Origin of the sequence: Streptomyces cinnabarinus (assembly GCF_027270315.1) — a bacterium.
GTDB classification, from domain to species: Bacteria; Actinomycetota; Actinomycetes; order Streptomycetales; family Streptomycetaceae; genus Streptomyces; species Streptomyces cinnabarinus.
In genome coordinates this window covers 7,119,587-7,175,689 of record NZ_CP114413.1, presented here as the reverse complement: position 1 = coordinate 7,175,689, position 56,103 = coordinate 7,119,587, and the positions used below count along the sequence as shown (strand labels likewise).

The window sequence follows — 56,103 nt, the reverse complement described above, 5'->3', positions numbered from 1 at the left end:
CTGGGTGGTTTGGTACTGCCAAGGCGACCGAAGTCCAGGTAGAGGGCGCGGGCCCCCGGCCGCTCCTCCCAGACACGCATGGTGGACAGGAGGAACCAGGTGGTGCCCATCTTGTCGTCCGGCTCGCCGCCGGAGAGCACGATCAGTTGACTGACGTCGGCCCCCGACTCCATCTGTTCCAGCGCCGTCCTGCGCTGACCGACCCGGTCGGTGGCCCGCTCCAGGCTTCCGTACAGATCGGCCGGCGACGGCGGCGGGGGTGCGGAGGCCTTCGGCAACACCAGATCAGGTCGGCAGTTGACGGTCACGGCAGCGGATACCGACGAGTCGTCCTTCGTGGCGGACCGGACAGCCACATCGAGGCTCTCGCCGTCGATCAGCGCGCCGTACAGCCTGGTCAGTGACGCGCACAGATCGTGCTCGGGGTCCGACTCCGGTGCCGGTGTCAGCGATATCACGGCGGGTACAGGTGTCAGGGCATCTGCCCGCGCATAGGGCTCCAGCAGCCGGTGCGCCTCGTCACGAGCCTCGTCGTTGCTGGAGACCACCAGCCGGACGGGGGAGAGATTGAGCCCGCCGAGTTCGTGCGCCCCTTCTTTGAAGAGTGTTCGCGCGGCGCTGCCGGCCAGGTGGAGCACTTGGGGTTTGCTGGCCTTCACGGTCTCGGCAAGCACGCTGTGGCTCACTGGCCCTGGGAGCACGTCGACCTCCCACCGTTCGGCGTGCGCGTGAACCGCGTCATGCACAGCGACGTCCTCGTGCCACGGAGGATCGTCCGCCGCCCCCCGTTCCACGTGGGAATCCACCCCCACTACGAGTACCCGCACCGGGAGATCACCGAACGACAACGGCCCACCCGATTGAAAACTGCCAGGGCCGGCAGTGGTGCGCAGCACCCTGGGCACGGCCCGATCCTCCGCGAGCGCCGTCTCCCGCGCCAGAGCCTCCCAGTCCACCGCGCGCAGCTCCGGCTCATGCAGACGCAGCATCAACGAGCCGGGATCCTCCCCCTCGCCCAGGTCCTCCGCCACCAGCTCCCGCACCGACTCCCACAGGGCCTGAGGCCCGCCAGGATCCGTCAGGGCCAGTGGCATGTCGATATCCTTCGGCTCTTTGTGTTCAACACCGCTCTCCCGGACAAACGACCTCTCGACGGAATAGGCCACCGAAGCGGTCTCTCCGGCAGCTTTGATCCTCAGGTGGACGACGTGCGTCATTCACCCACCCCCCACAATCCGCGCACTTTATCGGTGGAACCTACGACTCCGCTGAAAGACCCCTGAACGCCCGCTCCACCTGACCGTCGTCGGCGAGTTTGCGCAGCACTCCTTCCGGATCCAACGCGCCGGGCACCGACTCTTTCCCTTTTGCGAAAAGGACTTCACGAACGCGCCCGCACAGCTCCTCCACGGTGGCCGGGAGCACCCCACGCTCCGAGCGGTCGCGCCGCCACCGCGCACTGTCCGAGTCCCGCTGCCTCAGGACGTGTGCTCCGGTGAGCCGGCCCAGCAGGGCCGCGTACATGTGATGCGCGGGCGTGCTGCGCTTCAAGCTCTCGTGTTCGCAGGCAAGTTGGTCGTCGCCTATACGTCGATGGCAGGCGCCTATGTCCATGGGCGTGCCCTGGGCGTAGAGCAGTCTGAGCGCCTTCAGTTCGTAGTCCCTGGCCGCCTGCATGGCGGAGTGCCCCGCCCGTTCTCCGTTCAGCTCGATCGCCCGGGCGGCCTGCTCCCGCTTGATCCGGGCGCGGGCCGCGTCCGTCATGGCCTGGACGATGACGTCCCCGGAATGTTCGACCACCCGCAGACAGCTGACCAGTTCGTCGTCGTACTTCTCCAACTCGTCCCGGTCTCCGCTCAGTCGGACATCCAAAGCCAGCAAGCACCCCTCCACGGTGTGCAGATGCTCCTCGATGGTGTCGGGGCCCTCCAGGACCAGGTACTGGCCGAGTCGTTCATGGTCGGCACGGGCCAGCCGGAGATGGCGCGTGTACGCAGTCCCGTCCGCCGCGGCCTCGGCCAGCTGTATGTGGGTGTCGCGACGTATGGTGAACAGCTTCTTGCGCAGGATCTCTCCGTCGGCCCAGCGGCTGTGAACCGCGTCGCGGAAACGGACGTCGGCCAGCGACTCGAAGGCGAGCGGGATGCGGTTCAGCGCGTCGGACAGTTTTCCCTCGTCGACCATCACCCGCAGCAACTCGACCTCGACCGCGTCGGCCACGAGGCTGGCTCTGGTGCCCGAGTCGCAGAATTTGAGGTAGTCGAGGGCGACTTCCCGGGCCAAGCTCAGCCTGCCGGTGTCCCTGAGTCCGCTGAGGATCCCGACACTCATGGCCATGGCCAGGGGTGAGTCGTCCACGACGGGGTCACCGGGCCCCTTCCCAAGGAGCACGGACAGACCGGGACGCTCGCCCTCGTCGATGGCCTTGAACACACTGCCCAGGCGGTGGGCCATCTTGAACTGGTCCGAACCCTTGTCTCTTATATCGGCGGTGACTCGCTCCAGTTTGCGCACCGTGTCGTCCAGGCCGCGGGGGCCTCTGCGCGGCCGGGTCATACGGACCGCGACGAAGTGCAGCCATGTCTCCCAGTCGCTTGCGCGCTCCAGGTAAGGCATCGCCTCGGGTATGAGCCGCTGCACGTCGGCCGTTCTGCCGTGGGTCCGGTGCCTGAGAGCCACCTTCACCCGGCCGGCGGTGTGCCGGATGGCGATGCGGTCCACCTCGGCCCGCAGCGAGCCGTCCGTGTCGAGCCAGGTCTCGTGGTGACGCCGTACCGCCGTGGCGACTGCGGGTTGCATCCGTACCTTCACGTGCATCCCGTCCGTCGGCAGCAGACAGTCGACCAGGCAGTCATCGGCCAAGGACTCCAGCAGGCGGCGGAGTTCGTCCTTCTCCTCGCTCGCCGAAGACACTTCACCCTCGGTGCCCTCCGGATCCGGGACCTGGCCGACGAGGCGCTGCCGATGGCCGCGCAGCCCCGCCCACACCTCGGCGAGCAGGCCCGGCGCGCAGTCGTCGTCCGGATGCAGCACCCGGTGCCGGGAGCTGAGCCAGGACAGGGCGAGGAGCAACAGATGGCGTGGATCACGGCGCGGGATGCACCGCAGCGCGCCTACCGCCCACTCCTCGATCAGCCGCCAGTCGTCGGGAATCGGCTCGGCGGTGTCCTGCCCCAACGCATCGCCGTCCACGGTCGCCAGGCGTTGCAGCCGTTCCGTGCCGTCGGGCTCCGACGCCACTTTGTCGGCGAAGCGCAGCAGACCGGGATGTCCCTCGGCGCGCGCGAGCACGATGTGCACGAGCTTGCGCTGGTCCTCGCCGGCCACGTCCCGGGAGGCCGCGCTGATGATGCCGCCGAGGTCAGGGAGGCTCTGGGCGTACAGGAACGCCTCGGCCGGGGACAGGAGGGGGACGGGAACATCGGGCATCCGGCGCTGGTCGAGGTGGAGCGGTAGCGGGCTGGTGATCAACAGCCGGGTTCCGGGCGCCCGGTGAGCGGTCATCGCGTTGATCAACCGCTGCCAGTGCGGGTCGAGCCAGGGGCCGACCGCGGCGGGGTCGTGGCCGTTGGCGGAGGGCGTCCCCAGCTCCCGGGGCGTTTGCGCGATCAGGTTTCCCACGTCGCGCAGGAAGAACAGGAAGTACTCGGTGTTGTTGTTCGTCAGGCGTTCGTCGATGTCGTTGCACAACCGCTCGAAGGCAGTGTCGTCGGCGAGGAAGTCCCCCAGCTGCTTCTGCGTGGGCACGCGCTCCTCGCGGATCTCGAACGCCTGGCGTAAAGCGGACTGCTCCAGCAAGACGCCGACGAACCCACACAGAGCTTCCCAGGGCTCGGCCTCCATCTGTCTTCCCTCGGGCGGGTACTCCACGACGTGCCGGTAGCGGTGGACGTACTGGCCGATCAGCTCGCGAGCACAGGCCTCCTTGCCGACACCGGTCATACCGTGCAGGACGGCGCCGTTGGCCTCGCTGCCGCCTATCCGGGCGAAGATCTCGCTGGCCTTCCACATCGGGTCGTGATGGCCGATGAGGCTGCACGCGGGGTGCTTGAGCGTCGGCGGATCGGGGCTGCGGAGCGGCGGAGGCTCCACGACCAGCCCGCAGGCGTCGGCGCCGTAGATCACGGGTGCGGCGAGGTCGAGCGTCTTCAGCGTCCGGCACTCGGCCAGCGCCGCGCCCACCGCACGGGGCAGGGTCAAGCCCTGCGTGAGCAGATAGTCGTACACCTTGGTGATGAAGGCGACCGCGGCCTGGTCGCCGATCCGGTGCCGGAAGGCCAGTACGGCGCAGCCGAGGCTCCGGGCCAGCTCCACGGCCAGACCGTCGCCGTCCGGCCCGGGGCTCACCGACGTCCGGGGTTCCAGCGCGAGGTGCGAGGGTACGCGGAACATCTCCAACTGGTCCGCGATCGAGGGACTGCTGGCCGGCCTCGTGGTGATCACGGCGAGCCGCAGACGCTGGTCGTTGCCCCCGGTCGCCAGCATTTTGACCAGCTCTCGGGCGCTCAAGGGTGACTTCGTGCCGGCCGCACCGGTGCGGGAGACCGCCGACCAACTGCCGGCAACTCCGCGATCGGCCAGGTGAAGGATCATCTGCCAGCGACCCGAGTCCCGCCGGCTGTCGGAGCGCTTGGCGCTCTGCACCTGATCCTTGAGCTGATCGTGTGTCACATGGTACGAGAGCGTTCGCGTCGTGATGTCCAGGCCGCTGCCGTCGGCGGCGATGTCCCGCACCTTGGCGAACACCTGTGACTGCTCGGCATGCAGGTCCAACGGCTCACCGGCCATGGTGCGGTTGAAGACCCCCACGAGATGCAGCGGGGCGTCGGCCTCCGCCCGGCGGGCCGGTTCGACCCTGGACGAGCCCTTCGCCGCCACGTCGTGGACGAAGGTGAGTCCGCGGTCCACGAGGGAGCCGTGGGCGTCCGCTGCGAGGAGGAGCGGGTAGCCGAGCACCTCCCGTTCCGGGCCGTCCGGATCCAGCCGGATCAGTACCGTCGAGGGCCGCCCCAGCGGCAGCCTGTCCCAGATCTCCTGGGTGAGCACCGAGGTGCGCAGCCAATGGCCCAGTCGTCGCAGTGTGTTGGCCTCCCCGGCCTCGTCGAGCCGCCTGTGCCACATGAACTTGTGCAGGTCGGTGAGGAAGTCGTAGTTCTCGAGGTGACTCTCCGCACTCGCTTTCAGATCGACTTGGGACTCATGCCGTTCCCCCGACCCGCCCCCACCGCTGATCCGCCACCGCCATCGCGGTCCGTTTTCGTCCTTGCTGAAGTTCAGGACTTCAAGCAAGACGTCGTAATCCCCCGACACGTTCTCAGCCCCCTAAGAACCCCGCGCATATGCCAGTGCAGAGCAGAGTAGACCCATGGGGGCCTCGTACGCCCCGCACCGGCGGAGAATTACTCTCGCTCTTGACGACGGGTTCTTCGGGCTCGATCTCGCGACACAATAGATCGAATATAAATGCGAATTCGATCTCAGTGCTCGCGAATCCACCTTTTCAACTCCTCCACCGTCCCGGCATGGCCCTCCGCGTCCATCAACCGACCGGGGCTGCCGAAGGTCCGGCGCAGGACCTTGCTCGCCAGCGCCGACGTGCGCGGGTCCCGTGCCAGCGGCCCGAGTCGGGGAAGAGCGCGCAGGATCTCCACCATCTCCCCGCACGTCAGCGGAGGCAGCGCCGTGCGAGGCAGCACCGGAGTGAGGTCGGGCAAATCGGACCGGGAAGTCAACAAAATTCTGCCGGGACCGTCCGCCGTGGTGAATTGTTCGACCAGGGCGCCAAAACGAGGATCCTGAGCAATCGCCCGGTCGACGGCGTCGAGCACGAGGAGAAGCCGGAGAGTGGTCGATTTGTCGATCAATTTCTCCCATTGCGACGCACGGCAGAGCCCGCCGAGCCCAGGCGCATGAATGATCAGATTCCGCAGGAGTTCGCGGAACGGGTCCTCCGAGGACGGGGAGATCACCTCCTTCCAGGCCGGTCTCGGATGCCAGAGGATCACGTCGAAGGACTCGCGGTGATCGTGCGCCAGCAGCGACGCGCACGTCGTCGCACCCATGCCTTCCTCGCCGTGAATCACGGCACCTCGCGCTCCGCTGCCCACCGCGAGCGCGCCGCTCACCCCGGTCATCTCCCGCAGACGTCCGACAAAGGAGCGCGGCCGGTCCGGAAGCGCGCCGACGCCGGGTCTCGGGAGACCGCGCACGGGTCCCCGCGTCATGGGGCGATCGGGCAGCCGCAGGGACCGGGCGGCGCCGCCGAAGAGCACGGGCGTCGCCGCGGCGAACAACGGGGTGCGGTGTTCGGTGAGTTCCGCGTCCTCCACGCAGTCGACGAGCGCGTTGTGCATGGCCTGGGGAAGCGTGTGGTCGTGGCGCAGAAGGTGGGTGTAGAGGCGTACGGCGAAGGCGCGGGCGAAGTGATTGGTGACGGGGAAGCGCATGGCGACGACGGCGCAGCCGAGGCGCTCGGCGACGGAGGCGGCCAAGGAAGTGAGGGCGGACGCCGGGGCCGGCCGGGCATCGCCCTCCTCGTCCGAGGTCTGGCCGCCCGACCAGCAGGCGGAGAGGAGCACCAGCCGGGTGCGGCCGCACGCCGGGTCCAGAATGCGGACGAGGTCGGGCGTGCCGACCTCGTCCGCCGTGCCGTCGGTGCACTCCAGATACAGGCGGCCGGGGCGCCCGTGGGCCACGACATGAAGGACATCCCAGCCGGCGGGTTCACGCAGCATGCCGCGCAGGGTTCGGCGGCTCACGCCGAACTGCCTCGTCCGCAGCTCCACAGGGACGGTGTCGCCGCGTCCGCCTGCCGCCAGATCGAGCAACTCGGCACGCAGGAAGGCCCGGTGCGCTCCCAGGTCCACGGGAGCGGTCGTCTGCGGCAGGCTGAACAGGGCGAGCATACGCAGGTGCGATGGCAGGGTCGGGGACGACTCCACGGCCGCCCGGGACTCGGGCCGTACCCCGCGCACGAAGACCACGCCGTGCAATGACAACGGGACGTCGTCGACGAGCGCCAGCTCCCACGGAAGCATCTCGAAGTCACGCAACTCCGCAGGCAGTCGGCACTCCACCACAACCGGTCCCAGCGCCTTGAGACGGCCCGCCATGTCACCCAGTCCGGTCCGGCTGATCGACTCGGCGCAGGCCCGCACCGCCTCCTCCAGGGCCCCGGTGCCCACCCTCTCCCTGCGCAGCTCGTCGATCCGTCCCGGCAGCGCGTACAGCACGTCCAGTTCTTCCGGTGCGTCGAGTCGCACCTCGGTGAACTCGGTACCCGCGCCGCCCGGCCGCTTCAGCGACCAGATCCACCAGTCCGGCCGACCGCTCGCAGGATCCAGGTGGAATTGACGGATCCCGAGCACCGCGGATCGCTCCATGCCGAAGCGCGTTCCCTTCTGCACGCCTGATACCGATTTCAACTCGCTTTTTTTCAAGGGTTATTGATGCACCATCAAACGCCCTACGCTACGTCATCCACGACTCGGGCTGTCGACACCACAGCGGGGGGACCGCGATGCCCAACGGCCGTTACAGGAAGTACATCGAGCATGTCCGCGCCGATCTCGCCATGGAGCCGTCCTGGCCGCCGTCCGCCGACCGGCGACTCGGTGATGTGGGTGTGTTCCGGCAGGGACACTTCGAGCGCAAGGGCACACTGGAGACATTGTTCGGCCTGGCAGTCAAGCCCCGACCCGTCAAGAACAGGACCACGGTCTATCACGGTGATTCCAAGGGCACGGTGCGAGTCCACCACAATTCGGCCATCGGAGCCGGAGCTGCGCTCGTCACCGCCGACAGCTCACTCGTCCTGGAGTTCGACAAGGCGGACTCGGTTCTCTTCCACGCTACGGGCTGCCGCACCGAGGAGATCGACCGTATCGAGGCCGTCGAGCAGCTCATGAAGGAATTGCACGGCAAAGGCGAGTGGCCGCGCAAGCAGGTCGTGATCACCGAGGTCACGCACGCCAGGCGCACCACGGCCGTCATGTGCAGCAAGCGCAACGACCGCATGTCCCTGCGCGCCGCGGCCGATCCCACCGTCACCGGCCTCGATCTGCTCACCGCTTCCGGCGGCCTGCAGTGGACGGGCGGCTCAGCGGCCAGCCTGCAGGTCCTGTCGGAGGGCCGGCTCACGCCTCTCTACCGGGCGCGGGGCATGATCCGGCACCTGTTCCGGGCCGACGAAGTCGGGTTCCTGGACGACGTGGAGGATGTCGAGGGCGACGACGCGGAGTGGTACGTGGACGATGTGAGCAGCCTGGACTTCGACACCCTCCCGTGACGCGGCGAGGCGGTCAGGCGTCCTCGGGGAGCCCGAACGTGCCGTACTCGGGCCTTCCCGCCAGGTCGTACGACTGGATGGAGACGCCCGTCGAGGTGACGCTGCCGCCGGTGCTGCGGAAGGCGGTCGGGGTGGTGCCCTCGGTGAAGAGCCGGTGGCCCGCTCCCAGCACGACCGGGAAGGTCAGCAGGTGCAGCGTGTCCAGGACGCCGCTGCCCAGCAGGGCCCGGACCAGAGCGCCGCTGCCGTGGATCTGGAGCTCGCCGTCCGTGCGCTCCTTCAGTGCGGTCACCTCCTTGGCGAGGTCGCCGTCGATGACGCTGGTGCCGGCCCATTCCGGGGCGGTGAGGGTGGTGGAGGCGACGTACTTCGGCAGCGAGTTCAGCCGTCCGGCGACCGGGTCCTCGGGGTCCGTCACCTTGGGCCAGTAGGAACTGAAGATCTCGTACGTACGGCGGCCGAGGAGGAAGGCGCCGGCCCGGTCGAAGACGCCGCTGATGAACCGGCCGAAGTCCTCGTCGTCGTAGGGGAAGGCCCAGCCGCCGTGTTCGAAGCCGCCGCGGGTGTCCTCCTCGCGGCCGCCGGGGGCCTGATAGACGCCGTCGAGGGTGACGAAGAGGGTGGAGACGAGCTTGCCCATGAGGGGTGCCGCCCTTTCCGGGGATGTGGGGGTCTGTCTGTCATGAGGTCAGACCCCGTCGGCACCCGCAACTCATCGGCCGTCGGGGGACGCGCTGCCCGGCGTGGGTGGAGAACCGTGTCCGTTCGCCGCCAGCGTGCGGAGCTGTCGCCCGCTGTGATGGGCGCATGACTTCTTACGACGGAACTCTCCCCCTCGACGGCAAGGTGGCTCTGGTGACCGGTGGCAGCCGGGGCATCGGGGCGGCGACGGCGGTACGGCTGGCTCGGGCCGGGGCGGATGTGGCCGTGACCTATGTGAACGGCAAGGAAGCGGCGGCGGACGCCGTCCGGGCGGTCTCCTCGCTCGGGCGGCGAGGAGTGGCGCTGCGTGCGGACTCCTCGGACGCCGGGGAGGCGGCGGGGGCGGTGGAGCGTACGGCGGAGGCGCTGGGTGGGCTTGATGTGCTGGTGAACAACGTGGGCGTGGGGGTGCTCGGGCCGCTCGCGTCGCTGTCTCCGGATGAGGTGGACCGGGTGCTGGCGGTGAATGTGCGCGGGGTGTTTCTGGCGTCCCAGGCGGCGGCTGCGCGGATGCCGGAGGGTGGGCGGATCATCACGATCGGGACGTGCATGACGCAGCGGGTGCCGGGGCCCGGGGGGACCTTGTACGCCATGAGCAAGTCGGCGTTGGTCGGGTTGACGAAGGCGCTGGCGCGGGAGCTGGGGTCTGTGGGGATCACGGCGAACATCGTGCATCCCGGGCCGATCGACACGGATATGAATCCGGCGGATGGTCCTTATGCGGCTGGGCAGGTGGCGATGACTGCGCTGGGGCGGTTCGGCACGGTGGAGGAGGTGGCGGCGATGGTGGTGCATCTGGCGGGGGCGTCGTATGTGACGGGAGCGGAGTTCTCGGTGGACGGCGGCCACGCGGCCTGAGGCCGAGAGTTTTTCGCCCCCGCCGCCCCTACCCGTCCCGTCCCAGGGGGCTCCGCCCCCTGGACCCTCGCTCCTCGAACGCCGGAGGGGCTGTCTTCAGCCCCTCCGGCGTTCGAGGAGAGGTCGGGTCAGCCGCCCAGTTCCTGATGGCGCGTCTCCAAGGAGCGCGTGCCCGTCTCCGTCAGGGAGCCGTGCAGGCGTAGGCGGGAGATGCCTCCGTCCGGGTAGATGTCCACCCGTGCGTGCGTGGCCACCGCCGGGGTCGGGAGGAGGAAGCGGTGGTTCGTGTCGGGCTGGAGGCGGGTTCGAGGGAGGATCTCCCGCCAGGCGTCCGTCTCACCGTCCCGGACCGACACCGACGCCCAGCCCGCGCTGTTGCCCTTCAGATACGCCGTGTCGATCTCGATCGCGCGGATCTGCGACTGGGACACCAGGCGGTACTGGATCCAGTCGTTGCCCTGGTCACGGCGGCGGCGGGTCTCCCAGCCGTCGTCCATCTTCCGGGAGCGGCCGGGCTGGATCGTGTTCGTCGCCGGAGAGTAGAAGAGGTTCGACGCGTCCTCCACCTGGCCGCCGTTCTCCAGCGCCACCACGTCGAAGGTGCCCAGCGCCGCCAGCCACGACGGGTCCGGGACCACCTCGCCGTACACCCGCAGGCGTGCGATGCCGCCGTCGGGGTGCTGGTTCACCCGGAGGTGGGTGAAGCGTTGTTCCGCCGAGACCGCGAAGCCGTTCGCCGCGTGGCCGCCCACCGGCGTGCGCGGTACCAGCGTCGTCCACTTCACGTCGTCGCCCAGCAGTTCCCCGGGCGACGGCGAGCCCGCCACCGACGTTCCCTCGATCGACACAGCCTGCGGGTAGTTGCCCCGGAAGTGCGCCGTGTCGACCACGATTCCCCGGATCACGCCCGGGGCACCCAGGCGCACCAGCGCCCAGTCGTGGTCCTCCGCCGTCGGCCACGGGTGCTGCGCCGACGCACCACGTCGCCGCCGCGTCTCCCAGCCGTCCATGATCTTGCCCTTGTGCCCGAAGTGCTCGGGGTCGAACTCCGCCCGCTCGGGCACCAGCAGGTTCTCGCGCTGGGCGAAGAACTCGTCGTTGGCGGCGATGACACCGGCCCCGAGCTGCCGGTCGGCGAGGTTGGCGTACTGGGTGAAGGGGAAGTCGGCGGTGCGGTAGTCCGCGTACGGGTCACCGCCTCCGTACGGGTTCGCGTCGCCGGTGAAACTCGGAATCGCCGTCACTGCATATGCCTTTCGGTGTCGGGGCCGGGGAGTGCGGTCAGTCAGTGGGTGCGGGTCAGCAAGCGGCCCCTCGGCTCCGTGAACTCGCCGTTCACGACCACGCGTTCGCCGCGCAGCCACGTCGACTTCACCACTCCGTACAGGGTCTTGCCCGCGTACGCCGTCACACGGTTGCGGTGCTGGAGGGCCGCCGGGTCCACGGTGAACGTCTCGTCGGGGGCCAGGACCGCGAAGTCGGCGTCGCGGCCCACCTCGACGGCGCCCTTGTGCCGGTCCAGGCCCACCAGCTCAGCCGTGCGCGACGACATCCAGCGCACCACGTCCTCCAGGCCGTGCCCGCGCCTGCGCGCCTCCGTCCACACCGCCGCGAGGCTCAGCTGGAGGCCGGAGATGCCGCCCCAGGCCGTGGCGAAGTCGTCCGTCTTCAGGTCGGCGGTCGACGGGGAGTGGTCGGTCACGACGCAGTCGATCGTGCCGTCCGCCAGCGCCTGCCACAGCAGGTCCTGGTTGGCGGATTCACGGATGGGCGGGCAGCACTTGAACTCGCTTGCGCCGTCCGGGACTTCCTCGGCGGTCAGGGTCAGGTAGTGCGGGCAGGTCTCCGCCGTCACGCGTACGCCCTCCGCCTTCGCCGCCGCGATCAGCGGGACGGCGTCCGAGGAGGACAGATGGAGCACGTGCACGCGCGCGTCCAGCCGCTTCGCCTGCGCGATCAGTTGCGCGATCGCCGTGTCCTCGGCGTCCCGCGGACGCGAGGCCAGGAAGTCCGCGTACTTGGGGCCGCCGTGCTGCGGCGCCGCCGCCAAGTGGTGCGGGTCCTCCGCGTGCACGATCAGCAGGCCCCCGAAGGAGGCGATCTCCGCCAGGGACTGGGCCAGCCGGTCCTGGTCCAGGTGCGGGAACTCGTCCACGCCGGACGGGGACAGGAATGCCTTGAAGCCGAATACCCCGGCCTCGTGCAGCGGGCGCAGGTCCTTGACGTTGTCGGGCAGCGCGCCGCCCCAGAAGCCGACGTCGATGTGCGCCTTGTCGGCCGCGACCCGCTGCTTCACCCGCAGGTTGTCGACCGTGGTGGTCGGCGGCAGGGAGTTGAGCGGCATGTCCACCAGCGTGGTGATACCGCCGGCCGCCGCAGCGCGCGTCGCGGTCCAGAAGCCCTCCCATTCGGTCCGGCCGGGGTCGTTGACGTGCACATGGGTGTCGACCAGGCCGGGGAGCAGGACATCGTCGCCGAGGTCCTCCACTCGGGCGGCGCTCTCGACGGAGGCGTCGTACGGCAGCACGGCCGTGATCTTTCCGGCAGCAACCACGACCGCCGCGGCCCGTGTTCCCTCCGGAGTGATGACTCGCGTCGAGCGCAGCACCAGTTCTGCTTCGGACACCGGACCCCTCTCAGCACGGAATTCAACGTTCTGTTGAAGGAGTCTTCACTCCCGCATCGGCGCCGTCAAGGGCACACTGCTACCCAGCATCCCTCCCGCTCCCACTCTGGACGTTTCCACAAAGCGGAATTAGAATTCCGGCAAGCAGAACGTAGCTACGCACAAGCGGGGAGTCAACCGACCGCCGGGTAGGCTTCTGCCCTTCCCGCCAGCCCCGAAAGGAACGCGCCGTGCCGACGTCCAGCGCCAGCACCACCGACTCCGCCAAGTCCGCCAGCGGTGGCGTCCAGTCACTCGAGCGCGCCTTCGACCTGCTGGAGCGGATGGCGGACGCCGGCGGCGAGGTGGGCCTGAGCGAGCTGTCCGCGAGCAGCGGGCTCCCGCTGCCGACCATCCACCGTCTGATGCGCACCCTGGTGGCTTGCGGCTACGTCCGCCAGCAGCCCAACCGGCGGTACGCCCTCGGCCCGCGGCTGATCCGGCTCGGCGAGTCCGCCTCCCGGCTGCTCGGCACCTGGGCGCGCCCCTACCTCGCCCGGCTGGTCGAGGAGACCGGCGAGACCGCGAACATGGCACTGCTGGACGGCGACGAGATCGTCTACGTCGCCCAGGTGCCCTCCAAGCACTCGATGCGGATGTTCACCGAGGTCGGCCGCCGCGTCCTGCCGCACTCCACGGGCGTCGGCAAGGCCCTGCTGGCGAACACCCCGGCCGCCGAGGTGCGGGCCCTGCTCGGCCGGACGGGCATGCCGGCCGCCACCGAGAAGACGATCACCACCGCCGACGGTTTCCTCGCGGCCCTGGACGACGTACGCCGGCTCGGGTACGCCGTGGACGACAACGAGCAGGAGATCGGCGTCCGCTGCCTCGCGGTGTCGGTGCCCGACTCCCCCACCGCGGCCGCCATCTCCATCTCCGGTCCGGCGGGCCGGGTCACCGAGGAGGCCACCGAGCGGATCGTGCCGGTGCTCCAGCAGATCGCCCAGGAGCTGTCCGAGGCGCTGGCCACCCAGAACCCCGCATGAGCGGCTTAATGCGCTGGCCCGGCCGGTACACCGACCGGCACGGCACCGAGGAGCTCACCTTCGAGTCCGACGGCCGCGAGCTGATCCGCACGACGATCAGGGGCGTCCGCTTCGAGGGCGAGACCATGGACACGCTCGGCGCGCTGACCGGGGAACCGCCCGACCCGATGTTCGTGCTGCGCGACGGGGATCTGTGGTCCTGCCTGCTGGAGTGGGGGCTGACCATGCCCGTGGAGGTCGGTGACGAGGGCGAGCGGATCGCGACCCTGCACTGCGCCCTGAACCTCTGGTACCCCGAGGAGACGGAGGACCTGACCGTCACCCTGCGCCTCGACGGGCGCGAACTGCGCGCCACGCACCCCGACTTCGAGGACGCGCTGCACGAGATCGGGGCCGCGCTGCCGGTCGACACCCGGCTCAAGGCGTGCATCTCGTGCGCGTGGTCGGACTACAGTCCGGTCGGCCACGGCATGATGACCGGGCTGGCGTGTTTCCGTGACGCCAAGGACGCGTACCGCGTCTGCGACGGCAAGCACGGGCCCCGGGGCATCTTCGAGATCTGGCCCCGGCACACCGAGTTCGTCCAGGAGACCTGGCTGTGCGAGCAGTTCGAGCACCGGACGTCGGACCGGGGCTATCGGGGACCGTTCCCCTTCCGCGGCTGGAGCTAGGAGCGCCGCTCCCCGAACAGATCCACCGCGTTCCGTACGCCGGTCAGCCCCGGCGCCAACGCGCTCACCGAACCGATCGCCCCGGCGATCAGCAATAACGACCGCTGTAAGCGCGGGGTCTCCGGCGTTCCGCTGATCGTCATCGCGGCCATGGCCGCGAGTTCGTCCTCCGCGATCGCCCGGTCCGGGAACTCGGCCGGGAGCGCGGCGAGTTCACGGCGCAGCCGGGACACCGCGGTCCGCAGTTCCGCCACTCTCGGATCCTCGTCGCTGCCGGTCACCGGCCTCTGCCCCAAGCTCCGCAACACAGCTCTCCCCCCGCGCACGCCGTTGTGCGCGTCCACGTAGTGGCCCCTCCCGAGCGCCCCCGGACGTGATCGGGCGCCGTGGGGACGCGGGTCAGTAAACGCCACCACCGCGCGGTGCGCCACCACGCGGACCGAAATTCAGCCCCGGGAAACCGGGCCGTGGGCACGGTGTCAGGTATGCAGGAGACATGACGCAGAACGAACAGCAGGTCGCCGGGCTGATTCTCGCCGCGGGCGGGGGCCGGCGGCTCGGCGGGCGGCCCAAAGCCCTGCTCGAACACCGCGGACGTCCACTCGTCGAACACGCGGTCGGGGTGCTGCGTACGGCCGGCTGCGTCCGGGTCCATGTGGTGCTGGGGGCGAGCGCCTCGGCCGTACGGGAGCGGGCGCGGCTCGGGGACTGTGTGCTGGTGGACAACCCCGAGTGGGAGCGGGGGATGGGGACCTCGCTGCGGGCGGGGCTCGACTCGCTGGCCGGGACGGGGGCACGGGCCGCGCTGGTCTCGCTGGTCGATCAGCCGGGGATCGGCGCGGAGGCGGTGGCGCGGGTGCTCGCCGCCTACGACGGGGAGTCGTCGCTGGTCTCGGCCGCCTACGACGGCGTACGGGGGCATCCGGTGCTGTTCGGGGCCGCGCACTGGGCGGGGATCGCGCGGGCCGCGACCGGGGATCAAGGGGCGCGTGGGTACCTGAAGGAGCATGCCCAGGCGGTCCGGCTCGTCGAGTGCGGGGACGTGGCCCGGCCGTACGACATCGACACCGAGGCCGACCTGGTCCACCTTGAGTGACACCGGGCCTGACGCCGGGCGTGGCACCTGGAGTGAGCGGGGTGGCACTGAGCGACACCTTGCCTCGACCCAGAGAATCTCGATATCAACAAACCATTGAAGTTCCACGATGAGGAAACTACTATCCACTGTTCAGAAGCGTCCGACCGCACAGCGGGCGCTCTACGTTCCATGCGTGCCGCTTGGCACCCGGTGCCACCGCTGAAGGAAGTGACAGCTCATGTCCGCACCAGCGCCGTCCCCGCTGGCCATCGTCGACGCCGAGCCCCTGCCCCGGCAGGAGGAGGTCCTCACCGACGCGGCGCTCGCCTTCGTGGCCGAGCTGCACCGCCGGTTCACGCCCCGGCGTGAGGAGCTCCTCGCCCGCCGTGCCGAGCGCCGCGCCGAGATCGCCCGCACCTCCACGCTCGACTTCCTCCCGGAGACCGCCGCGATCCGCGCGGACGACTCCTGGAAGGTGGCCCCGGCCCCCGCCGCCCTGAACGACCGGCGGGTGGAGATCACCGGCCCCACCGACCGCAAGATGACCATCAACGCCCTCAACTCGGGCGCCCGGATCTGGCTCGCCGACTTCGAGGACGCCTCGGCGCCGACCTGGGAGAACGTCGTCCTCGGCCAGGTGAACATGGCCGACGCGTACACCCGGAACATCGACTTCACGGACGAGCGCACCGGCAAGTCCTACGCCCTGCGCCCGGCCGGGGAGCTGGCGACGGTCGTCATGCGCCCCCGCGGCTGGCACCTGAACGAGCGCCACCTCGTCGACGCGGACGGCACCCCGGTCCCCGGCGCCCTCGTCGACTTCGGCCTCTACTTCTTCCACAACGCCCAGCGCCTGCTCGACCTCGGCAAGGGCCCGTACTTCTACCTGCCGAAGACCGAGTCGCACCTGGAGGCCCGCCTCTGGAACGAGGTGTTCGTCTTCGCACAGGACTACGTCGGCATCCCGCAGGGCACCGTCCGCGCCACCGTGCTGATCGAGACGATCACGGCCGCGTACGAGATGGAGGAGATCCTCTACGAACTCCGCGACCACGCCTCCGGGTTGAACGCGGGCCGCTGGGACTACCTGTTCTCCATCGTGAAGAACTTCCGGGACGGCGGGCCGAGGTTCGTCCTCCCGGACCGCAACCTGGTCACGATGACGGCCCCGTTCATGCGGGCGTACACCGAACTCCTCGTCCGCACCTGCCACAAGCGCGGCGCGCACGCCATCGGCGGCATGGCGGCGTTCATCCCGTCCCGCCGGGACGAGGAGGTCAACAAGGTCGCCTTCGAGAAGGTCAAGGCGGACAAGGACCGCGAGGCGAACGACGGGTTCGACGGCTCCTGGGTCGCCCACCCCGACCTGGTGCCGATCGCGATGGCCTCCTTCGACGCCGTGCTCGGCGAGAAGCCGAACCAGAAGGACCGGCTGCGCGAGGACGTCGACGTCAAGGCCGAGGACCTCATCGCCGTCGACTCGCTCGCCGCCAAGCCGACGTACAACGGCCTGGTCAACGCCGTTCAGGTGGGCATCCGTTACATCGAGGCCTGGCTGCGCGGGCTCGGCGCGGTCGCCATCTTCAACCTCATGGAGGATGCGGCCACCGCCGAGATCTCCCGCTCCCAGATCTGGCAGTGGATCAACGCGGGCGTGCAGTTCGAGAACGGCGAGAAGGCCACGCCCGAGCTGGCCCGCAAGGTGGCCGCCGAGGAGCTGAAGAACATCAGGGCCGAACTCGGCGACGAGGCCTTCGCGGCGGGCCACTGGCAGCAGGCCCACGATCTGCTGCTGGAGGTCTCCCTGGACGAGGACTACGCGGACTTCCTCACCCTGCCCGCGTACGAGCAGCTCAGGGGCTGACCCTTACGACGCCGGTTTCTCCGAGTGGCCCAGGGACTTGTCCGGGGCCACTCGGTCGCGTACGGCCTGCTTCACCGCCGTCGGCTCGGGGAAGCCCTGTTCGCGGCGGTCCCAGACCACCTCGTCGTCGACGCGAACCACGAAGACGCCGCCCTTGCCCGGCTTCAGGGCCAGTTCGGACAGCTCCGCCTCGAAGGTGGTGAGCAGTTCCTGCGCCAGCCAGGCCGCGCGGGGCAGCCAGCGGCACTGGGTGCAGTACTCGATCTCGACACGGCCACTCATCCGAGGTGCACCGACCAATCCTGTTCGGCCGCGGGCTTGCCGTGCAGGTCGGGGACCTGCTTGAGCCACGCGGGGCGTCCTTGCTGGGTCCTCTCCGCGCGCCGGGCCTCCTCGGCGGCGAGCTCCTCCCGGGTGGGGAAGTCCGTGGGCAGCCAGGACGCCGAGGCCCGCACACGCGCGCGGAGGTAGCCGACATACGCCTCGCGGGCCTGCTCGGCGGTGGCGAATCCGGGCTCGTCCAGCAGCCAGGCGTCCGGCACCTCGGCCGCGATCTCCCGCAGCAGCTCCTCGGTGACCCTGGGCGCCAGCTCGGCGTCGGCGGCGCGGGTGTCCGGGGCGTAGTGGCCGAGGGCGTGGTGGCGGAAGTCGTAGGCCTTCGCGGGGTCGGAGGTGTCCCAGCGGTGGTGGAAGACGAGAGCGGCGCCGTGGTCGATGAGCCACAGGCGCGGGGGCACAGTGCCCAGGGTGGGCCAGACCATCAGGTTGGAGCTGTGCACCGTGCGGTCGACGTTGACGGTGAGGGCGTCCAGCCAGATGATCCGGCCCGCCTCCAGGGGATCGACCGGGAACACCTTGGCGATCTCGGGCGTGAAGTCCTTGGCGCCCGGCAGGAAGTCCATCCCTAGGTTGACCCCCGCGCTGGCGCTGTGGAGCTCCCGCACCTCCTGGTGGGGTTCGTCGTCCGCGATCGCCGGGTCGAAGCGCACCAGCACCAGCTCGGGGAAGCGCAGCCCGAGGGCCCGTGCCAGCTCCCCCACGATCACCTCGGCGACCAGCGCCTTGCGGCCCTGCGCGGAGCCGGTGAACTTGACGACGTAGGTGCCGAGGTCGTCGGCCTCGACGACCGCGGGCACGGAGCCGCCCGACCGCAGGGGGGTCACGTATCGAACAGCAGTCACGTCGCGCAGCACACCGGCAAGGGTAGATCAGCGCAGCGGGTTGGGCAGGGGCCGGTAGCGGGTCGCGGCGCCGTCGGCCTCGGTCCAGCGCAGGAGGAGGTTGGTCTTGCCGGGGAGGGTGGGGGACGCGAGGAGCGCGGGGATCTCGGGGAGGTCGTGGGCGGCGAGCGCGCGGCGTACGCCGGGCCAGGGGGCGAGGCCGGGGCGGCGTTCGGCGAGGGCCGCGCCCACCTCCCAGAGGTGGTTCACCACCAGGCAGTACACCAGCCGCTCCCACCCGGCGGCCCGGTCCACGTCCGCGAGCAGTTTCACGCCCTCGGCGTCCCGGAACAGCGCCTGCACGGGGGTGCCGCCCGCGTCGACGGCGACGAGGGTGTTCTGGAGGTGCGCTTCGAGGACGACGCCGTGGTCGGCGAAGGCCGTCAGGACGGGCGGTACGACGGCGTCGAGGTAGGCGTCCCACCAGGCCACCGGGTCCTCGGCGGTGTCGAGGGGGCTGCCCGGGAAGCCCTCCACCAGGCCCGCCGCGAGCAGCGGGGTCGCGCCGGGGCGCAGCCGGTCCCGGAATCCGTCGCGGACCAGTACGGCCAGCTCCTCGAAGGCGAAGTCGGCCGTGCGGTAGCCGCGGTCACTGAGCCAGGCGCCGGGGACCGCCGCGAAGGCCCGGCCGACGGCCGCGTCGGTCCGGCGGAGCTTCAGCAGGTCGTGGCGCCACAGCCGGCGGATGTCGTTGGTGATGCGCACATCGAGGCTGAACTTGAGGAACAGGTCGCGCTCGGGGGCGTACACCGTGCGGATCGCGGCCGTCGGCCAGGTCTCGAAGCCGGTGCTGCCCAGATGGATCAGCCTGCCGTCGGCGAAGGCGGGCCCGAGGTCCACGAGGTCGAGCTGCCAGGGGTGGGCGGGCAGCAGCCGGTAGCCGGGCGGCGCCTCGCCGAGGGCGTCCAGGGCGCCGGTGTCGCCCTCCTCGACGACCGTGTCCGCGCGCACCCCGAGGAGCACCAGCGGGAAGCGGGCGTACGCCTCGGGCGCGTACGGCAGCCAGCCCGCCACCGGACCGCCGCCGCGCGCCTTGGGCGCCGGGTGGTGCGGATGCCCGGTGACCAGGGACTGCTCGGAGCGCAGATACGGGTCGGCGGACGGGGTCGCGTCCGCCCGCGCGGTGAGCAGCGCGGCGACCGCGTCCCGGCTGTCGACGATCTCGGCGGGCAGTTCGTGGTTGTCCAGGCCGGTGTGCCGGCGAAGTTCCTCGGCGACGAGTTTCACCAGTTCGGCATGGCCGACGCGGACCCAGCCGCCGTCCACGAGCATCTCCGCCCCGGCCGGGCGGCGTTCGCCGCGCACCCGCAGCAGCCGGCCGCTCGGCAGCCGGTGCGCCGGTGGCTCACCGGGCCGGGTGAGCGGTTCGGCCACCTCCCGCAGCAGGCAGTTGAGCAGGGGCGCCGCCGCAAGGGCGTCGGCGCGGTCCGCGACATCGGCGCGCTGTGCGGCGTCGGCGTCGGCGGGCGGGGGCATGAGGTCCACGCGCTTCACTCGTTCTCTACGGTCCGTTCGGGCGGAGAAGATCAGTATGTCTGCAAGTCACCGCCCGACCTGACGTCCTACTCGTACCCGAGGAGCCCGACCGTGCACCGTCCCCTCACAGCCGAGGCCGAGGTAGCGGCCGAGTTGGCCGATGTCCGCCCCGGCCTCGCCGACCGGTACCCGGCCGAGCTGCCCGGTGCCCGGGCCGCCGTGCTGACCCGGCTGTGGCGGGCGCTGGTCCATGAGCCGCTGCCGTGGGTCACGGCCCACGAGAGCACCGGAGACGGCCTCACCCTGCGCCTTTCCGACGGCCGCCGGCTGCGCGGGCCGCGCGCGGATCCGTACGCCATCGCCGCGTATGTCACCGAGGTGCGCCTGGACGGGACGGCGTACGGCGATCCGGCGCGGCTGATGACCGACCTGGGCGTGGCGCACGGTACGGGGTTCGTGGCCGAACTCGGGCACAGTGTCGCCTCGTTGGCGCTGTCCAGGGCCGGGCAGCTGCCGGTTGCCGCCGCAGATGACCCGAAGGAGTGGCCGGTGCGGGACTGGGAGTGGGAGCAGCGGGTGGTCGACGGGCATCCCTACCACCCCAACTGCCGTTCCCGGCCCGGGTTCTCGGTGGCCGAGCAGCTCGCCTACGGGCCCGAGCACCGGCCGCTGGTGGAGCTGGGCCTGTGGCCGGTACCGGCGGACGAGTGCCTGCTGACAGGTGACTGGCCGGACGAACTGCGGGACGGGGAGCGGCTGTTGATCCCGGTGCATCCCTGGCAGCTGACGCATGTGCTCAAGCGCGGTTGCGAACGGGGCCTCGGCGGGGCGCGTCCGCTGATGTCGCTGCGCACGCTGGCGCTGCCCGGCGGGCCGCACGTCAAGACCGCGCTGAGCGCCCGGCTGACCTCGTCGGTGCGGGACATCTCGGGCTACTCGATCGCCCTGTCGGCGACGCTGTCCGCGTTCGCGGAGTCGCTGGCGGCGCGGACGGACGGGCTGCTGCACATCACCCGCACCCTGGGCGCGGCGACCGCGGACTCCCCCGATCTGGCGGCCGTCCTGCGCGAGTCGCCGCAGGAGTACGCCGGTCCGGGCGAGCGGGTGGTGCCGGTGGCCGCGCTCGCCACCACCGAACTGCCGGCCGATCCAGCCTGGTTGGCGGCCTTCGCGCGACTCACCCTCACCGTCGGGCTGCAACTCCTGGACCTGGGCGTGGCCCTGGAGGCGCACGGCCAGAACCTGCTGGTCGTCCTGGACGCCGAGGGCACCCCGCGGCGGCTGGTCTACCGCGATCTCGCCGACATCCGGGTCAGCCCGGCCCGGCTCGCCCGGCACGGCATCCCGGTCCCGGAGCTGACCGGACGGATCGTCACCGACGACGAGACCACCCTGCGCCGCAAGCTGTTCGGCTCGCTGGTGGCGGGCGCGCTCGCGGGTACGGCGGGTTCGGCCGCGGCGCTCGGCGGGGCGCTGGAGACGGCCGTACGGGATCTGCCGCGCACGTCCGATCTGGCCGTGCTGCGCGAAGAGCCGCTGCCCGCGAAGGCGTTGACGCTGATGCGGCTGTCGCCGCGGACGCCCGGGGACCAGTGGGCACCGCTGCCCAACCCCCTGCGGTCCGGCCCCTTGCGGTGAGCGTCCGTTTCACAGGCAATGACAGGCAATGAGCGGTCGTTTTGGAGCGGGACACGTCCGCCACTAGGATCCGCCGATGATCACAAGAACACGGCTGGCGGCGGGGGCCTGTGCCCTGCTCGCCGCGCTGACGGCGGGGCTGGCGTTCCCGGCCGGGGCGGCCGCCGGTGAACCCACGGGCGAGGACGCGCCGAAGGTGAATCTCGTCCTCGACGTGAGCGGCTCGATGCGGGCCCGGGACATCGACGGACAGTCCCGGATGGCCGCCGCGAAGCAGGCGTTCAACGAGGTGCTCGACGCCACCCCCGAGGAGGTGGAGCTGGGCATCCGGACGCTGGGCGCCAACTACCCGGGCGACAACCAGAAGACCGGCTGCAAGGACACCGCGCAGCTCTATCCGGTCGGCCCGCTGGACCGCACCGAGGCCAAGACGGCGGTGGCGACCCTCACGCCCACCGGCTGGACCCCGATCGGTCCGGCGCTGCTGAAGGCGGCCGACGACCTCGACGGCGGCGCCGGCTCCAAGCGCATCGTGCTGATCAGCGACGGCGAGGACACCTGCGCCCCGCTGGACCCGTGCGAGGTGGCCCGGGAGATCGCCGCCAAGGGCATCGGGCTGACCATCGACACGCTCGGTCTGGTCCCCAACACCAAGATGCGGCAGCAGCTCAGCTGTATCGCGGAGGCGACCGGCGGCACCTACACCTCGGTGGAGCACACCGAGGAACTCAGCGACAAGGTCAACCAGTTGGTGGACCGGGCGGCCGACCCGGTGGTGACTCCGGTGGCGACCGAGGGCGCGGAGCGGTGCGCCGACGCGCCCACGGTCGAGTCCGGTCTGTACACCGACCGCGAGGAGTTCGGGCAGCAGCGCTGGTACCGGGTGGACGTGGAGCCCGGCCAGGAGCTGCGCGCCTCGCTGAGCGTGGCCGCCGACCGGGCGGTGAACCCCTCCTACGGGGTGCTGCTGCGTGCCGTGACGGTGCACGGCCGGGAGATCGTGCGCGGTGAGGCGGCGGGCAACGGCCGTACGGACGTGGTCTCGACGGGCGTGCGCTACCCGAAGGCGGAGAGCGACGACGAGGACGCGACGGCCGAGGCCGTGTGCCTCCAGGTCACGCACTCCTTCTCGGCGGCCTCGGGCGTGAAGACGACGCCGGGTCTGCCGCTGGAGCTGACGATCGACGTCGTCGACGGTCCGTCGGGCTCCAGTGACGTGGCCTCCTTCGGCCTCGGGCGCGGCTGGTGGCTGCTGGGCGCGCTCATCCTGACCGGCTTCCTCGCCGGGATCGTCTGGGGCTGGCTGTCGCGCTGGCGGGTCGCGGTCTGGAGGACCAACTGATGCGGATCACACGTACGTTCACCGCCGCCCTGCTGATGCTGGGCCTCGCGGCGGCGCCCGCGCTGGCGGACGAGGAGCCGAAGGACGACTCCCCCACCACGGCCGGCACCTCCTTCCGTACGGCGACGGAGATCGCGCAGGGCCAGGAGGCCACCGCGAACGCCTCGGCCGGTGACTACCTGTACTGGTCGTTCCCGGCGGACGCCGGACAGCGCCCGACCGTCGAGGCGACGGTGAAGCTGCCCGAGACGCACGCCGCCGAGACCTGGCAGATCGACGTCTACGACGGACTGCGGCGCCGTCAGTCCTGCCAGTACGGCGCGCAGACCCGCACGGCCGCGGCGGACGCCGCGTCCGTGGAGCTGGCCTGCGTCATGCGCACGGTGCGCGCCTGGTCGGAGCCGTGGGCCAACGACCCGCTGCCGGGCACGTACTACGTCCGGCTGACGGTGGTGGACCTCGCCACGGGCGACCTGGGTCTGCCGGTGGACGCCTCGGTCCGGGTGGACTCCAAGGACATCGGCGGCGCGGCGGCGGTGGACGGCTCGCTGGGCGAGCCGCTGGTGCCGGGTGTCGCGATGAAGACCGGGTCGGAGGAGTCCGAGGAGGAGACCGCGGTGCTCTCCAGCCTCGACCCGGAGGACGGCTGGTCCTCCGGCTGGTGGTCCGACCGCTGGATATGGACCGCGGTGGGCGGTGCGCTGGCGGCGCTCGCGGGCGTCGGCGGCTATGCGCTGACGCGCGGTCCGGGACGCCCGCCGGGCGTGTAGTCCCTTGTCCTCAGGGCCCGTCGCACGTGATGCGGCGGGCCCTTCGTCATCCCTCCCGCAGCGCCTTGGCGAGCGTGCCGTCGCCGGTGACGGTGATCCGCCCGTCGCGCACGGCGTCCGGCACGCTCGACTCCCCCCGCGCCACGGCCGTACAGGTGCCGGTGTCCAGCGCGAGGCGTGCGTCCGGTTCGGCCGGGGCGGGGCCGTCGCCGTAGACGGGGCCGCCCTCCGCGCCGACGTACACGTGGAACTCCCCCTCCTCCAGCCGCACTTCGACCAGTCCCTCACCCTCCAGGTCCCGCAGCAGCGGCAGCGCGAACCAGTGGGCGCGGACCGCGTCGGTCGGGCGCCGCTCGCCCAGCTCGGCCTGGCCCCAGGTGCCGAGCGCCTGGAGGACCGGGAGCAACTCGCTTCCGCGCGGGGTGAGTTCGTAGACGTAGGCCGCGCCGGGCGGGGGCAGCCGGCGGCGGGTCGTCAGGCCGTCCCGCTCCATGTCCTTCAGCCGTGAGGCCAGTACGTCGGTGCTCACGCCCGGCAGATCCGCGTGCAGGTCGGTGTAGCGGCGCGGCCCGGCCAGCAGTTCGCGGACGATCAGCAGGGTCCAGCGGTCGCCGACGACGTCGAGCGCGCGGGCGGCGGAACAGTACTGGTCGTAGCTTCGGCGTGGTGACATGGGACGCAGTCTAGACATGTCATTGGACTTTCCAAGCGCTAACTTGGTAAAACCAAGCAACACCAGATACTGGAGGGGCGCATGGAGTTCCGGCAGTCGAACAAGCTCAGCGAGGTCTGTTACGAGATCCGCGGCCCGGTGATCGAGCACGCCGACGCGCTGGAGCAGGCCGGCCACAGCGTGCTGCGCCTGAACACCGGCAACCCCGCACTGTTCGGCTTCGAGGCGCCGGAGGAGATCCTCCAGGACATGATCCGGATGCTCCCCCAGGCACACGGCTACACCGACTCCCGGGGCGTCCTCTCCGCCCGCCGGGCCGTCGCCGGGCGCTACCAGAACCTGGGCCTCGACGTCGGCGTCGACGACGTCTTCCTCGGCAACGGCATCTCCGAGCTGATCTCGATGGCCGTGACCGCGCTGGTCGAGGACGGCGACGAGATCCTGATCCCGGCCCCCGACTTCCCCCTCTGGACGGCCGTCACCACCCTCGCGGGCGGCAAGCCGGTGCACTACCTCTGCGACGAACAGGCCGACTGGTACCCGGACCTGGAGGACATGGCGTCGAAGATCACGGACCGCACCAAGGCCGTGGTCATCATCAACCCCAACAACCCCACGGGCGCCGTCTACCCCAAGGAGATCATCGAGGGCATCCTCGACCTCGCCCGCCGACACGGCCTGATGGTCTTCGCGGACGAGATCTACGACCAGATCCTGTACGACGGCGCGGTCCACCACTCGGTCGCGACGCTCGCCCCCGACCTGGTGGTGCTGACCTTCTGCGGTCTGTCGAAGACCTACCGGGTGGCGGGCTTCCGCTCCGGCTGGCTGGTCGTCACCGGACCCAAGCAGCACGCCCGCAACTACCTGGAGGGCCTGACCATGCTGGCCTCCATGCGGCTGTGCGCCAACGCGCCCGCGCAGTACGCCATCCAGGCCGCGCTGGGCGGCCGCCAGTCCATCAACGAGCTGACCGCGCCGGGCGGACGGCTGCACGAGCAGCGGAACGTGGCCTGGGAGAAGCTCAACGAGATCCCCGGGGTGTCGTGCGTGAAGCCCAAGGGCTCGCTGTACGCGTTCCCCCGACTGGACCCCAAGGTCCACAAGATCCACGACGACGAGAAGTTCGTCCTCGACCTCCTCCTGCGCGAGAAGATCCAGGTCGTCCAGGGCACCGGCTTCAACTGGCCCACCCCCGACCACTTCCGCATCCTCACCCTGCCGCACGCCGAGGACCTGGAGGCGGCCATCGGCCGGATCGGGCGGTTCCTGAGCGGGTACCGGCAGTAGCGGACGGGTAGGTCGTCGGCCATGAGCGAGCGCCCCCTGCTACTCCTCGACGTCGACGGCCCCCTCAACCCGTTCCGCGCCGTCTACGCCCGGCACCGCGGCTATGTCACCCGCAGGCTGCACCCCGCCAACTGGTCGGCCCGGCAGACCCCTGGGTCGCGGCGGCTGCGCCGGGGACTGCGGGTGCGGCTGCACCCGGGGCACGGGCCGCGGCTGCTCGCCCTGCCGTACGAACTGGCCTGGGCGACCACCTGGATGCACGAGGCCAACGAGATGATCGCGCCCGCGATCGGGCTGCCCGAGGATCTGCCGGTCATCGAGTTCACGGACCTGTTCGCTCCGGACCCCGAAGGGCTGTACTGGAAGACCCGGCAGGTCGTGGCGTGGGCGGCGGGGCGGCCGTTCGTGTGGGTCGACGACATGATCACCGATCTCGACACCCGGCACGTGAGCCGGCACCACACCGGTCCCGCCCTGCTGCTGCGGATCGATCCGCGCCGGGGGCTCGGGGAGGCGGAGTTCGGGCGGCTGGAGCGGTGGGCCCATAGCCTGTGACGTATGGGTGATCTTCTGCTGGTGCGACATGGTGAGACCGCGTGGTCGCGGTCGGGGCGGCATACCGGGTCCACCGATGTTCCGTTGACCGAACACGGGCGCGAGGAGGCTCGGCGGCTGGTGCCGTTGATCCGGTCGCATCGGATCGGGGCCGCGTTCGTCAGTCCGTTGCAGCGGGCCCGTGAGACGGCCGAGCTGATCGGGCTCACCTCGACGCGGATCGATCCGGACCTGCGGGAGTGGGACTACGGCGGCTACGAGGGCGTCACCACGGTCGAGATCCAGCGCGAGCGGCCCGGCTGGTTCCTGTTCACCGACGGGGTCGCGCCGGGGCCGCCCGAGCATCCCGGGGAGAGCCCGGCGCAGGTCGGGGAGCGCGCGGACCGGATGCTCGGCAAGGTGGACGCGGCGCTCGCCAACACCGAGGGGGTGGTGGTCCTGGTGGCGCACGGCCACTTCCTGCGGGTGCTCACGGCACGGCGGCTCGGGCTGGCGCCGGCGGACGGCGCGCTGTTCCAGCTCGCCACCGGAAGCGTGTGCCGACTGGGCACCGAGCACGGGCGGCCGGTGATCGCGGGCTGGAATGTCAGACCCCCGTCGTAGCCTTCGAAGCGGTGGGGACATCGTGGGAAGTCCGTGGGGACACCATGGGAAGGGAGCACGCCGTGACACGACCGCCGACCGCCGCGCAACGGCGTGTGATCGACGCCGCCGACCCGGTCACCGGGCGGCTCAGCGGTACGGAGACCCAGCTCGCGGCGCTGGTGAAGCGGGGGCTCGCCTTCCGTCACCCGCGCCCGCCGCACGCCCACTTCCTGACCCCGGCGGGCCATCGCATACGGGAGGCGGCGGGCGCTGCCGATACGGCCGGGCCCGCGCCCGCCGCCGCGACGACGACCGGGGTGTTCGCCGCGCGCATCGGCGGGGAGGAGGAGCCGCCGCCCAGGGGTCCGGCCCGGGTGCGTGAGGTGCGCAGCGCCTGGGAGGGGCTCGTGGAGCTGCGCCGGATGACCCATCCGGACGGTGCCACCGACCGGCCGTGCGGCTGGGAGCGTACGCATCTGGTGCAGGCCGCGGCGCTGGCGCTGGAGGCGGCCGGACATCCGCCCGCCGGACCGGACGGCGACGGCTACCGGGTGCGCGTGACCCCGCAGCCGGAGGCGGTGGCCGTCCACATGCCCGGAACGGATGCGCTGCGCGGCTGCGCGGCGACTCTGGAGAAGGCCGGGTGGCAGGTGGGCGAGCACACCGATCCTCGAGCACGCGAGCGCTATCTGCTGGCTTCTCCGCGACGGATGTAGAGGGCACATGTCAGGATCGGAGCGACCGAGAAGCGTGGCACGCGAAAGGGAAGCCGTGACCGAGCCGTTTTCCGTACCGGTGACCGTCCGTGGATACGAGACGGATGTGCAGGGGCACCTCAACCAGGCCGTGTACCTCAACTACGCGGAGCACGCCCGCTGGTCGCTGCTGCGGGCCGCCGGGATCACCCAGGCCGGGCTGATCGGCAAGGGCGTGGGCCCGGTCGCCCTGGAGACGACGATCCGCTACCGACGCGAACTGCTCGCCGGTGACGAGGTCGAGGTGACGTGCGTCTTCGACTGGAGCGGGGGCAAGACGTTCCGCATGGAGCAGACGATCCGCAAGGCGGACGGGACCGTGGCGGCCGAGATCACGGCGGTCGGCGGACTGCTGGACCTCGCGGCACGCAAGCTGATCGCCGATCCGCAGGACTACTTCAAGGAGTTGGCGACCGACCCGAGCCTGTTCGGGCTCTGAGCCGCCGTGACCGACGTGTCCCGCGGGAGCGTGACCGTCACCGTCAGGCCCCCGCCCTCGCGGGGTACCGCGGACACCTCCCCGTGATGGGCGTGGGCGATGGCCCGCACGATGGACAGGCCGAGTCCCGCGCCCTTGCCGGTGACCACCCGGTCGGCGCCGAGCCGCCGGAACGGCTCGAAGAGGAACGGCACTTCGTACGGCGGCACCGGCGGCCCGGTGTTGCTGACCTCCAGCTCCACGCGGTCGGTGTCCGGTGCCCGGGTCACCACCCGGACCCAGCCGCCGTCGCCGGTGTTGTGCCGGACGCCGTTCTCGACGAGGTTGTGCACCAGCCGCTCCAGCAGCAGCGCGTCGCCGAGCGTGGTCGCCTCCGCGGACTCGTCGTGCACGGCGGTGCCGGCCAGGTCCGCCTCCGCCGCGCCCTGGTCCACCACATGGGCCACCACGTCCGCGAGGTCCACCGGCAGCCGCTCGGCGATCTCGTGCTCCGAGCGTGCGAGCAGCAGCAGTCCGCTGATCAGCCGTTCGTGCCGGGCGTTGATCTCCAGCAGGTTCTCGCCGAGCTGCCGCACGTCCGCTGAGGCGGCGGGCCGGTGCATGGCCATCTCGACCAGGGCACGGCCCAGGGTCAGGGGCGTGCGCAGCTCGTGCGAGGCGTTGGCGACGAAGCGGCGCTGGCCGTCGAAGGAGCGGTCGAGGCGCTCCACCATCGTGTCGAAGGTGTCGGCGAGATCCTTGACCTCGTCGTCGGGGCCGCGCAGCGCGATGCGTTCGTGCAGTCCGCGGTCGGCCGCGGGGGCGCCGGCGATCCGGCGCGCGGTGTCGGTGACCCGGTGCAGCGGCGCCAGGACCCGCCCGGCGAGCAGCCAGCCGAGACCGGCCGCCGCGCAGCCGGCGACGCCGAGCGCGATGCCGCCCTGCGTGAGCAGGGAGGTGGTGGCCTCGTCGCGCCAGCGGTCGCGCTGCTTCTCCATCCACTGGTCCAGGTCGACTCCGGGCGGCGGGGTGGTCAGCCCCGGCCCGCCGCCGACCACGGTGCGGGCCTCGTCCTGCGGGGCGTCGCCCGGGGACGGCGTGGAGTGCCCGCTCGGGTGGGTCCGGGACACCACCTTCGTGCCCGCGCCACCCAGTTGCTGCCCGAGGAGCGCGTAGGTGACGCCGAGGAGCACGACGCCGCCGACCAGGAAGAGGCCGCCGTAGGTGAGGGTCAGGCGGGCCCGCAGGGAGATACGGCGCGGGCGGCTCACGGGATGCGGTACCCGACGCCGGTCACGGTCTGAACCAGGGGTGGATCGCCCAGCTTGCGGCGGAGTTTGAGGACCGCGAGCCGTACCGCGCCGGTGAACGGGTCGGCGTTCTCGTCCCACGCCTTCTCCAGCAGCTGTTCCGCCGAGACGGCGGCCCCGTCGGCCCGCAGCAGCTCCGCCAGCACGGCGAACTCCTTCTTGGACAGCGGGACATAGCGGCTGTCCCGGAAGACCTCGCCGCGGGCCGGGTCGAGGGTGAGACCGGCCCGGCACAGTACGGGCGGCGCGGCGGGCCGGGAGCGGCGGCCGAGCGCCAGGACACGGGCGGCCAGTTCGGGGAAGGCGAAGGGCTTGACGAGATAGTCGTCGGCGCCGAGGGCCAGGCCGCGCACCCGGTCGGTGACCTCGGCGGCGGCGGTCAGCATCAGGACGCGGGTGGGGGACGCCGAGGCGACGACCGCGCGGCACACGTCGTCGCCGTGCACGACCGGCAGGTCCCGGTCGAGGACGACCACGTCGTAGTCGACGACACCGACCCGCTCCAGGGCGGCGGCGCCGTCGTGCGCCAGGTCGACGGCATGGGCCTGGCCGCGCAGCCACTCGGCGACGGCGTCGGCCAGCATCGGTTCGTCCTCGACCACCAGGACCCGCATCCAGGTCACCCCTTCCCTCGGCGCACAGGTTGCCGCAGCCCGCGTTTCCTGGGCATAAGGCCGGACTTGGAAACGCTGGGGAAACGGCCCGCCCGCTTCGCTTCGAGCCGGAGATCCCGACACGAGGAGATGAAGTGATGCGGATTAGGACCCGTGGCGCCGGTGCGGCGCTGCTGCTGACGCTCGCGCTGGCCGTGACCGGCTGCGGCTCGGGCGGTGCCGGCGACAAGGCGGCCGATCTGGCGGGCGAGGCGAACGCCCAGGACGAGATGGCCGTGAAGTTCGCCGAATGCCTGGGTGAGCACGGAGTGAGCGTGGAGACCGGTGAGGGCGGCGGCATCCGGATCACCGGCCAGGTACCCAAGGAGCAGGTCGACGCGGCCATGGAGGCCTGCCGCGAGTACAGCCCCATGCAGAACGGGGCGGGCCAGGACCCGCAGGCCGAGGAGCGGATGCGGAAGATGGCGCAGTGCATGCGGGACAACGGCGTCGAGGACTTCCCCGACCCGGAGCCGGGCCGCGGCATCCAGCTCGACCGGGGCGTCGCCGACGACCCGGACTTCGAGCAGGCGCAGAAGGAGTGCGACAAGTACGCCCCCTCGGGCAGCCGCCGGTCCACGGATACCCAGGGCGATGACTGAGGCGATGAGCATGACGGACGAGGAGACGCTCACCGGACGGCCGGATCCCCTCGAAGCGCCGGGCCCGCGCCGTCGGCGCCGTGGACTGCGCCTGCTCACGGCGCTCGGCGTGCTCGCCGCCGTGGGCGGGGCCGCGGCCGCCGGAGCCGGTCTGCGGGACGAGGGTTCCGGTACGGCGGCCGAGGACCGGCGCCCGCCCGCGACCGCCGAGGTGACCCGGCAGACGCTCCAGGACAGCCGTACCGAGGACGGAGAACTGGGCTACGGCACCTCCACCACCGCGAGCAGCCGTGTCCCGGGCACGGTCACCCGGCTGCCGGACGCCGGGGAGCGGATCACGCGAGGTGAGGCGCTGTACCGCGTGGACGACGAGCCGGTGGTGCTGCTGTACGGCGCGGTCCCGGCGTACCGGGAACTGAAGCCGGGCGCCGAGGGCCGGGACGTGGAACAGCTGGAGCGCAATCTCAAGGCCCTCGGCCACGACGGTTTCACGGTGGACGACACCTACACGGAGGCCACCTCCGAGGCCGTACGGCAGTGGCAGGAGGACCTGGGCCTCGCGGAGACCGGGACGGTGGCGCCGGGCCGGGTGGTGTTCGCGCCGGCCGCCGTCCGGGTCTACGCCCTGGACACCGAGGAGGGCGCCGCCACGGCCCCGGGCCAGAAGATCCTGTCGTACACGGCGACCGCCCAGGCCGTCACCGTCGAACTCGACACGGCCGACCGGCGGTTGGCCGAGCCGGGCACCAAGGTGGACGTGGAGCTGCCGGACGGGACCCGGGTGGACGGCCGGGTCTCCGAAGTGACGACCGAGGTCGATCCCGGCAGCGGTGCCGCCGACGACGGCCCCACGACCGTGGTGAAGGTGATCGTCGCGCTGGACGGGACGAAGGCGCAGAAGGCGGCCGCCTCCTACGTACTGGCCTCGGTGGACGTGGAGTTCACCGCCGGGGAGCGGAAGGACGTGCTGACCGTTCCGGTGGCGGCGCTGGTGGCGCTGGACCGGGGCGGGTTCGGTGTGGAGGTGGTCGCGGCGGACGGCGGCACGTCGTACGTTCCCGTGCAGACCGGCCTGTTCGCGGACGGGCGGGTGGAGATCAGCGGTGACGGCATCACGGCCGGTACGACGGTGGGGATGCCCGCATGATCGAGCTCACCGAGGTCACCAAGGTCTATCCGGGCGGCGTCACCGCCCTCGCCGGAGTGTCGCTCGCCGTGGCGCACGGCGAACTCGTCGCCGTGGTCGGGCCGTCCGGGTCCGGCAAGTCGACGATGCTGCACATGCTGGGCACCCTCGACCGGCCCACCTCGGGGCGGGTGCGGATCGACGGGCACGACGCGAACTCCCTGTCCGACGCGCGGCTCTCGGCGCTGCGGGCGCGGCGGATCGGGTTCGTGTTCCAGCAGTTCCATCTCACGGCCGGGGCGTCGGCGCTGCGGAACGTGGCGGACGGGCTGCTGTACTCCGGTCTGCGGCCGGCCGAGCGGCGCTCCCGGGCGACGGCGGCGCTGCGCCGGGTGGGCCTCGGTCACCGGCTGCACCATGCGCCGCACGAGCTGTCCGGCGGGGAGCGGCAACGCGTCGCGGTGGCCCGTGCCGTGGCCGGTGAACCGCCGCTGCTGCTGGCGGACGAGCCGACCGGGGCGCTCGACACCGCGTCCGGGGCGGGGGTGATGGCGCTGCTGCGGGAGCTGAACGCGACCGGGACGACGGTGGTGATCATCACGCACGACCAGGAGATCGCCGCGTCGCTGCCCCGGCAGGTGCGGATGCGGGACGGCCGCCTGGTCGAGGACTCGGCGGCCCGTACGACGGCGGGAGCGGCCCGATGACGGCGACCCTCCCCGCGCCCGAGGTGCTGCGTCCGGCCCGGCTGCGCCCCACCGACATGGTCCGGGTCGGCGCGGTGGGTCTGCGGACCCGACCGCTGCGGGCCTTCCTCTCGGCGCTGGGCATCGCGATCGGCATCGCCGCGATGGTGGCCGTCGTCGGGATCTCGGCGTCCTCGCGCGCCGATCTGGACCGGGTGCTGGCGGCGCTCGGCACCAATCTGCTCACCGTCTCCCCCGGCAGCACGCTCACCGGCGGACAGTCCCAACTGCCGCCCACCGCCGAGCGGATGGTCGCCGGGATCGACGGGGTGGAGTCGGTGTCGGCGGTCGGCAAGGTGGCGGACGCGAAGGTGTACCGGACGGACCGGATACCCGAGGTCGAGACAAACGGTCTGACCACCTACGCGGCCCGTACCTCGCTCCGCTCGGCCACCGGCGCGGCACTCGCCGACGGCGCCTGGCTGAACGCGGCCACCGCCCGCTACCCGGCCGTGGTGCTGGGCGCGGCGGCGGCCGACCGGCTGGGGGTGAGCCGTGCGGGCGAGGACACCCGGGTGCTGGTCGGCGGCCGCTGGTTCACGGTCGTCGGCATCCTCGAACGGGCCGCTCTGGCACCCGAGTTGGACTCGGCCGCGCTGATCGGGTGGCCGGTGGCCGAGCAGGAGCTGGGCTTCGACGGACGGGCGACGACCGTGTACACCCGCTCGGCGGAGCCGAGGGTGGAGTCGGTGCGGGAGGTGCTCGGGGCCACCGCCAACCCTCAGGCGCCGAGCGAGGTCGAGGTCTCCCGGCCCTCGGACGCGCTGGTGGCGCAGCGCGCGGCGGGCGAGGCCTTCACCGGGCTGCTGCTGGGCCTCGGCGCGGTGGCGCTGCTGGTCGGCGGGGTGGGCGTCGCCAACACGATGGTGATCTCGGTACTGGAACGCCGGGCCGAGATCGGCCTGCGCCGCTCCCTGGGCGCGACGCGCGGCCAGATCCGGGGCCAGTTCCTCGCCGAGTCCCTGCTGTTGTCGGCACTCGGCGGAGCGGGCGGAGCCGTCCTCGGCCTAGCGGTGACCGCCGGCTACGCCCTGTACCAGGGCTGGCCGACATCCGTACCGCCGTGGGCGCTGGCGGGCGGGGTGGCGGCCACACTGCTGATCGGCGGCCTGGCGGGCCTGTACCCGGCACTGCGCGCGGCCCGGCTGTCTCCGACGGAGGCGCTGGCGACGCCATGAGCGGGAGCGAAAGGACACGGGGCGGGCGAAGTCCTCCGGTTCGGAGGCGCCCTTGGGGGCGCGGGGAACTGCGCGACCAGCCAGGACGCCGCAGCAGCCGAACGACGACCCGTCGCGGCCCTGACGGCGGAACGCTACGCGTCGGCGAGCTCCGGCTCGTGTGCGACGTCATAGGACGCCCGCGCCTCCGCGATGTACACCCGGTTCCGCTCCGCCCAGTCGGTCAGCCGCTGCAAGGTCTCGTGCAACTCAAGCGCCTGCGGCGTGAGTTCGTACTCCACCTTCGGCGGGACCGTCGGGTGCACGGTGCGGGTGACGAGGCCGTCGCGTTCCAGGTTGCGCAGGGTGAGGGTGAGCATGCGGCGGCTGATGCCCTCGATGCCGCGCTCCAGTTCCGTGAAGCGGATGGGGCCGTGGGCGGCGGCGACCAGGATCTGGACGCTCCATTTCCCGGCGACCCTGTCAAGAACTTCCCGCACGGGGCAGGCGTGCGCGTTCACGACCTGCGGGGTAACACCGGTGTTCCTCTGGGACATCGAACTGCCTCCTTACGCCGACCTCGATGGTTCCGCACGATGTCCCCCGTTACAAGTCGTGCACCTTTGGAACCTGGAAGTACACGGAGGCGATGCCGCCATGACGGCCATCATCGAGTCCCCCACGCGGGCGACGCAACGCACCTACTCCCGCTGGGCGTCCCTCGTGATCCTGTGCGCCGGGACGCTGATGACCATTTTGGACGGCAACATCGTCACGGTGGCGATGCCGGCCGTCCAGAGCGACCTCGGCTTCTCCCCGTCGGGTCTCGCCTGGGTGGTGAACGCCTATCTCATCCCGTTCGGCGGGCTGTTGCTGCTGGCGGGGCGGCTCGGCGATCTGGTGGGCCGCAAGCGGATGTTCACGGCGGGCCTCGCGGTGTTCACGGTGGCGTCGGTGCTGTGCGGGGTGGCGACCTCCCCGGGTGTGCTGATCGCCGCGCGGGCGCTGCAGGGGGTCGGCGGCGCGATGACCACCGCCGTGGTGCTCGGGATGCTGGTGTCACTGTTCCCCGAGCCGCGTGAACGGGCCCGCGCCATCGCGGTGTTCAGCGCGGTGGGGGCGGCCGGCGGGGCGCTCGGCACCTTTCTCGGCGGGGCGCTGACCCAGGCGCTGAACTGGCACTGGATCTTCCTGATCAACCTGCCCATCGGGGTGGTGGCATGGGTTGCCGCCGTGCGGGTGCTGGACCGGGAGCCGGGCGCCGGTCTCGGCAAGGGCGCGGACTACCCGGGCGCGGCGCTGGTGACGGGGGCGCTGATGCTGACGGTGTACGTCATCGTCGGCTCGGCCGATCACACCCTGCCCACGACCCTGTCACTGGCCCTGCTCGCCCTCACCCTGTTCCTGGGCTTCACCCTCCGCCAGGCACGCGCCGCCCGGCCACTGCTGCGCCTGCGCCTGTTCGGCTCCCGTCTCCTCACCGGGGCGAACGCCGTACAGATCCTGATGATCGCGACCATGTACGGCTTCCAGTTCATCGGAGCGCTCTATCTCCAACGGGTCCTCGGCTACGGCGAGTTGCTCACCGGCACGGCCTTCCTGCCCGCGCCGGTAGTGATCGGCCTGCTGATGCTGGGCCTGTCGGCGCGGGCGATCGGACGGTACGGCGCCCACCGGGTGCTGACGGCGGGCCTCGCCCTGATCACGGCGGGCATGGGCCTGCTGGGCCGGGCCCCGGCCGATGGTTCGTACGCGCTGGACGTCCTGCCCGCCATGCTCCTCCTCTCGGTCGGCTTCGCGGCGGCGATGCCCGCACTGACGGGTCTGGCCATGTCCGGGGTGCCCGAGGAGGACGCGGGCGCGGCGTCGGGGCTGTTCAACACCACGCAGGTGGTGGGCGGTTCACTGGGTCTTGCGGTGCTCTCGGTACTGGCGGCGAGCCACACGGAGCAGCTGCTCGGTGACGGTGCCAAGACGGTGGCGGCCACCGCGGAGGGGTACCAACTGGCGTTCCGGGTCGCGACGGTCATCGCGGCGGCGGCACTGGCCCTGGCCGCGGCGGTGCTCCGCCCCTCCCGCTCCGCTAACTGAACGCCTCCGTGTGGTCCTCGGCCCACTCCCGGTACGTGCGGGCCCCGCGGCCCAGCACCTCCCGTACATCGTCCGTGATCACGTCGTTGTGACCGGCGCGGACGTACGAACTCCCGGCCAGTACACCCCGCAGATAGGGCTCCGGCATACCGGAACCCCGGAGGTGGGAGCGGACCTCGTCCGGGGTGAGGTCAAGGGTGCGCACCGGGCGGCCGAGGACGTCCGCCAGGACCGTCGCCTGGCCCGGGGCCGTGATCGGCTCCGGGCCGGTCAGGGTGTACGTCCGGCCCGCGTGGCGGGGGTCCAGCAGCGCCGCCACCGCCACCTCCGCCACGTCCCGCGGATCGACCACCCCCTGGCGGCCGTCACCCGTCAGATTCGGTACCGGCTCACCCGACCGGATGGGATCGGCCCAGCTCAGGGTGTTCGAGGCGAAGGTCGACGGCCGCAGGACCGTCCAGTCGGCCCCGCCCGCGCGCAGGGCCTCCTCTCCCGGGATGTGCCAGGTGCCGCCGGGACCCACCCCGGGGTCACCGGTGCCGATCGCCGAGAGCTTCACCAGCCGGGACGCCCCGGCCGCCCGCGCACGGGAGATCAGGTCCACGTCGGGGCGGGTGTCCGGGCCCAGCACGGCCACCAGGAAGGCGGCCTTCACCCCGGCCAGCGCCGAGTCGACGGACTCCGGGTCGAGGAAGTCGCCCCGCACCACCTCCACCCCCGGTGCCGCGTCGAGCCGCGCCGGGTCCCGGGTCAGGGCCCGCACCTTCTCCCCGCGCGCCGCGAGCCGTCGTACCACTTCACTGCCGATGGTGCCCGTGGCACCGGTGACCAGGATCATGCGCACCAGCGTGCCGGGGCGCCCCGGCCCGGCTCTTGGAAATTCCGGCACGGTTCACCGGCCCGCTCGGGCCCGCCGCCCGTCTACCGTGAGGAGGTGACCCCCGAAACCGCCCTGCGGCCCTGGATCGACGGCATCGAGACCGGGCACCTCGACCAGCTGCCGCGCGCACCGTTCCCCCAGGTCCCGGACGCCGCCACCAAGTTGGTCGTCCGGGTCGAGGAAGGGGGCCGGCGCCAGGTCCTGGTGGTCGGGCCGCGCACCCGTGCCTCGTACCACACCGGTGAGCGACGCGCGTCCTGTGTGCAGGTGCGGCTGGCGCCGGGCACCGGGCGGTCGCTGCTGGGGGTCCCCGCCGTCGAACTCGTGGGACAGGTGGCCGCGTTGGAGCGGTTCACCGCCGAGAACGCCCGCCTCCTCGCCCGCGAACTGCGGAACCTGGACCTGGAGGAGACGGTGGGCCACCTGGCCGCCGTGCTCCCCGCCCGCCTCGCCGACGCCACCGACCCCGCCCGCACCGCGCTGCTGCGGGCCGGTGTCGACGCCATGAAGGTCAGGGCCGGACACGCCCCCGCCCAGGTCGGCACCGTTGCCCGGGAACTGGCCGTGAGCGAGCGGCAGTTGCGCATTCTCTTCGCCGAGGGAGTCGGTGTCTCCCCCAAGCACTACGCCCGGATCGACCGCGTTCACCATGTCCTCGCGCACGCGGAGACCGAGCCCTGGGCCGAGCTCGCCACCGCGACCGGCTACTACGACCAGTCGCACATGACCACCGACTTCCGTGCCCTCATGGGAGTCCCGCCGCGCTCGTTCTTCACCGGCCTCCTCCCGCGCGCCACCCCCTGCCGGACGGGATGAAACCAGGTGCGGCCCCGGCCCCGTGCCTGAGAGGCTCACCTCCCATGGCAGCACGACGAATCAAGCCCAGCCTGTACATCTCGGTCGACATCGAGGCCGACGGGCCGATCCCGGGGCCCTACTCCATGCTCAGTCTCGGCGCGGCGGTCGCCGGGACGCAGGATGCCGACGGGTTCACTCCGGCCGATCCCGAGGCGTCCACCTTCTACCGGGAACTGCGCCCGATCAGTGCGGACTTCGTGCCCGAGGCGCTCGCGGTCAGCGGGCTCGACCGGGAGCGCCTCGGCCGGGACGGGAGTGAACCGGCGGTCGCGCTGAGGGAGTTCAGCGAGTGGGTGCGGGAGGCCGGACAGGGGGCACAGCCCGTCATGTGCGGGTACCCGGCCTCGTACGACTGGACCTTTCTGTACTGGTACCTGATCCGGTTCACGGGGTCGAGCCCCTTCGGGCACTCGGGGTGCCTCGACATGAAGACCCTCTACGCGACCAAGGCCGGGCTGCCGCTGCGAGCCGTCGCCAAGGGCACGATGCCGCGCGAGCTGCTGTCACGGCGGCGGCACACGCACCACGCCCTGGACGACGCGATCGAACAGGCGGAGCTGTTCGCCAACCTCATGGCGTGGCCGGGGACGGGTGGGGCGAGCCGGTGAGCTCCTCGCCCGCCTCCATCGGGTGGGTCACATCAGCAGCGTCATGGTCCTTGCCCAGGTGGTTGAAGACCAGGTTCAGCAGCACCGCCACCACACAGCCCGTGGAGATGCCGGAGTCCAGGACGATCCGGGCGGTCTCCGGGAAGGAGTGGTAGAACTCCGGGGCGGAGATGGGGATGATGCCCACCGCCAGGGAGACCGCCACGATCAGCACGTTGTTGTCCTTCTCCAGGCCGGCCCGGACCAGGGTCTGGATGCCGCTGGCCGCGACCGAGCCGAACAGGACCACGCCCGCCCCGCCCAGCACCGGGCGCGGGACGACCGCGATCAGTGAGGCGGCCATCGGGCACAGGCCCATCAGCACCAGGAAACCGCCGCCCGCGGCCACGACGTAGCGGCTGCGGATCCTCGTCATGGCGACCAGGCCGATGTTCTGGGCGAAGGCGCTGCACATGAAGCCGTTGAACAGCGGGCTGATCGCCGAGCCCAGGGTGTCCGCGCGCAGGCCGGCCGCGATGGTCCTCTCATCCGCCGGGCGGTCCACGATCTCGCCCAACGCCAGCATGTCCGCGGTCGATTCGGTCATCGAGACCACCATCACCACGCACATCGAGATGATCGCGGCGAGCTGGAGCTGCGGTGCGCCGAAGTGGAAGGGCGTCGGGAAGCCGATCACGCTCGCGTCCGCCACCGGGGCGAAGTCCGTGACGCCGAAGGGGATGGCTATCAGGGTGCCGCCGAGCAGGCCCAGCAGCACGGCGATCTGCTTGACGAAGCCCCGGGTGAAGCGGCGCAGCAGCAGGACCAGGAGGAGGGTTATGGCCGCCAGGGTCAGGTTGGTGCTCGAACCGTAGTCGTCCGCCGCGGGGTTGGGGCCCTGCGCCCAGCCGAAGGCCACGGGCAGCAGCGAGATACCGATCAGGGTGATGACCGTGCCGGTGACGACCGGTGGGAAGAAGCGGACCATCTTGCTGAAGAACGGCGCCGCGATGAAGCCCAGCAGGCCCGCGACGATCACCGCCCCGAAGATGATCGGCAGTGCGTCGGACTTGTCGTCGGTGGAGGCGACGATCGCGGTCATGGGGGCGACCCCGGCGAAGGTGACGCCGTTGACGAAGGGCAGCCGGGCGCCGATCTTCCAGATGCCCAGCGTCTGGAGGAAGGTCGCGAGGCCCGCCGTGAAGAGGCAGGCGCCGGTCAGGAAGGTCAGGTCGGTGGCGGACAAGCCGATGGCGGCGCCGACGATCAGGGGCGGGGCGACGACGCCCGCGTACATGGCGGCCACATGTTGCAGGCCGGTGGTCGCCATTTTCACGGCGGGGAGTTTCTCGTCGACGGGGTGGGCGGACACGGGCGGCTCCTCCGGTCGGTTGACAGCACGTCGGCTCTGACGTGGGTTTCAAGGAGGTGATGCGCGGTCGTGCGGGACCGGTAAAGAGGGGGACGGGAGGCCGTTCCGGGGCGCGCACGTCCATGCGCGCCCCGGAGACGGCCGCCATGGACCCCGCTCGGGTCCACGGCCACCGGCCGAGAGCCGTCCCTCTCAGCCGGATGTCTTCAACAGGTCAGCCCTGTGCGGCGATCCGCGCCAGTCGCTGCGCCTGCTCGCGGGTGGAGCGGGCGATGGCGTCCTCGTCGACGGTGAGCAGCCGGTCGTTCGCCACGATCTGCTCGCCGTTGACGAAGGAGGCGGTGACCGGGGCCGCCGCGCCGAAGACCAGCGCGGTCACCGGGTCGGCGATGGAGGCGTGGGCGAGGGTATCGAGCTTCCAGAGCACCAGGTCGGCCAGCTTGCCCGGCTCCAGCGAGCCGATCTCGGCGGCGCGGCCGAGCACTTGGGCACCGCCGTAGGTGCCGAGGCGCAGCGCCTGACGGGCGTTCAGGGCGGCCTCGCGGTGGGCGCCGAGGCGGTTGATGAGCAGGGCGTTGCGCAGTTCGGTGTGGAGTTCTCCGGACTCGTTGGAGGCGGTGCCGTCGACGCCGAGGCCGACGGGGACACCGGCCGCGAGCATGTCGGGGACGCGGGCGATGCCGGCGGCCAGCCGGGCGTTGGAGGACGGGCAGTGCGCCACACCCGTCTTCGTCCGGGCGAACGCGGCGATGTCGGAGTCGTTCATGTGGACGCAGTGCGCCATCCACACGTCCTCGCCGAGCCAGCCGGTGGACTCGAAGTAGTCGGTCGGGCCCATGCCGAACAGCTCGTGGCAGAACTTCTCCTCCTCCACGGTCTCCGAGCCGTGGGTGTGCAGCCGTACGCCGAGCCTGCGGGCCAACTCGGCGCCCTGCTTGAGCAGTTCGGTCGACACCGAGAACGGTGAGCAGGGGGCGACCGCGACCTGGGTCATCGCGTCGAAGGAGGCGTCGTGGTGCTCCTTGACGGTGGCCTCGGTGGCGGCGAGGGCGCCCTCCAGGGTCTCGACGGCGAAGTCCGGGGGCAGGCCGCCGTCCTTCTCGCTGCGGTCCATGGAGCCGCGGGCGAGGGTGAAGCGGACGCCCATTTCGCGGGCGGCGCGGATGATCGAGCCGGACAGGTCGCCGGAGCCCTGGGGGAAGACGTAGTGGTGGTCCATGGCGGTGGTGACTCCGCCGCGGGCCATCATGGCGAGCGAGCCCTGGGCGGCCGAGTACGTCATCGCCTCGTCGATGCGCGCCCAGGTCGGGTACAGGGCGACCAGCCAGTTGAACAGGTTGTGGTCGGTGGCCAGGCCGCGGGTGATCCACTGGTAGAAGTGGTGGTGCGTGTTGACCAGTCCGGGAGTCACCAGATGGCCGGTGGCGTCGATGCGCCGTACGACGTTCTCCAGGCCCTCGGGTGCCGGGCCGGCCCCCAGCGACTCTATGCGGTTGCCGCGTACGACGACGTGACCCGAGGCGTGCTCGGTGTCGTGGGCGTCGACGGTCGCGATCGCACAGTTCTCGATGACGATGCGCTGGTCTGCTGCCATGGTTCGTCCTTTGCGCTGTGGTGGAGAGGGCACGGCAGGACCCGGGGGATTTGAGTGCCGCGGCCGGGTTCACAAGGCCCGGCCGCGGGTGCCGAGATGGGGAGTTGTCGTCTACAGGTTGGTCATGTCGACCGGGATGAGCTGCTCGGCGCCGTCCCGCAGGATGGTGGCCTCGATCAGGCCGTAGGGGCGATCGGCGGCGTAGTAGACCTCGTTGTCGTTCTTCAGCCCGAACGGCTCCAGGTCCACCAGGAAGTGGTGCTTGTTCGGGAGCGAGAAGCGGACCTCGTCGATCTCGCTGCGGTTGTTGATGATCCGCGAACCCATCTGGTACAGCGTCTGCTGGAGCGAGAGCGAGTAGGTCTCGGCGAAGGCCTGGAGCATGTGCTTCCTGGTCTGCTCGTAGGACTTCTCCCAGTTGGGCATGCGCTGCTCGTCGTCGGTCCAGTTGAACCGCCAGCGGCCGGACACCTGGGTGGCCAGGATACGGTCGTAGGCCTCCTGGAGCGTCGTGTACTTGTCCTTGACGTAGCCCCAGAACTCGGAGTTGGTCGAGTTCATCACGATCAGGTCCTTCAGACCGGAGATGACCTCCCAGTTCTCACCGTCGTAGGTGATCTGGGTGACCCGGGTCTCCTGGCCCTTGCGGACGAAGGAGTGCCTGACCTCGTCCGCGCCGATGAACCGGGAGTTCGCGTCGGAGGCGGCGATGCGCTCCCACTCGTACTCCTCGATGCGGATCCGGGCGGTCGTGATCGGCTCCTGCGAGGTCACGAAGTGACGGGCGAGGTGGATGCCGAACTGCTCGGCCGACTCGATGCCGTGCTCCTTGGCGAACGCGTACACCGTGTTCTTGGTGGTGTCGGTCGGCAGGACATGGGCGTTGGAGCCGGAGTAGTGGACCTCGTCCATGTCGCCGCTCAGCGCCACGGATACGTTGAGGTCCTTGATGTGATGGGTGGCGCCGTCCCGCGTGATCTTGACGACCCGGTTCTCGGCCTTGCCGTACTGGTTCTGTCCCAGGATGGTGGGCATCTAGCTAGCTCCCTCGGTAAACGGAGTAGCCGAACGGGTTGAGCAGCAGCGGTACATGGAAGTGCTCGCCCGGTACGACGGCGAACGTGATCGCCACCTCGGGGAAGAACACGGCGGCACCGCTGTCCCGATTCGCGGGGGCGTCCTGCTGCGCATCGGCTTGCTTCTTCTCGAAATACGCCTCGACCGCGAAGTCGAGCCGTACATGGGTGGTCCCCTCCGGCAGGGCGGGGAGGTCCTTGCACCGGCCGTCCGCGTCGGTGGCGGAGCCGCCGAGCGCCCGCCAGTCGGCGTCCCGGCCCGAGCGGGCGGAGAGCTGAACGGCGACGCCCTCGGCGGGGCGGCCGACGGAGGTGTCCAGGATGTGGGTGGACACGGAGGCCGTGGTGCTGGTGCTCATGGGGTCAGGCTTCCTCTTCGACGAGTCGGGCCAGTCGGATGCGGTTGATCTTTCCCAGCTCGGTGCGGACGATCTCGCGCTCCTGCTCCGGCGAGTTGCCGATCCGCTCCTTGACGGCGTCGCGCATCTGCTCCCCGGTCCGGCCGGTGGCGCAGATGAGGAAGACATGGCCGAACCTGTCCTGGTAGGCCAGGTTCAGTTCGAGCATCTCGGCCCTGAGCTCCTCGGAGGCGCCGGCCATGCCGCGCTGCTCGCGGGCCGAGGTCGGGTCGCCGGGCTTGGGGCGGCCGATCGGCGGGTGGCCGGCCATCGCCTCGTCGAGGTCGGCGGCGGTCAACTCGGCCGTGGCGGTGTCGCTTGCGGTGTAGAGGTCCTCGGTGGAGGCGTACGGGCGGGCGGCGAGGAGCCACTCGCCCCAGGCCCGGGAGGCGCACGCCTCGTGCAGCTCGGCGAGGGCCGCTCGCTGCTCCAGGGCGTTGAACCGGATCAGGCCCGGCGTGGATGTGGACGTCACGGGAGCCTCCGTGGCCTTGTGCTGAACGGGCTGCCGATAGCTAACGCCCTGCGCGACACCACGTCAACACTTTGTTGAAAATTCCGGGTACCGAAACCCCGGCGGCACCCGTCAGCCCTCCTTCTCCCGGTTCAGGTAGTTGTAGACGGTGAAGCGGCTGACACCGAGGGCGCCGGCCACGGTTTCCACGCCATGCCGTACGGAGAAGGCGCCACGCGCCTCGAGTATCCGTACGACCTCCTGCTTGGCCTTGCGGTCCAGCTCGGCGAGGGGCTTGCCCTTCCTGCGCTCCATGGCGGCCAGGATGTGGTCCAGGGAGTCCGCGAGCTGCGGCAGCCGTACGGCGACCACCTCGGCCCCCTCCCAGGACAGCACGACGTCGTCCACGCCGGCCTCGTCGGGCGGGAGGATCTCGCCGCCCATGGCGTCGACCAGGGGCTTCACGGCCGCGATGAAGGACTCGTCGTTCACCGCTCACCCTCCCCGAGCACGTTGATCTGGAGCGAGACACGGGTGGCGCCGGACTCCAGGGTCCTGCGCAGCAGCGCGTCCACCGCGGTGAGCACGGCGTCCGCGCCGCCCTCCACGGTGTTCCCGAACGGCCCGACATCCACCGCGTCCAGCTCGGCGGCCTCGACGACCTCTCGGGCCACGAGCGCGTGCGCGGGGGCCTCGTCGAGGTCGAAGGGCTCGGTCGTGAATTCCACTCTCAGTCGCACGCGCTCAACCTAACGCGCGCCACCGCATTCCGCCGAGCCCTCTTGACAAGCCCGGACACCCGACGGCAATCTTCCAATAAGCAGAAACTAACTTCCGCAATACGGAATCTCGACACGGAAGGGAGCGCCGGGCCCTATGGGATTCGCAGAGCAGCGCTTCAACGTCAACCTGTCGATCCTCTTCACGGAACTCCCGCTCCTGGAGCGCCCCGCGGCCGCCGCCGCGGCCGGCTTCACCGCGGTCGAGCTGTGGTGGCCCTGGATCGACTCCCCCACCCCCGAGCGGTCCGAGCTCGACGCCCTGAAGAAGGCCATCGAGGACGCGGGCGTCCGGCTCACGGGCCTGAACTTCTACGCCGGACAGCTCCCGGGCCCGGACCGCGGCGCCCTGTCGGTCCCGGGCGAGGAGTCGGAGCGGTTCCGCGCCAACATCGACGTGGCCGCCGACTTCGCCCAGTCGCTGGGCTGCAAGGCGCTCAACGCCCTCTACGGCAACCGCGTCGAGGGCGTGGACCCGGCCGAGCAGGACGCGCTGGCGCTGGAGAACCTCACCCTGGCTGCCCGCGCCGCCGACCGGATCGGCGCGATCCTGCTGATCGAGGCGCTCAACAAGCCGGAGTCGCCGCTGTACCCGCTGGTCAGCGCGCCCGCCGCGGTGGGCATCGTCGACAAGGTCAACGACGCCACCGGCCTGGGCAACGCGAAGTTCCTCATGGACCTCTACCACCTGTCGATGAACGGCGAGGACCTGCCGTCGGTGATCGAGCGCTACGCCGCGAAGACCGGCCATGTGCAGATCGCCGACAACCCCGGCCGGGGCGCCCCGGGCACCGGCTCGCTCCCGCTGGCGGACCTCCTCGACCAGCTCACGAAGGCGGGTTACGACGGCTGGGTCGGCCTCGAGTACAAGCCGGGCGACCGCCCGAGCGCCGAGGCCTTCGACTGGCTGCCCCGCTGACCCCCCGCACCGAAAGGCACATCCTCATGAGCAACCTCCCCAAGATCGCCTGGATAGGCCTCGGCATCATGGGCTCCCCCATGTCCGAGAACCTGATCAAGGCGGGTTACGACGTCACCGGCTTCACCCTGGAGCAGGACAAGCTGGACCGGCTGGCCAAGGCCGGTGGCAGGGCCGCCGGTTCGATCTCCGAGGCCGTCAAGGACGCCGATGTGGTCATCACGATGGTGCCCGCCTCCCCGCAGGTCGAGGCCATCGCCTACGGCCCGGACGGCATCCTGGACAACGCCCGCGCCGGCGCGCTGCTGATCGACATGTCCTCGATCACCCCGCAGACCTCCATCGACCTGGCCAAGGCGGCCGGGGACAAGGGGATCCGGGTGCTGGATGCCCCGGTGTCCGGCGGCGAGGCCGGTGCCATCGAGGCCGTGCTGTCGATCATGGTCGGCGGCGAGCAGGCCGACTTCGACGAGGCCCGGCCGGTACTGGACGCGCTCGGCAGGACCATCGTGCTGTGCGGTCCGCACGGCTCCGGTCAGACCGTGAAGGCCGCCAACCAGCTGATCGTCGCCGTCAACATCCAGGCGTGCGCCGAGGCCGTGGTCTTCCTGGAGAAGTCGGGCGTGAACCTGACGGCCGCCCTGGACGTGCTCAACGGCGGTCTGGCGGGCTCGACCGTGCTGACCCGCAAGAAGGACAACTTCCTCCAGCGGGACTTCAAGCCGGGCTTCCGGATCGATCTGCACCACAAGGACATGGGCATCGTCACCGACGCCGCCCGCAATGTCGGCGCGGCCCTGCCCGTCGGCGCCGTGGTCGCCCAGCTGGTCGCCTCGCTGCGCGCCCAGGGCGACGGCGGCCTGGACCACTCCGCGCTGCTGCGCGCGGTCGAGCGCCTGTCCGGCGCGCAGATCTGACGCGCACCCCCAGACCTCCGGGCGGCGTCGCCGCTGACACCTGTCCTGTCGCGCCCAGGCGGCGGCGTCGCCCGGAATCCACTTCAACAAACTGTTGACGTCACTTTTCCCCACTTCTAGGCTCCACCAAGCGGAAGAACTTTTCCGCTGCCATCCGCACATCCGCACGGAAGTGCTAACGCACGGAAGGTCCACGATGTCGAAGCGCGTGCTCACGACCGAGTCCGGCGCCCCGGTCGCCGACAACCAGAACTCCGCCTCCGCCGGCATCGGCGGCCCGCTCCTCCTCCAGGACCAGCACCTTCTGGAGAAGCTCGCCCGGTTCAACCGTGAGCGCATCCCGGAGCGCGTGGTGCACGCCCGTGGCAGCGGCGCCTACGGCTACTTCGAGGTGACCGACGACGTCACCGGCTTCACCCACGCCGACTTCCTGAACACCGTCGGCAAGCGCACCGAGGTGTTCCTGCGCTTCTCGACCGTGGCCGACAGCCTCGGCGGCGCGGACGCGGTCCGCGACCCGCGCGGGTTCGCGGTCAAGTTCTATACCGAGGAGGGCAATTACGACCTCGTCGGCAACAACACCCCGGTGTTCTTCATCAAGGACCCGATCAAGTTCCCGGACTTCATCCACTCGCAGAAGCGCGACCCGTTCACCGGCAAGCAGGAGCCGGACAACGTCTGGGACTTCTGGGCGCACGCCCCCGAGGCCACGCACCAGGTGACCTGGCTGATGGGCGACCGCGGCATCCCGGCGTCGTACCGCCACATGAACGGCTACGGCTCGCACACCTACCAGTGGACCAACGCCGAGGGCGAGGCCTTCTTCGTCAAGTACCACTTCAAGACGAACCAGGGCATCCGCAGCCTCTCCGCCGAGCAGGGCGCCGAGCTCGCGGGCAAGGACCCCAACTCGCACCAGACGGACCTGCTCCAGGCCATCGAGCGGGGCGTGAACCCGTCCTGGACCCTCTACGTGCAGCTGATGGCGGCGGCCGAGGCGGCGGAGTACCGCTTCAACCCCTTCGACCTGACGAAGGTCTGGCCGCACCAGGATTACCCGCTCCAGCGGGTGGGCCGGCTGGTCCTGGACCGCAACCCCGACAACGTCTTCGCCGAGGTCGAGCAGGCCGCGTTCTCCCCGAACAACTTCGTTCCGGGCATCGGCCCCTCCCCCGACAAGATGCTCCAGGGCCGTCTGTTCGCCTACGCGGACGCGCACCGCTACCGCCTGGGCGTCAACCACACCCAACTCGCGGTGAACGCGCCGAAGGCAACGACGGCGCAGAACTACGGCCGGGACGGTCTCATGGCGTCCAACTCCCAGGGCCGGTACGCCAAGAACTACGAGCCGAACTCCTACGACGGCCCGGCCGAGACCGGCCGTCCGCTGTCCGCCCCGCTCGCGGTGACCGGCCACACCGGCACCCACGAGGCGCCGCGGCACACCAAGGACGACGACTTCTTCCAGGCCGGCGAGCTGTACCGGCTGATGTCCGCGGAGGAGAAGTCCCGGCTGATCGCGAACATCTCCGGCGGCCTCGCCCAGGTCTCCCGCGACGACGTGATCGAGCGGAACCTGGCCCACTTCCACGCCGCCGATCCGGAGTACGGCCGGCGGGTGGAGGAGGCGGTCCGCGCCCTGCGCGAGGACTGAAAGGCTCCCTGACCGCGTCCGCGCGGCCGGGCGACCCGGATTGAGGGGTGGTCGACCGGCGGCGGGCGCGAGCAGGGTGAGGACCGCGGCGGTGTGCGAGCCAGTGCGGTGGTGAAGGAACCGAGCCTCTTCTCGACCAGAGGGAAGGGTGATTCGGGCTCCGTCGCGACCGCCGCGGTCCCGAAACGAACCAGCGCCGGATACGGACGGTCCCGTATCCGGCGCTGCTCTGCGTTCCCGGGCTGTCCCGAGGCCGTCCCGGCGCTTTCCCGGCGTGCGGACCGGCCCCGCGCGCAGGAGGCTGAGGGCATGGAACAACCGACGCAGCAACCGCACATCGTGGTCCACTCCCCCGCCCTGGACGGATCCCGGCGGGTCACCGCGGGGGACGAGACGCTGGGCATCGCCTCGCACGTCGACGACGTCGCCGAGTTCCTGCGGCTGGCCGACCTCTACGTCACCGACGTCGCGGAGTCCGACCTGATCGAATGGCAGGGCGGCGGCCCCGACGACTGGCCGGGCCTCTCCGAGCACCACGAGTCCCATGGGGCCCACGAGGCGTGAACCGTCTACGCCGCCGTCCGTAGTCCGGCTACGCAACCCTCAAATCAACCTCTGAACCCGCGCCCGGGGGCTTCAACCACCCCCGGGCGCGGGCACATTCTCGTCTGCACGGGGCCCGCCGGCACGGGGGCGGCGGGCCCCCGCGGGCCGGACCCGGTCAGGGGTGTCCGGGCGGGCCCGGTACGACGGGGGCGGCGTGAGACCCGCCGGTACGGGGGTGTACGGCGGGTCTCAGGCCGGAGTCGGCCGCGGGTCGCGGCCGACCGGCAGCACGGCATACCGAAGGGGCGGCCCACCCCCCGGGTCGGGCCGCCCCGTCCGACCTGTGGGTCAGACCTTCAGCGTCTTGATCGAGGTCGGCGCGTGGCCGGGCTCGGTCGCGAGCTCCTCGAACTCCACGACATTGCTGATGTCGTTGGTGGTCGACATGGAGATGTTGGTGACGCGCTCCAGGATCGCCTCGACGACGACCGGCACCTGGAACTCGGCGGCGAGCTTCTTGGCCTGCTCCAGGGCGGCGCCCAGTTCGGCCGGGTCGGTGACCCGGATCGCCTTGCAGCCGAGGCCCTCGGCGACCTTGACGTGGTCGACACCGTAGACGCCCAGCTCGGGCGAGTTGATGTTCTCGAACTCCAGCTTGACCTGGAAGTCGATGTCGAAGGCCCGCTGCGCCTGCCGGATCAGCCCCAGGTAGGAGTTGTTGACCAGCACATGGACGTACGGGATCTTGTGCTGCGCCCCGACCGCCAGCTCCTCGATCATGAACTGGAAGTCGTAGTCGCCGGACAGGGCGACGACCTGCGCCTCCGGGTCGGCCTTGGCGACGCCCAGCGCGGCCGGGATCGTCCAGCCGAGGGGGCCCGCCTGACCGCAGTTGATCCAGTGCCGTGGCTTGAAGACGTGCAGCATCTGGGCGCCGGCGATCTGGGAGAGGCCGATGGTGGAGACGTACCGGGTCTCGGGACCGAACGCCTTGTTCATCTCCTCGTAGACGCGCTGCGGCTTGATCGGGATGTCGTCGAAGTGCGTACGGCGCTGGAGGGTCGCCTTCTTCTCCTGCGCGGACGCGGCCCAGACGGAGCGGTCGGGCAGCCTGCCCGCCGCCTTCAGCTCGCGTGCCACCTCGACGAACAGCGCCAGCGCGGCCTTGGCGTCGGAGGCGATGCCGTAGTCCGGGGCGAAGATCTTGCCGATCTGGGTGGGCTCGACGTCGACGTGGACGAAGGTCCGCCCGGCCGTGTAGACGTCCAGCTTGCCGGTGTGGCGGTTGGCCCAGCGGTTGCCGATGCCGAGGACGAAGTCGGACTCCAGGAAGGTCGCGTTGCCGTAGCGGTGCGAGGTCTGCAGGCCCACCATGCCGGCGTTCAGCTCATGGTCGTCGGGGAGCAGGCCCCAGCCCATCAGGGTGGGCACGACCGGGGTGCCGGTCAGCTCGGCGAACTCGACCAGGAGGTCGGCCGCGTCGGCGTTGATGACACCGCCGCCCGCGACGATCAGCGGCCGCTCGGCGGCGTTCAGCATCCCGATCGCCTTCTCGATCTGGGCGCGGGACGCGGCGGGCTTGTAGACCGGGAGCGGCTCGTAGGTCTCCGGGTCGAACTCGATCTCGGTGAGCTGGACGTCGATCGGCAGGTCGATCAGGACCGGGCCGGGACGGCCGGAGCGCATCAGATGGAAGGCCTGCTGGAAGACGCCGGGGACCTGTGCGGCCTCCAGGACGGTCACCGCCATTTTCGTGACCGGCTTGGCGATCGAGGCGATGTCGACGGCCTGGAAGTCCTCTTTGTGGATCACGGCGGTCGGCGCCTGGCCGGTGATGCACAGGATCGGGATGGAGTCACCGATGGCCGAGTACAGACCGGTGATCATGTCGGTGCCGGCCGGCCCCGAGGTGCCGATGCACACGCCGATGTTGCCCGGGTGGGTCCGGGTGTAGCCCTCGGCCATGTGCGAGGCGCCCTCGACATGCCGGGCGAGGGTGTGCTGGATGCCGCCGGACGCCTTGAGCGCGGCATAGAAGGGGTTGATCGCCGCGCCGGGCACACCGAACGCGTTGCTGACGCCCTCGCGCTTGAGGATCTCAACTGCCGCGCGGACAGCGGTCATTCGAGCCATCGAGTACTCCTGCTTCGGCTGTCGGATTCGCACTCCCGTCGCGCCCCGCCGGTTGAGCTCTTCCGTATTGCGGAAAGTAATTTCTACTATCTGGAAGCAATGTAGGTGGCGGTACGAAGGCAGTCAAGAGACGGACAAGCAGGGGTTCCGCGCGGCACCATGGGTGCCATGCCCCAGAGCTTGGCGGTGTGCTGCCCGGCCTGCAGACGTGAGCACCTGTACGCGGCTCCGTCGTATCCGTGCGTCTGCGGCGCCCCCGTCACCCCGCCGCTGGACCCGCGCGGCACTCCGTGCGCCGTCACGCACCGGGTGTGGGCGGAGGACTGGGTGACCGTGGAGTGCGCCGCCTGCGGACGCCGCGGCCAGTGGCCGCACCCGGAGCTGGGGTGCCCCTGCGGGACGGTGGTGCGGGTCCCGGTGGCGGGCACCCTCTCCGAGCCGGGCGGCGAAGTGCCCCGGGCGGCCCCCTCCCGGCACCGGCCCGCCTTCCAGCCGGTCACCATCCGCACCGCGCGGGACGCGGTCACCGCGGCCGCGCTGTATCTGCGCTGGCTCGGCTACCGGGACATCCGCCGCGCCGACCAGCGGCCCCCGTCCGGCATCGGCCTCGCCGCGCGCGGTCTGCTGGCGCAGGTCGACCCGACCGTGCAGCCGGCCGCCGTACGGGATGTGGAGTGCCTGTGGCTGACGGCCATGACGGAGTCCGCCGTCTGCGCCTACTTCTCCCTCGCCGGGTACGCGCCGGACGCCCGCACCCGGGCCGACGCCCTCGGCGTCCCGCTCTTCGTGCTGGACCTCACCGGCACACCGCAGCCGGTCAACAGCCACGCCGACGCGCTGGACTCCCCCGCGGGCTGACCCACGGGGGAGCGGAGGACATGGCTACGGGTTGACGCAGCCGATCGAGCCGACCGGGAAGTTGTTGCCGGTCGAGGTGGCCGTGAAGCCGAAGGTCGTACTGCCGTCCGGCGCGATGGTCCGGTTGTAGGCGGCGTTCGCGACCGTGACCGTGCCGTCGGACCCGGTATTCAATGTTCCGTTCCAGACGCTGCTGATCCGGGTGCCGGAGCCCGGCTGCCAGCGCACGGCCCAGCCGTCCTGGGCGGTCGTGCCGTGGTTCATCACCTCGACGGAACCCTGGAAGCCACCGCTCCAGGAGTTCGTCACCGAGTAGACGGCCATGCACCCGGTGTGCGGGTCGGTCGGCGTGGGCGTCGGAGTCGGCGTGGGCGTGGGCGTCGGCTCACCGCCGTTCGAGCCGCCGATGCCCGTCACCTCCCCGTTGCCGCCGTCGAAGACGATGTCGGAGCAGGAGAAGAAGTTCTCCGCGCTGTCCGAGCGCACCCACTGGATGAACATCACCGCGTCACCGGTGCGGCCCGAGGGCAGCCTCAGGTCCCAGTAGTAGTGGCCGGACTCGCTGCCCACCGAACCGGACTGCGGCGGGTTGGTGACCGTCTGGACCAGCTCCAGATCGGCCCAGTCCAGCTGAGTGGCGGGCGAATAGCCGGGCTTGGAGACATAGACCCGGAAGTCACCCGGGTGCGCCGCCCAGTTGCTGTACTTGACCCGGATCGACCCGCCCGAGGTCAGATGGGTACGGGGCCAGTCGGAGCGGGCGGCGTTGTAGCCGGTGAAGTTGTACGGGGACCGGTCACCGGCGCTGCACAGCTTGCCGTCGGGCACATAACCGGCGCCCCGGCCGCCCGCGTTGGAGTCGAGCACGGCGAACCAGTTGTACAGCGCCGTCGCACCGCTCTCCGCGAGCGCGGCCTTGCAGGCGGGGTTCGTCGGGTCCAGGGCGCCGGTGCTGGTCCTGGCGTCCTGATAGCAGAGGTAGGTCCGCGATCCGGGCATCATCGCCACGCCGTGCGCCTGCGCGCTGCCCTGCCCGAGTAAGGCCAGGCCCAGCCCGCTGAGAAGGGTTGCCAGCACCGCCGCCCAGGAGAGGAGGCGGTTTCCGCGTCGAGCCATCGTGTCGTTCTCCTGTCGGTCGTCGAACTGTCCGCTGTGGAACCCCCCGCCGGACCGGGGCCGGCTGCGCGCCGGTGCGGCGGGGGAGTGTGGGGGTGGGCCGCACGGGTCAGGCGACGGCGCAGGCGGTGCCGTTCAGGGTGAAGCCGGACGGCTCGGCGAAGGTGCCGCTGTAGGTGCCCTGGAAGCCGAAGTTCTGGCTGCCGCCGGCCGCGATGCGCGCGTTGTGCGCGACGGGGCTCGCCACGAGGGCGCCGGTCGCCCCGGACAGGTTCGCGTTCCAGGCGCCCGTGACCCGCTGCCCGGAGGGCAGGGTGAAGCCGAGCTGCCAGCCGTCCAGCGCGGCCGAACCGGTGTTGCGGACGGTGACGTTGGCGGTGAAGCCGCCCTGCCAGACGTTGGTGTCGTACGCCACCTGGCAGCTCGCCGCCGGGTCGCCCGGGTCACCGGGGTCGGTGCCGCCGGTGTTCACGGCGGCGGAGAAGGAGTTCACCGCGAGCCCGGCGCCGTTCTGCCACGGCTCGAACCCGGCCTGGACACTGGTCAGATACCAGTTGGGCTGCGCCATCCCGCGGGCGACGGCCTGGTCGACGAAGTCCATGACGTCGAAGTTCCAGGAGCTGATCGCCGACGGGGCGACGAAGGAGATCACGTCGTTGGAGCCGTTGCCGCCGGTCCACACCTCCCAGCTCCGGCCGCCGACGGTGGCGGTGCCGACCGGCGAGCCGATCGGCTGGATCGGTCCGACCCGGTTGAACCAGATCATGATCTCGGTCCGGTTGACGCCGTCGGTGCGCGGCGTCGGGTCCAGCCAGATGTCGTACGAGGCGTTGTAAACGGCGTCCGACACGAAGCCGTAGGAGATGCTGCTGGGTGCGCTGGAGATGGTGCTGAGCTGCGCGGGGAGGTTGGTGCCGGGCGAACAGTTGGTGTAGTGGCAGCCGTTGAAGACGGACGGGTAGGACTTCGGGGCGCCGTTGGTGGGCACCGAGCCGTCGGCCTGGGTGACCCGGAAGCCGGTGTCGGTGGCGGTGACGCACTGCGCGGCGCTGGTGCCCCAGCGGTTGTTCTGGACGACGTAACGGCCTTGGATCACGGTCGATCCGTACTGCTCGCAGATCGTGGTGTCGGCCTGGGCCGGTGGGCCGGCGGCGACCAGGGCCGCCAGGGGGGCCAGAGCGGTGAGCACGGCGCCGAGGAGCGCGCGGACGGTGCGGAGGCGGTGCGGTGACGATCGCATGCGGGGGGCCTCTCTGCGGGGAACCGGATTCGACAGGGGGGTGCTGCGGGGGTTCCGGGAGCGCTCCCGATCCCTCATCATGGGAGCGCTCCCACCCCACCGGTTTCGGTGGCGACTGTAAGAGTGCCGCATGTCCCTGACAACCCTGTGCGCGCGAATCCGTCGAAGGGATTTCGAACCGCCAGGTCACCGCTTGATCGCTCAACGGCCTTACGGGGCAAGGGGTTTGGGAGCGCTCCCGAAAGTTGCGACCAGCGGGCCTACGCCGAGTCCCGCACCACCAGGCGCGTGCGCAGGATGACGTGGCGCCAGGCCACCTCCGGCTGTTCGAACTCCTCCAGCAGCAGTCGCACCATGGTCCGGCCGATCTCCTCCAGCGGCTGGCGGACCGTCGTCAGGGAGGGCTCGGTGTGGCGGGCGAGCGTGAAGTCGTCGAAGCCGATCACCGCGACGTCCTCGGGCACCCGGCGGCCGGCCGCCCGCAGCACGCCCAGCGCTCCGGCGGCCATGGTGTCCGAGGCGGCGAAGACGGCGTCCAGGTCCGGGTGCCGTTCGAGGAGTTCGGCCGTCGCCCGGCGACCGCTGTCCTCGGTGAAGTCGCCCTCGACGACCAGCGTGGGCAGGGGATCCACGCCCGCGGCGGCCAGCGCTTCCCGGTAGCCGCGCAACCGGCACTGGGTCACGTACATGTCGAGCGGCCCGGTGACGGCGGCGATCCTTCTCCGCCCGGCGCGCAGCAGGTGCTCGACCGCGTCGCGGGCGCCGCCGACGTTGTCCGCGTCCACGTAGGTGACGCGCTCGTCGCCCGAGCGCCGGCCGAGCAGCACGGTGGGCAGTCCGGCCTCGGCGAGCATGTCGGGCAGCCGGTCCTCGGCCCGTACGGACATCAGCAGGACGCCGTCCACCCGCCCGCCGCGCGCGTATTCGACGAACCGCTTCCGCTCGGCGTCCGTGCGGACGAGGGTGAGCAGCAGTTGCACGGAGGTGTCGGCGAGGGCGTCGCCGACCGACCGGACGATCTCCGAGAAGAACGGTTCCCCGAACAGCCGCCAGTCCCGCTCGGTCATCGCCAGCGCCACGGCGTCCGCGCGCCGCCCGGCCAGCGAACGGGCCGCCAGATTGGGCACATAGCCCAGTTCGGCGATGGCCCGCTGGACGGTCCGGCGGGTCGAATCCTTCACGCCCGCCGCGTTGTTGATGACCCGCGAGACGGTGCCGCGCCCCACACCGGCGCGAGCCGCGACCTCCTCCAGCGTCGGCGAGCCAGGGCGCTGCTTGCCCATAACCACCCCCAGGGCACCCGATCTTACGGTCGAGTAGCGCCGTGATCGAGTGCCCCTGGGCGGATCAGCCGGTGAAGCGCTCCCGTAGCTCGATCTTGCGTACCTTTCCGGACACCGTCATCGGGAAGGTGTCGAGGATCCGCACCCCGGCCGGGATCTTGTAGTGGGCCAACTGCCCTTCGCAGAAGGCCCGTACGTCCTCCAGGGTCGGTGGGTCGGCGGAGTCGCGCGGGATGACGCAGGCGAGGACCTCCTCGCCGTAGCGCTCGTGCGGGACGCCGATGACCTGGACGTCGGCGATCTTGGGGTGGGCGTAGAGGAACTCCTCGATCTCGCGCGGGTAGATGTTCTCGCCGCCCCGGATGATCATGTCCTTGATCCGGCCGACGATCTCGACGTAGCCGTCCTCGCGCATCACCGCCAGGTCGCCGGTGTGCATCCAGCGGGCGGGGTCGACGGCCTCGGCGGTCTTCTCCGGTTCGTTCCAGTAGCCGAGCATCACGCTGTAGCCGCGGGTGCACAACTCCCCTGCGGTGCCGCGCGGTTGGGTGACGCCGGTCGCCGGGTCGACGATCTTCACCTCGACGTGCGGCAGGACCCGGCCGACGGTGCCGGTGCGGTGTTCCAGGTCGTCGTCGCGCCGGGTCTGGGTGGAGACCGGCGAGGTCTCGGTCATGCCGTAGCAGATGGACACCTCGGCCATGTTCATCTCGCTGACCACCCGCTTCATCACCTCCACCGGGCAGGGCGAGCCCGCCATGATGCCGGTGCGCAGCGAGGAGAGGTCGTAGGAGGCGAAGTCGGGGAGGTTGAGCTCGGCGATGAACATCGTCGGCACGCCGTACAGGGAGGTGCAGCGCTCCCGCTGGACCGCTTCCAGGGTGGCCCTGGGTTCGAAGGACGGGGCCGGGATGACGATGCAGGCGCCGTGCGAGGTCGCCGCCAGGTTTCCCATCACCATGCCGAAGCAGTGATAGAAGGGCACGGGCAGACAGACCCGGTCCTGCTCCGTGTAGGCGATCAACTCCCCCACGAAATAACCGTTGTTGAGGATGTTGTGGTGGGAGAGCGTGGCGCCCTTGGGGAAGCCGGTGGTGCCCGAGGTGTACTGGATGTTGACCGCGTCGTCGCAGGACAGGTCCCCCGGCAGCTCGGCCGGGACGGCGCGGGCGAGCAGCGCGTCCCAGCTCGGGGAGCCGAAGTACACGGCCTCGCGCAGGTCCGGGCAGTTGCCGCGGACCTCGTCCACCATCGCCCGGTAGTCGCTGGCCTTGTGGCCGAGCGAGGCGAACAGCAGGGAGATCCCGGCCTGTTTGAGCACGTACTCGACCTCATGGGTGCGGTACGCCGGGTTGATGTTCACCATGATCGCGCCGATCCGGGCGGTGGCGTACTGCACCAGCACCCACTCCGGGCCGTTGACCGCCCAGATCCCGACCCGGTCGCCCTTGCCGACCCCGCTCGCGAGCAGCGCGTACGCCAACTCGTCGACGTCGACGAGGAGTTGGCCGTACGTCCAGCGCCGCCCGGAGGGCACGTCGACCAGCGCCTCCCGATCCGGCCAAGTCGCCGCCGTACGGGCCAGGTTGTCGCCGATGGTGTCGCCGAGGAGGGCGGTCGCGCCCGTTCCGTGGGTGTACGACAGTCCGGTCACCGGAAGTCCTCCTCGCGGTACTCGGCGTCCGAGCCGGCCGCCGTGGCCTCACGCAGTTCGATCCGGCGGATCTTGCCGGAGACGGTCTTGGGCAGTGGCGCGAACTCCAGCCGACGGACGCGCTTGTAGGGGGCGAGCACCTCACGGGAGTGCTCGAAGAGGACCTTGGCGGTGTCGGGACCCGGCTCCCAGCCCTCGGCCAGGACGACATACGCCTTGGGCACGGCGAGCCGCAGCTCGTCCGGGGCGGGCACGACGGCGGCCTCG

The 56,103-nt window shown here is 71.0% G+C and carries 54 protein-coding genes (2 of these 54 only partly in view); 26 read left to right on the top strand and 28 right to left on the bottom strand.

All coding sequences use genetic code 11. The annotated features are described in order from the left end of the window. The 3 genes from STRCI_RS32485 to STRCI_RS32475 all read right to left on the bottom strand — a co-directional run. Window positions 1-1,217: the 5' portion of a CHAT domain-containing protein gene (locus tag STRCI_RS32485; RefSeq protein WP_269662524.1), read on the bottom strand. Its footprint begins 646 nt before the window's first position; 1,217 of the gene's 1,863 nt are visible here — the first part of the coding sequence; it begins with the start codon at window positions 1,215-1,217; its stop codon lies off the left edge, out of view. A gap of 40 nt (window positions 1,218-1,257) precedes the next feature. Beyond that, window positions 1,258-5,289, bottom strand: coding sequence for a hypothetical protein (locus STRCI_RS32480; protein WP_269662523.1), 4,032 nt, complete (start codon window positions 5,287-5,289; stop codon window positions 1,258-1,260). 188 nt (window positions 5,290-5,477) lie between these two features. Then, window positions 5,478-7,382: a CHAT domain-containing protein gene (locus STRCI_RS32475; RefSeq protein ID WP_269662522.1), complete on the bottom strand. Its 1,905-nt coding sequence runs from the start codon at window positions 7,380-7,382 to the stop codon at window positions 5,478-5,480. A 137-nt stretch (window positions 7,383-7,519) separates the two neighbouring features. Between STRCI_RS32475 and STRCI_RS32470 the strand changes: the two genes are divergently transcribed. Further along, complete coding sequence (locus tag STRCI_RS32470) at window positions 7,520-8,287, top strand: hypothetical protein (protein WP_269662521.1); 768 nt, start codon at window positions 7,520-7,522, stop codon at window positions 8,285-8,287. A gap of 13 nt (window positions 8,288-8,300) precedes the next feature. Here STRCI_RS32470 and STRCI_RS32465 read toward each other — a convergent pair whose 3' ends face one another. After that, window positions 8,301-8,927, bottom strand: a complete 627-nt coding sequence (locus STRCI_RS32465; protein ID WP_269662520.1) for a dihydrofolate reductase family protein — start codon at window positions 8,925-8,927, stop codon at window positions 8,301-8,303. 167 nt (window positions 8,928-9,094) lie between these two features. Here STRCI_RS32465 and STRCI_RS32460 point away from each other — a divergent pair, with 167 nt between their 5' ends. Then, complete coding sequence (locus STRCI_RS32460; RefSeq protein ID WP_269662519.1) at window positions 9,095-9,847, top strand: SDR family oxidoreductase; 753 nt, start codon at window positions 9,095-9,097, stop codon at window positions 9,845-9,847. 128 nt (window positions 9,848-9,975) lie between these two features. On the opposite strand, the gene alc is transcribed toward STRCI_RS32460, so the two are convergent. Beyond that, window positions 9,976-11,091 (bottom strand): allantoicase, encoded by a 1,116-nt coding sequence (gene alc / locus STRCI_RS32455; protein WP_269662518.1) that lies wholly within the window; start codon window positions 11,089-11,091, stop codon window positions 9,976-9,978. 41 nt (window positions 11,092-11,132) lie between these two features. Then, complete coding sequence (gene allB, locus STRCI_RS32450) at window positions 11,133-12,473, bottom strand: allantoinase AllB (RefSeq protein ID WP_269662517.1); 1,341 nt, start codon at window positions 12,471-12,473, stop codon at window positions 11,133-11,135. 230 nt (window positions 12,474-12,703) lie between these two features. Between allB and STRCI_RS32445 the strand changes: the two genes are divergently transcribed. Both STRCI_RS32445 and STRCI_RS32440 read left to right on the top strand, forming a co-directional pair. After that, a complete protein-coding gene (locus STRCI_RS32445; protein WP_269662516.1) occupies window positions 12,704-13,498 on the top strand; it encodes an IclR family transcriptional regulator in 795 nt (264 codons plus the stop codon). Next, window positions 13,495-14,169, top strand: a complete 675-nt coding sequence (locus STRCI_RS32440) for a DUF6304 family protein (protein WP_269662515.1) — start codon at window positions 13,495-13,497, stop codon at window positions 14,167-14,169. Before STRCI_RS32445 ends, STRCI_RS32440 begins: the two co-directional genes overlap by 4 nt. Here STRCI_RS32440 and STRCI_RS32435 read toward each other — a convergent pair. Continuing rightward, complete coding sequence (locus STRCI_RS32435; RefSeq protein WP_269662514.1) at window positions 14,166-14,477, bottom strand: DUF5955 family protein; 312 nt, start codon at window positions 14,475-14,477, stop codon at window positions 14,166-14,168. The two genes, STRCI_RS32440 and STRCI_RS32435, sit on opposite strands and share 4 nt — an antisense overlap. A gap of 188 nt (window positions 14,478-14,665) precedes the next feature. Here STRCI_RS32435 and STRCI_RS32430 point away from each other — a divergent pair, with 188 nt between their 5' ends. After that, a complete protein-coding gene (locus STRCI_RS32430; RefSeq protein ID WP_269662513.1) occupies window positions 14,666-15,265 on the top strand; it encodes a nucleotidyltransferase family protein in 600 nt (199 codons plus the stop codon). A gap of 220 nt (window positions 15,266-15,485) precedes the next feature. Then, on the top strand, window positions 15,486-17,111 hold the full coding sequence (gene aceB, locus STRCI_RS32425; RefSeq protein ID WP_269662512.1) for a malate synthase A: 1,626 nt from the start codon (window positions 15,486-15,488) through the stop codon (window positions 17,109-17,111). A 3-nt stretch (window positions 17,112-17,114) separates the two neighbouring features. Here the strand turns inward: aceB and STRCI_RS32420 are convergent, their stop codons facing one another. From STRCI_RS32420 to STRCI_RS32410, 3 genes are read right to left on the bottom strand one after another with little or no spacing between them, the layout of a single operon-like run. After that, the gene (locus STRCI_RS32420; RefSeq protein WP_269662511.1) at window positions 17,115-17,393 is read right to left on the bottom strand and encodes an Rdx family protein; all 279 of its coding nucleotides are present in this window, start codon (window positions 17,391-17,393) and stop codon (window positions 17,115-17,117) included. Beyond that, on the bottom strand, window positions 17,390-18,304 hold the full coding sequence (locus STRCI_RS32415; RefSeq protein ID WP_269662510.1) for a HipA family kinase: 915 nt from the start codon (window positions 18,302-18,304) through the stop codon (window positions 17,390-17,392). The genes STRCI_RS32420 and STRCI_RS32415 overlap by 4 nt, the downstream gene beginning before the upstream one ends. Before the next feature lie 15 nt (window positions 18,305-18,319). Beyond that, window positions 18,320-19,825, bottom strand: coding sequence for an IucA/IucC family protein (locus STRCI_RS32410; RefSeq protein WP_418953397.1), 1,506 nt, complete (start codon window positions 19,823-19,825; stop codon window positions 18,320-18,322). A gap of 93 nt (window positions 19,826-19,918) precedes the next feature. On the opposite strand from STRCI_RS32410, the gene STRCI_RS32405 reads away from it, so the two are divergent. From STRCI_RS32405 to STRCI_RS32395, 3 genes are all read left to right on the top strand, one after another. Next, a complete protein-coding gene (locus tag STRCI_RS32405) occupies window positions 19,919-21,445 on the top strand; it encodes an IucA/IucC family protein (protein ID WP_269662509.1) in 1,527 nt (508 codons plus the stop codon). A gap of 76 nt (window positions 21,446-21,521) precedes the next feature. Further along, the gene (locus STRCI_RS32400; RefSeq protein ID WP_269662508.1) at window positions 21,522-22,787 is read left to right on the top strand and encodes a VWA domain-containing protein; all 1,266 of its coding nucleotides are present in this window, start codon (window positions 21,522-21,524) and stop codon (window positions 22,785-22,787) included. Continuing rightward, a complete protein-coding gene (locus STRCI_RS32395) occupies window positions 22,787-23,557 on the top strand; it encodes a hypothetical protein (RefSeq protein WP_269662507.1) in 771 nt (256 codons plus the stop codon). Before STRCI_RS32400 ends, STRCI_RS32395 begins: the two co-directional genes overlap by 1 nt. 46 nt (window positions 23,558-23,603) lie before the next feature. On the opposite strand, the gene STRCI_RS32390 is transcribed toward STRCI_RS32395, so the two are convergent. After that, window positions 23,604-24,230 carry a winged helix-turn-helix transcriptional regulator gene (locus tag STRCI_RS32390; protein WP_269662506.1) on the bottom strand — a complete coding sequence of 209 codons (627 nt, stop codon included), beginning with the start codon at window positions 24,228-24,230 and terminating at the stop codon, window positions 23,604-23,606. A gap of 81 nt (window positions 24,231-24,311) precedes the next feature. Between STRCI_RS32390 and STRCI_RS32385 the strand changes: the two genes are divergently transcribed. From STRCI_RS32385 to STRCI_RS32365, 5 genes are all read left to right on the top strand, one after another. Beyond that, window positions 24,312-25,520: a pyridoxal phosphate-dependent aminotransferase gene (locus STRCI_RS32385; protein WP_269662505.1), complete on the top strand. Its 1,209-nt coding sequence runs from the start codon at window positions 24,312-24,314 to the stop codon at window positions 25,518-25,520. 21 nt (window positions 25,521-25,541) lie between these two features. Then, window positions 25,542-26,075, top strand: coding sequence for an HAD domain-containing protein (locus STRCI_RS32380; protein ID WP_269662504.1), 534 nt, complete (start codon window positions 25,542-25,544; stop codon window positions 26,073-26,075). A gap of 3 nt (window positions 26,076-26,078) precedes the next feature. Beyond that, window positions 26,079-26,678: a histidine phosphatase family protein gene (locus STRCI_RS32375; protein WP_269662503.1), complete on the top strand. Its 600-nt coding sequence runs from the start codon at window positions 26,079-26,081 to the stop codon at window positions 26,676-26,678. A gap of 62 nt (window positions 26,679-26,740) precedes the next feature. Continuing rightward, entirely contained in the window at window positions 26,741-27,376 is a 636-nt protein-coding gene (locus STRCI_RS32370) for a hypothetical protein (RefSeq protein ID WP_269662502.1), read from the top strand. A gap of 55 nt (window positions 27,377-27,431) precedes the next feature. Next, window positions 27,432-27,854: an acyl-CoA thioesterase gene (locus STRCI_RS32365; protein WP_269662501.1), complete on the top strand. Its 423-nt coding sequence runs from the start codon at window positions 27,432-27,434 to the stop codon at window positions 27,852-27,854. Here STRCI_RS32365 and STRCI_RS32360 read toward each other — a convergent pair. Further along, a complete protein-coding gene (locus STRCI_RS32360) occupies window positions 27,809-29,104 on the bottom strand; it encodes a sensor histidine kinase (RefSeq protein ID WP_269662500.1) in 1,296 nt (431 codons plus the stop codon). The genes STRCI_RS32365 and STRCI_RS32360 overlap by 46 nt on opposite strands. Next, window positions 29,101-29,757 carry a response regulator transcription factor gene (locus STRCI_RS32355; protein WP_269662499.1) on the bottom strand — a complete coding sequence of 219 codons (657 nt, stop codon included), beginning with the start codon at window positions 29,755-29,757 and terminating at the stop codon, window positions 29,101-29,103. The genes STRCI_RS32360 and STRCI_RS32355 overlap by 4 nt, the downstream gene beginning before the upstream one ends. A 137-nt stretch (window positions 29,758-29,894) precedes the next feature. Here STRCI_RS32355 and STRCI_RS32350 point away from each other — a divergent pair, with 137 nt between their 5' ends. The 4 genes from STRCI_RS32350 to STRCI_RS32335 are packed head-to-tail and all read left to right on the top strand — an operon-like array spanning window position 29,895 to window position 33,448. Further along, window positions 29,895-30,398, top strand: a complete 504-nt coding sequence (locus STRCI_RS32350; RefSeq protein ID WP_269662498.1) for a hypothetical protein — start codon at window positions 29,895-29,897, stop codon at window positions 30,396-30,398. Then, window positions 30,391-31,545: an efflux RND transporter periplasmic adaptor subunit gene (locus STRCI_RS32345; RefSeq protein WP_269662497.1), complete on the top strand. Its 1,155-nt coding sequence runs from the start codon at window positions 30,391-30,393 to the stop codon at window positions 31,543-31,545. The genes STRCI_RS32350 and STRCI_RS32345 overlap by 8 nt, the downstream gene beginning before the upstream one ends. Next, a complete protein-coding gene (locus tag STRCI_RS32340) occupies window positions 31,542-32,231 on the top strand; it encodes an ABC transporter ATP-binding protein (protein ID WP_269662496.1) in 690 nt (229 codons plus the stop codon). Before STRCI_RS32345 ends, STRCI_RS32340 begins: the two co-directional genes overlap by 4 nt. Beyond that, window positions 32,228-33,448, top strand: coding sequence for an ABC transporter permease (locus STRCI_RS32335; RefSeq protein ID WP_269662495.1), 1,221 nt, complete (start codon window positions 32,228-32,230; stop codon window positions 33,446-33,448). Before STRCI_RS32340 ends, STRCI_RS32335 begins: the two co-directional genes overlap by 4 nt. 134 nt (window positions 33,449-33,582) lie before the next feature. Here the strand turns inward: STRCI_RS32335 and STRCI_RS32330 are convergent, their stop codons facing one another. Next, window positions 33,583-33,984 (bottom strand): winged helix-turn-helix transcriptional regulator, encoded by a 402-nt coding sequence (locus STRCI_RS32330; RefSeq protein ID WP_269662494.1) that lies wholly within the window; start codon window positions 33,982-33,984, stop codon window positions 33,583-33,585. Window positions 33,985-34,084: 100 nt separating this feature from the next. On the opposite strand from STRCI_RS32330, the gene STRCI_RS32325 reads away from it, so the two are divergent. Next, window positions 34,085-35,518 carry an MFS transporter gene (locus STRCI_RS32325; RefSeq protein ID WP_269662493.1) on the top strand — a complete coding sequence of 478 codons (1,434 nt, stop codon included), beginning with the start codon at window positions 34,085-34,087 and terminating at the stop codon, window positions 35,516-35,518. Here STRCI_RS32325 and STRCI_RS32320 read toward each other — a convergent pair. Then, window positions 35,511-36,365 (bottom strand): SDR family oxidoreductase, encoded by an 855-nt coding sequence (locus tag STRCI_RS32320; RefSeq protein WP_269664703.1) that lies wholly within the window; start codon window positions 36,363-36,365, stop codon window positions 35,511-35,513. The genes STRCI_RS32325 and STRCI_RS32320 overlap by 8 nt on opposite strands. A gap of 87 nt (window positions 36,366-36,452) precedes the next feature. Here STRCI_RS32320 and STRCI_RS32315 point away from each other — a divergent pair, with 87 nt between their 5' ends. Together STRCI_RS32315 and STRCI_RS32310 are read left to right on the top strand one after the other, a co-directional pair. Then, complete coding sequence (locus STRCI_RS32315; protein WP_269662492.1) at window positions 36,453-37,214, top strand: AraC family transcriptional regulator; 762 nt, start codon at window positions 36,453-36,455, stop codon at window positions 37,212-37,214. Between the two features lie 44 nt (window positions 37,215-37,258). Next, on the top strand, window positions 37,259-37,864 hold the full coding sequence (locus STRCI_RS32310) for a 3'-5' exonuclease (protein WP_269662491.1): 606 nt from the start codon (window positions 37,259-37,261) through the stop codon (window positions 37,862-37,864). Here the strand turns inward: STRCI_RS32310 and STRCI_RS32305 are convergent. The 7 genes from STRCI_RS32305 to STRCI_RS32275 form a co-directional block, all read right to left on the bottom strand. Continuing rightward, window positions 37,827-39,215 (bottom strand): nucleobase:cation symporter-2 family protein, encoded by a 1,389-nt coding sequence (locus tag STRCI_RS32305; protein WP_269662490.1) that lies wholly within the window; start codon window positions 39,213-39,215, stop codon window positions 37,827-37,829. The two genes, STRCI_RS32310 and STRCI_RS32305, sit on opposite strands and share 38 nt — an antisense overlap. A gap of 214 nt (window positions 39,216-39,429) precedes the next feature. Further along, window positions 39,430-40,809, bottom strand: a complete 1,380-nt coding sequence (locus STRCI_RS32300; protein ID WP_269662489.1) for an 8-oxoguanine deaminase — start codon at window positions 40,807-40,809, stop codon at window positions 39,430-39,432. A gap of 111 nt (window positions 40,810-40,920) precedes the next feature. Beyond that, complete coding sequence (pucL, locus tag STRCI_RS32295; RefSeq protein WP_269662488.1) at window positions 40,921-41,844, bottom strand: factor-independent urate hydroxylase; 924 nt, start codon at window positions 41,842-41,844, stop codon at window positions 40,921-40,923. 4 nt (window positions 41,845-41,848) lie between these two features. Then, entirely contained in the window at window positions 41,849-42,244 is a 396-nt protein-coding gene (uraH, locus tag STRCI_RS32290) for a hydroxyisourate hydrolase (RefSeq protein ID WP_269662487.1), read from the bottom strand. A 4-nt stretch (window positions 42,245-42,248) separates the two neighbouring features. Continuing rightward, on the bottom strand, window positions 42,249-42,758 hold the full coding sequence (gene uraD / locus STRCI_RS32285) for a 2-oxo-4-hydroxy-4-carboxy-5-ureidoimidazoline decarboxylase (protein WP_269662486.1): 510 nt from the start codon (window positions 42,756-42,758) through the stop codon (window positions 42,249-42,251). Between the two features lie 111 nt (window positions 42,759-42,869). Continuing rightward, complete coding sequence (locus tag STRCI_RS32280) at window positions 42,870-43,181, bottom strand: helix-turn-helix domain-containing protein (RefSeq protein ID WP_269664702.1); 312 nt, start codon at window positions 43,179-43,181, stop codon at window positions 42,870-42,872. Window positions 43,182-43,225: 44 nt separating this feature from the next. Then, the gene (locus tag STRCI_RS32275; RefSeq protein ID WP_269662485.1) at window positions 43,226-43,477 is read right to left on the bottom strand and encodes a thiamine-binding protein; all 252 of its coding nucleotides are present in this window, start codon (window positions 43,475-43,477) and stop codon (window positions 43,226-43,228) included. 136 nt (window positions 43,478-43,613) lie between these two features. On the opposite strand from STRCI_RS32275, the gene STRCI_RS32270 reads away from it, so the two are divergent. The 4 genes from STRCI_RS32270 (at window position 43,614) to STRCI_RS32255 (ending at window position 47,570) form a co-directional block, all read left to right on the top strand. Further along, window positions 43,614-44,435, top strand: a complete 822-nt coding sequence (locus STRCI_RS32270) for a TIM barrel protein (RefSeq protein ID WP_269662484.1) — start codon at window positions 43,614-43,616, stop codon at window positions 44,433-44,435. A gap of 26 nt (window positions 44,436-44,461) precedes the next feature. Then, window positions 44,462-45,352, top strand: coding sequence for a 2-hydroxy-3-oxopropionate reductase (locus STRCI_RS32265; RefSeq protein ID WP_269662483.1), 891 nt, complete (start codon window positions 44,462-44,464; stop codon window positions 45,350-45,352). A gap of 196 nt (window positions 45,353-45,548) precedes the next feature. Continuing rightward, the gene (locus STRCI_RS32260; protein ID WP_269662482.1) at window positions 45,549-47,006 is read left to right on the top strand and encodes a catalase; all 1,458 of its coding nucleotides are present in this window, start codon (window positions 45,549-45,551) and stop codon (window positions 47,004-47,006) included. 309 nt (window positions 47,007-47,315) lie between these two features. After that, window positions 47,316-47,570: a hypothetical protein gene (locus tag STRCI_RS32255; protein ID WP_269662481.1), complete on the top strand. Its 255-nt coding sequence runs from the start codon at window positions 47,316-47,318 to the stop codon at window positions 47,568-47,570. A gap of 330 nt (window positions 47,571-47,900) precedes the next feature. Here the strand turns inward: STRCI_RS32255 and gcl are convergent, their stop codons facing one another. Next, window positions 47,901-49,685, bottom strand: a complete 1,785-nt coding sequence (gcl, locus tag STRCI_RS32250) for a glyoxylate carboligase (protein WP_269662480.1) — start codon at window positions 49,683-49,685, stop codon at window positions 47,901-47,903. Between the two features lie 159 nt (window positions 49,686-49,844). Here gcl and STRCI_RS32245 point away from each other — a divergent pair, with 159 nt between their 5' ends. Then, window positions 49,845-50,543 (top strand): hypothetical protein, encoded by a 699-nt coding sequence (locus tag STRCI_RS32245; protein WP_269662479.1) that lies wholly within the window; start codon window positions 49,845-49,847, stop codon window positions 50,541-50,543. A 24-nt stretch (window positions 50,544-50,567) separates the two neighbouring features. On the opposite strand, the gene STRCI_RS32240 is transcribed toward STRCI_RS32245, so the two are convergent. The 5 genes from STRCI_RS32240 to STRCI_RS32220 form a co-directional block, all read right to left on the bottom strand. Further along, entirely contained in the window at window positions 50,568-51,659 is a 1,092-nt protein-coding gene (locus STRCI_RS32240; protein WP_269662478.1) for a lytic polysaccharide monooxygenase auxiliary activity family 9 protein, read from the bottom strand. Window positions 51,660-51,768: 109 nt separating this feature from the next. Further along, a complete protein-coding gene (locus STRCI_RS32235; RefSeq protein WP_269662477.1) occupies window positions 51,769-52,899 on the bottom strand; it encodes a glycoside hydrolase family 12 protein in 1,131 nt (376 codons plus the stop codon). A gap of 260 nt (window positions 52,900-53,159) precedes the next feature. Continuing rightward, window positions 53,160-54,182: a LacI family DNA-binding transcriptional regulator gene (locus STRCI_RS32230; RefSeq protein ID WP_269662476.1), complete on the bottom strand. Its 1,023-nt coding sequence runs from the start codon at window positions 54,180-54,182 to the stop codon at window positions 53,160-53,162. 64 nt (window positions 54,183-54,246) lie between these two features. Further along, window positions 54,247-55,836: an AMP-binding protein gene (locus STRCI_RS32225; protein WP_269662475.1), complete on the bottom strand. Its 1,590-nt coding sequence runs from the start codon at window positions 55,834-55,836 to the stop codon at window positions 54,247-54,249. After that, window positions 55,833-56,103, bottom strand: partial view of an AMP-binding protein gene (locus tag STRCI_RS32220; protein WP_269662474.1) — the 3' end only. The gene runs 1,397 nt beyond the window's last position; 271 of the gene's 1,668 nt are visible here — the last part of the coding sequence; its start codon lies beyond the right edge, outside the window; its stop codon occupies window positions 55,833-55,835. The genes STRCI_RS32225 and STRCI_RS32220 overlap by 4 nt, the downstream gene beginning before the upstream one ends.

What these genes read in the sequence shown, in the direction of transcription:
- STRCI_RS32385 (WP_269662505.1), top strand. Translation starts at nt 24,312, where the DNA reads ATGGAGTTCCGGCAGTCGAACAAGCTCAGCGAGGTCTGTTACGAGATC.
- STRCI_RS32350 (WP_269662498.1), top strand. Translation starts at nt 29,895, where the DNA reads ATGCGGATTAGGACCCGTGGCGCCGGTGCGGCGCTGCTGCTGACGCTC.
- STRCI_RS32340 (WP_269662496.1), top strand. Translation starts at nt 31,542, where the DNA reads ATGATCGAGCTCACCGAGGTCACCAAGGTCTATCCGGGCGGCGTCACC.
- STRCI_RS32235 (WP_269662477.1), bottom strand. Translation starts at nt 52,899, where the DNA reads ATGCGATCGTCACCGCACCGCCTCCGCACCGTCCGCGCGCTCCTCGGC.
- STRCI_RS32240 (WP_269662478.1), bottom strand. Translation starts at nt 51,659, where the DNA reads ATGGCTCGACGCGGAAACCGCCTCCTCTCCTGGGCGGCGGTGCTGGCA.
- STRCI_RS32345 (WP_269662497.1), top strand. Translation starts at nt 30,391, where the DNA reads ATGACTGAGGCGATGAGCATGACGGACGAGGAGACGCTCACCGGACGG.
- STRCI_RS32460 (WP_269662519.1), top strand. Translation starts at nt 9,095, where the DNA reads ATGACTTCTTACGACGGAACTCTCCCCCTCGACGGCAAGGTGGCTCTG.
- gcl (WP_269662480.1), bottom strand. Translation starts at nt 49,685, where the DNA reads ATGGCTCGAATGACCGCTGTCCGCGCGGCAGTTGAGATCCTCAAGCGC.
- STRCI_RS32420 (WP_269662511.1), bottom strand. Translation starts at nt 17,393, where the DNA reads ATGAGTGGCCGTGTCGAGATCGAGTACTGCACCCAGTGCCGCTGGCTG.
- STRCI_RS32475 (WP_269662522.1), bottom strand. Translation starts at nt 7,382, where the DNA reads ATGGAGCGATCCGCGGTGCTCGGGATCCGTCAATTCCACCTGGATCCT.
- uraH (WP_269662487.1), bottom strand. Translation starts at nt 42,244, where the DNA reads ATGAGCACCAGCACCACGGCCTCCGTGTCCACCCACATCCTGGACACC.
- STRCI_RS32310 (WP_269662491.1), top strand. Translation starts at nt 37,259, where the DNA reads ATGGCAGCACGACGAATCAAGCCCAGCCTGTACATCTCGGTCGACATC.
- STRCI_RS32395 (WP_269662507.1), top strand. Translation starts at nt 22,787, where the DNA reads ATGCGGATCACACGTACGTTCACCGCCGCCCTGCTGATGCTGGGCCTC.
- STRCI_RS32300 (WP_269662489.1), bottom strand. Translation starts at nt 40,809, where the DNA reads ATGGCAGCAGACCAGCGCATCGTCATCGAGAACTGTGCGATCGCGACC.
- STRCI_RS32465 (WP_269662520.1), bottom strand. Translation starts at nt 8,927, where the DNA reads ATGGGCAAGCTCGTCTCCACCCTCTTCGTCACCCTCGACGGCGTCTAT.
- pucL (WP_269662488.1), bottom strand. Translation starts at nt 41,844, where the DNA reads ATGCCCACCATCCTGGGACAGAACCAGTACGGCAAGGCCGAGAACCGG.
- STRCI_RS32280 (WP_269664702.1), bottom strand. Translation starts at nt 43,181, where the DNA reads ATGGGCGGCGAGATCCTCCCGCCCGACGAGGCCGGCGTGGACGACGTC.
- STRCI_RS32270 (WP_269662484.1), top strand. Translation starts at nt 43,614, where the DNA reads ATGGGATTCGCAGAGCAGCGCTTCAACGTCAACCTGTCGATCCTCTTC.
- STRCI_RS32245 (WP_269662479.1), top strand. Translation starts at nt 49,845, where the DNA reads ATGGGTGCCATGCCCCAGAGCTTGGCGGTGTGCTGCCCGGCCTGCAGA.
- STRCI_RS32255 (WP_269662481.1), top strand. Translation starts at nt 47,316, where the DNA reads ATGGAACAACCGACGCAGCAACCGCACATCGTGGTCCACTCCCCCGCC.
- STRCI_RS32390 (WP_269662506.1), bottom strand. Translation starts at nt 24,230, where the DNA reads ATGTCACCACGCCGAAGCTACGACCAGTACTGTTCCGCCGCCCGCGCG.
- STRCI_RS32380 (WP_269662504.1), top strand. Translation starts at nt 25,542, where the DNA reads ATGAGCGAGCGCCCCCTGCTACTCCTCGACGTCGACGGCCCCCTCAAC.
- STRCI_RS32470 (WP_269662521.1), top strand. Translation starts at nt 7,520, where the DNA reads ATGCCCAACGGCCGTTACAGGAAGTACATCGAGCATGTCCGCGCCGAT.
- STRCI_RS32335 (WP_269662495.1), top strand. Translation starts at nt 32,228, where the DNA reads ATGACGGCGACCCTCCCCGCGCCCGAGGTGCTGCGTCCGGCCCGGCTG.
- aceB (WP_269662512.1), top strand. Translation starts at nt 15,486, where the DNA reads ATGTCCGCACCAGCGCCGTCCCCGCTGGCCATCGTCGACGCCGAGCCC.
- STRCI_RS32375 (WP_269662503.1), top strand. Translation starts at nt 26,079, where the DNA reads ATGGGTGATCTTCTGCTGGTGCGACATGGTGAGACCGCGTGGTCGCGG.
- STRCI_RS32430 (WP_269662513.1), top strand. Translation starts at nt 14,666, where the DNA reads ATGACGCAGAACGAACAGCAGGTCGCCGGGCTGATTCTCGCCGCGGGC.
- STRCI_RS32325 (WP_269662493.1), top strand. Translation starts at nt 34,085, where the DNA reads ATGACGGCCATCATCGAGTCCCCCACGCGGGCGACGCAACGCACCTAC.
- STRCI_RS32265 (WP_269662483.1), top strand. Translation starts at nt 44,462, where the DNA reads ATGAGCAACCTCCCCAAGATCGCCTGGATAGGCCTCGGCATCATGGGC.
- STRCI_RS32230 (WP_269662476.1), bottom strand. Translation starts at nt 54,182, where the DNA reads ATGGGCAAGCAGCGCCCTGGCTCGCCGACGCTGGAGGAGGTCGCGGCT.
- STRCI_RS32440 (WP_269662515.1), top strand. Translation starts at nt 13,495, where the DNA reads ATGAGCGGCTTAATGCGCTGGCCCGGCCGGTACACCGACCGGCACGGC.
- STRCI_RS32260 (WP_269662482.1), top strand. Translation starts at nt 45,549, where the DNA reads ATGTCGAAGCGCGTGCTCACGACCGAGTCCGGCGCCCCGGTCGCCGAC.
- STRCI_RS32330 (WP_269662494.1), bottom strand. Translation starts at nt 33,984, where the DNA reads ATGTCCCAGAGGAACACCGGTGTTACCCCGCAGGTCGTGAACGCGCAC.
- STRCI_RS32355 (WP_269662499.1), bottom strand. Translation starts at nt 29,757, where the DNA reads ATGCGGGTCCTGGTGGTCGAGGACGAACCGATGCTGGCCGACGCCGTC.
- STRCI_RS32400 (WP_269662508.1), top strand. Translation starts at nt 21,522, where the DNA reads ATGATCACAAGAACACGGCTGGCGGCGGGGGCCTGTGCCCTGCTCGCC.